Source organism: Hyphomonas sp. CACIAM 19H1, from assembly GCF_003325995.1.
Classification (GTDB): Bacteria; Pseudomonadota; Alphaproteobacteria; order Caulobacterales; family Hyphomonadaceae; genus Hyphomonas; species Hyphomonas polymorpha.
The window spans coordinates 2,790,403-2,846,793 of record NZ_CP016437.1 but is presented as its reverse complement, the minus strand read 5'-3'; the positions used below and the strand labels follow the sequence as shown (position 1 = coordinate 2,846,793).

Genomic DNA, 56,391 nt, shown 5'->3' with positions numbered 1-56,391 from the left:
CCGACGGCACGATGCCCAGGATGGACAAGCCAAGCTTGTCTGCGAGCTCTTCCGGGACGCGGATGGTGTCGTCCAAATAATTGAGCAGGAAGGCAAGGCCAGATCCAAGAAGAAGCGCAATTGTTCCCGCCAGAAGCAGGGAGCGATACAGGCGCGGTTCGTAGGGGTTGCCCGGAGGTGTCGCGCGATCGACGATCGAGATCTGGCTGGCGCCAATCCCTTCTGCGGCCGTCAATTCCTTGAGGCGTGTCAGCAAAGCTTCGTACTGAGAGCGGTTGGTGTCGACCTGACGCTGAAGAATATCATACTGAACATTCCGGCCCCGCAGATCAATGAGCTGAGCCTTGAGTTCATCGATCCTTTGGCTAAGCGAGGCTTCCTTCTCGCGCGCGGCCAGGTAGTTGGATTCGAGCCCGGAGATAATTCGGTCGCGCTCGGCAAGGATCTCGGCATCCACCAGTTCAATCTGCTGACGGAGCTTCACTACATCTGGATACTCCGGACGGTATATCAGCAGCTTGTTTTCATATTCTGTCTGCAAGTTGAACCGATTTTCCCGGAGCCTCCTCAATTCCTGGCTGCTTTCGATTTCGATGCTGCTGGGATTGGCGCTCGCCTGAGCGAACTTTTCGTAAGCGGCAATCCGCTGGCCCTGGGCATCGGCAAGTTGCTGATTGAGGCTGATGACGGTTGATCCGTCCAGAGCATAAATGGAAGTGTCGTTTCCAAGCTCGATGAAGCCTTCGCGCGCGGCATATTCGGTGAGGCTGGATTCAGCCTCTTCCAGTGCCTTCCGTGCGGCGATCAAGCGGTCTTCAACGAAATGGCGGGCATAGGCGGTGGTATTGTAGCGTCGCTCAAGGCTGGATTCTATGAAGTTTTCCACCAAAGCATTGGCGACACGGGCAGCATCGAGCGGGTCGGTGGAAATGTATTCGATCCGCAGTATCCGCGATCTGCCTTCGGGTACGATCCTGAGCCGGGAGAGGATCCTGTTGGTAGCGGCCTCCAGGCGGTGAGCGTCAGGCAGGGAGGCATCCGCATATTCAGGGCGGTCAGTAAGGCTCAAGCTTTCGGCAGTCCTTGCGGCCAGCTCCCGGCTCCTGAGCAATGTCGATTGAGTTGCCATGAACTCGGCATCGGCAATGACCTGCGGCTCCGCCATGCCCTGATCGAGAATGCGCGCAGCTTCCTTGGCGATTTCGATGGTGGCATTTGCCCGGTAAAGCGGCTGGGTTCTCAGCGTGTTGATGTACCCGATCGCCAGGCCCAGAAAGACGATGCCAAGGATCATCCATTTGCGCTTGAAGATCGTGTTGAACAGCTGCCTGATATTGACATCACTCTCGTCCTGCCAATCGGCTTCTCGCGCGAGGGTATCGAGCGAGATATCCACAGGCCGGTTTCCGGCAAGGTTGGCGCTTCCCGGTGGGCGTGCCGGGAGTTCGGGATGGGGTGTGCCAGGGGCCATGACTCTACTTGATTTAAGCTAGAAGAGGGGACGGAAGACCGCGATAATGGGACTGGTCCGCACGATATCGAGGAACACGCTTCGGACACGTGACCCATCGACGATGATGAGATCATTACCATAGATCAGCGGGTCGGCGGCTGAACCTTCCCGGATGGCGATGAGGTCGAATGCGGCCATCTGTCTCTGGCCATCAATTGTGCGTACAATGATGGCTCGTCTCTGATTTGCGGTCTCGGACGCGCCGCCGCTCAGGGCAATTGTTTCCAGCAGGGTCAGGCCGGGCTTGGCGTCATATGTGCCTGGCTTCCTGATGGCGCCTTCTACCGTGACCTGTTCGATAAAGGCAGGTTTAAGGGAGACAACAACGTCCGGAGACTGCAAGTAGGTGGCAGACAGCCTTTCCTCGATCAGTGTTGCGATTTCAAAAGATGTCTTCCCGGCAAAGTCCATATCGCCCAGCATGGGCAGCTTGGTGCGTCCGTCCAGATTGAGATAGTAGGTACCGTTCAGGTCGCTCATGTCTCTGACACGAATCTGGACTTCATCGAACGGTCCTGCCCGGAACTCGGCCGTCCTTGCGGTATAGGTTGTGTCTGGAGGCGGGAGGTTTGTCTGCGTTGCATTCAGACCATTGCTTGAAGAGCAGGCTGTGATGGCAAGCAGGAACAGAATGGAAATCCAGAACACTCTGGCCATAATATCATCTCGCATTGAAAACTGCCGTCAACGTCCCCCAGGACCCTGCGATAGACAAATGGATGCCCCTCTCAACAATGGCAGTTGCTGAGCTTCGGAGCATTCCCCATTTGGGTAGTCTGAGAGGGGATCTAGCGGTCGAGGAAGCCTTTTTCGCTCAGCCAGTCGAGTATCTGGCCGGCTGCCGCGTCAATGTCCGTCCGGGTGGTATCAATTCTAATTTCCGGGAATGCAGGGGGCTCGTAGGGGCTGTTGATCCCGGTAAAGTTCAAGATCTCGCCGGCGCGGGCCTTTCTGTACAGTCCTTTCACATCGCGGCCTTCCGCAACCGCGAGGGGGGTATCGATGAATATCTCGACAAATTCACCAGCCTGCATGAGCCGGCGCGCCATCTGCCGTTCGGCTTCGAAGGGAGAGATGAAGGAGACAATCGTGATCAGGCCGGCATCGCTCATGAGCTTCGCGACTTCCGACACACGGCGGATGTTTTCAACCCGGTCTGCATCGGTGAAGCCGAGATCGCGATTGAGCCCGTGGCGGACATTGTCCCCATCCATCAGGAAGGTGTGTTTCCCCACCGAATGCAGGCGGCGTTGAAGGGCATTGGCGATGGTGGATTTGCCGGAGCCGGAGATGCCGGTGAACCAGAGCACAGCCGGACGCTGGGATTTCAGATCAGCCAGGTCGTCGCGGCTGATATCCAGCGTCTGCCAGTGAATATTGTCCGCCCGCCTCAGGCCGAAATCGATCAGGCCCATGCCGATGGTGTCGTTTGTGTTGCGGTCAAGAAGGATGAAGCTCCCCGTTTTCCGGGCAGCCGTAAACGGATCATAGGCGATAGGTTGTTCCAGCGACAGGGTGCAGACGCCGATATCGTTCAGGCCGAGCGTTCTGGCCGGGCGGTGCTGCATGTCGTTGACGTCGATGCGGTATTTGGGGGCGTTTATGGTTGCCGTTACCGTCTGGGTGCCGATCCGCATCAGATAACGCCGGCCGGGCAGCATGTCGGCCTCGCTCATCCAGAGAATATGGGCCTGGAACTGATCCGACACTTCAGGCGACGCCGTGGCGCAGGCAAGGATGTCGCCGCGTGAGGTATCAATTTCATCCGCGAGCGTCAGCGTGACGGCCTGTCCCGCGGAGGCTTCCGGGAGGTCGCCGTCATAGGTGACAATCCGTGTCACTTCGCTTTCGCGCGCGGAGGGCATTGACCGGATACGGTCCCCGACCTTCACGGCCCCGGACGTGATGGTGCCGGAAAAACCCCGGAACTCGGAATCGGGCCGGTTGACCCATTGCACCGGCAACCGGAAAGGTTCGGTACGATGCTTTGGGTCAAGGCTGACGCTCTCAAGATGCTGAAGGAGTGTCGGACCATTATACCATTTCATCTGCTCGGAGGGGAGCAGCATATTGTCCCCGTTCAGGGCAGAGAGTGGGATAGCCTGGATTTCAAGATCCCCCGCCAGCTGGTGCGAGAAATTGTAGAACTCCGCATCGATGGCATCGAAGACTTCCGGATCCCAGTCCACAAGATCCATCTTGTTGACCGCCAGAACCAGTTTCCTGATGCCGAGCAGGGTGACGATGAAGGCATGCCGGCGGGTCTGGGTGATAATCCCCTTACGGGCATCAACGAGAAGGATGGCCAGGTCTGCTGTGGACGCGCCCGTTGCCATATTGCGCGTATACTGTTCATGTCCGGGCGTGTCGGCGACGATGAATTTCCGCTTATCGGTGCTGAAGAAGCGATAGGCGACATCAATCGTGATACCCTGCTCACGCTCAGCCGCAAGACCATCGACGAGCAGGGCAAAGTCGATGTTCTCGCCTTGCGTCCCCATCTTGCGGGAATCGGCCTCAAGGGCCGCAAGCTGATCCTCGAAGATCATCTTGGAGTCGTAGAGCAGCCGGCCAATCAGCGTGGATTTTCCATCGTCAACCGAGCCGCAGGTAATGAAACGCAGCAAGGACTTTTCTTCCTGCCGGGTGAGGTAGGCGGCGATGTCTGTCGTAATCAGTTCGTCTGTCAGGCGCATCAGAAGTAACCTTCCTGCTTTTTCTTTTCCATGGATGCCGACTGGTCGGTGTCGATCACGCGGCCTTGGCGCTCGGATGATCTGGCGAGCAGCATTTCCTGTATGATGGCGTCGAGCGTGGTAGCTTCGCTTTCGACAGCGCCTGTCAGGGGATAGCAACCGAGCGTCCGGAACCGGACGGATTTCGGGGTCGCCTTGGCGAGCAGTTCGGCGGGCATGCGGTCATCATCCACCATGATCAGGGCGCCATTCCATTCGACAACAGGGCGCTCGGCAGAGAAATACAGAGGAACGATATCGATCCGTTCCCGTCTTATGTATTGCCAGATATCCAGCTCGGTCCAATTGGAGAGCGGGAAGACACGCATGCTCTCCCCCGGCCGCGTGCGGGCATTGTAGAGGTCCCATAGCTCCGGACGCTGGCGTTTGGGATCCCATCTGTGGCCGGCAGAGCGGAAGGAAAAGATCCGCTCCTTGGCTCTGGACTTTTCTTCATCCCGGCGGGCGCCGCCGAAGGCTGCATCAAACCGGTAGCGATCGAGCGCCTGACGCAGCGCCTGGGTCTTCATCACGTCCGTATGGTGGGCTGAACCATGCGTAAACGGACCAACGCCTTCGTCAATTCCTTCCTGATTGATGTGTACAATCAGGTCCATGCCTATCTCGGCGGCCTTCCGGTCCCGGAATTCGATCATCTCCCGGAACTTCCAGGTCGTATCGACATGCATCAGCGGAAAGGGCGGGCGGGAAGGATAGAAAGCCTTTGCGGCAAGGTGGAGCATCACCGCAGAATCCTTGCCGATTGAATAGAGCATTACCGGGTTTTCCGCCTGGGCAACCACTTCCCGCATGATGTGGATGCTCTCTGCTTCGAGGCGATCAAGATGGCTGAAGGGTCTGCTGGTAGGCGGAGGGTGGGCGGAGGTCATGGGGACGCCTTCTTCTGGGAGAGACAAATCGTTGGCACTGGCGGGGCCAGCTGGTTTTGGGGATGGAGTGATTTAACTACGCGTTGGCCTTGGGCTCGGCCTTAGTGTTGGTCGGGGGGAGAGGGGCGATGCCGGTCAGCGTTTCAATTGCCGCAGTGATGCTGATGTGGTGTTCGTCCGCATAGCGCTGAATTTCCATGACCTTCGCATCGACCAGCGTTCGATACCAGAATCCCTGAAGCAGATGGAAATACCATCCTGGCCGCCCATCCAGAAAGCCGAACCTGAACACATACCGCCAAACGAAGTATATTGCGGCACGCAGGCTAGGGGGAATGCGCCTGTAAAGATGATGTTTCAGGAAGCGCTTTCGGCGGGCCTGGGCACTGGCGCCTGCCCCTTGCAGCGTGCTTACCGGGAGAAAGCCATGGACTTCATTGAGCTGTTCGATGGCTTCCCGGCTGGCATAGCCGTTGTGCTTTGCGGTCCACCAGCCAAGAGAATTGAGATTTATGTCTGCAATCACGATGCCGGAGCGGTCTACCCGGCCCCGCACAAGAATATGCTCGTCCATCCATCGCTGTTCACAGCGCCCCGCATCGGCTCGCCAAAGGCGCAACTGCCAGCTTGGCTCAACGGCGCCATGACGGATGCGCTGGCCGAGAAAATGAATCCGGCGCATGACCACAAAAGCCTGCACGTCTGGCGCCGCGCGAAGAACGGCGTCTCGCAGGCTTTCACGGCTGTCCTGGGAAAGCACTTCGTCAGCATCTATACGGAACAGCCAGCCTCCGGAACCGGACACCTGATCGATGGCGAAATTCATCTGCTGGGCATGATTGATAAAGGGATTGACGATGACGCGGGCGCCGAGATTGCGGGCAATCTCGCAGGTTCGATCTGAAGATCCGCTGTCAACCACTGTTACCGACGCGCATTGATCCGACAGGCTGCGGATACACCGCTCAATGTGCATTTCCTCATTCAGCGTAAGGATTATGGCGTGGATGTCGTTCATTGCAGCAGCTCGGATTGAGCCAGAACGCGCGCCTTGATGGTGACGGCGGGATTACCGCCAACAACGGTCCAGGGGGGCACGCTTTTCATGACCACGGCGCGGGCTGCCGCAACGCTGCCATCGCCGATCTCGACGCCCGGACCGATCATCGCTTCGGCGCAGACCCAGGCATGTTGCCGAATATGGATGGGCGCGTACGTCAGAGGGCGGGCGAGCAGGCGGATGTCATGGGACGCTGAACAAAGGTATGAGCGCTGGCTAATGGTGACGTGATCATCCAGCCTGATGAGGGCGACATTGTAGCAATCGACGCCTGCTGCGAGGCAGACATAATTCCCCATCCTCAAATTCCAGGGCGCCCAAATACTGCAATCCGGAGCAATCTTGCATCCATGGCCAATGCGAGCTCCGAATAGCTTCAGGACCATAATCCGCCAGCCATTGAACCCGTAATCTGGCGTCCAGCTGAAAAGCAGGATACGGGCCAGCCCCCACAGGCGGCGCGAGACCTTGTTGCCGATCGACAACCGGTCCTTGTACAGTCTTTCGGTCGATGTAACGGTCATGATCTCCGGCCCTTTGAAAGAACATGCCGGATACGAACCGAAAGGATGCGGGGGGCTGCGGACACCAGTTCCGCAAATCTCAGCCGCTGCATCGCCCGGCGCACGGAGCCAGCATAAACTTCGAAGTTTCCGGCGCTTCGGGCCCGGACGAAGGCCTCCCGTGAGATCAGGGAGACCTCCTGGCGCAGCGTATAGATGAGGCGGCGGAGGGGGGAGGGAGGGCGGACCTTGAAGGACCGCTTGACCGGATGCCACTCGCCCCGCGCCTTTTTGCCTTCAAGGCGATAGGCGAGCCCTTCACGTCTATGCCGGAAGCCACCGGATTGAGCGTCTGCTGCCTGCCGCGCGCTCAACGGAGTGAGGCTCAGCCGGCCCGCATTGAAGGCTGCTTGAATCAGGGCCTCGAGATGGGCGCTCCGGATGACGACCATGTTCTTCCCCCGCCAGTCGAACTGGTATTCGGGGAGCCATGCATCGCCTACGGTGAGGTCGGCGGTCTCACCGACGACATCATCACAGAAGTCGCAGGCACGCAGCATCATGGCGCCGGTATTGAACCGTCCGCCTGCGATGCTGGCCGCGTCGTGGACAAGAAAATCATCCGAGCCGCGTGCTCTGACGGCGAAATGGTAGGACTTGGCGGGAATATCTTCGCCCTTTTCCCTGAAGCGGATGGCGGCGAGCTCTTCAGGTGGGATCCCCGCGCCCCAGCCCAGAGAAAGAGACCAGTTGACGCTCTTGAGGTGGCCGCAGACCAGTCCGATCGTGAAGGCGATCCGCTCGTTCAGGCGGGGGTCAAGTGTCTGCAGGCGCCGGATCGCCTTGACGAAGCAGGGGACGCCGATGAACAGGTAACGTCCGGGGGTTTCCAGGACTTCTTCCAACACCCCGGACATTTCCACCACATGATAGTGAGAGTGCGCGGCTGTGGCGACGTCGTCCACGGTCCGGCTGATGCCGTAGGTATAAAAGGGGCCGCCAGGAGGCGCAGGAGAAACCGGCCGCGCGTGAATGACGCCGTCTATCTGGCCGGTGCGAAGCAGTTCCGCAGCGAGCCATGAGACCATGCCTCCGGAGCTGCCATTGGCGCGCCATTCTGCTTCCTCAACATGCGCAGCCGAGATGGAATTGTAATATCCCAGTTCGCGGCTCGACTGCTCGCGCCCGTCTAGAAACGCCTCTGCAAGACGGTCTTCATCAAGCTCGGGGGCAAGGAAAGGGCAGGCCTTTTCAAGCTGTGAGGGGGAAACGGTGGCCGCAAGGTCGGGCTCGTACTCGCCATAGGGGGTCATGCGCATTTTCCCGCCCGGCCCACCCGGGAGGGCGCAGGCGCCGCATCCGACGCAATATCCGCCATCACGGACTTTTTTCAGATTGGTGTGGGCGTCGCTCACGATGCCGGCTCCTGTTCCGGAGGCCGGGTGCGGAGGGCGGCGGCAAGCTGCAACTGCAGGAACTGCTCGCCATCCTTCCTCTGCGCCCGGAGACGCTGATCTGTCTGCAGCCAGTTAATGGGCGTCTGGATAAGCTCGTCTATGCGGTGTTCGTCATATTCTGTAACCAGACGATCTTCCAGACCGGCAAGGATCAGGAGGTTCCGGATTCGCTCAGACAAACCTTGCTTGGCGCCAGGCAGGGACGCGGCAATGAAGGGCCGTTGCAGGATAATCGACAGGGCTATGCCGTGAAACGAATTTGAAACCACGAGCGCAGACCGGTCAATTCCCGCCAGCCAGTCTATGGGCGAGGGGTAGATGGTCTTTCCGATCTTCGGCCACCGACGGGCCGGGTTGAAGGGCGAAACGACTTCAGCTTCGAGGCGGGAGGCAGCCTGGCGGCAAATGGCGGCAACCGGCTCGCCTGCGCGCAGGGCGTAGCTGAATATGTGCCCGCTTGGGCCAGGGGCGGCATGCGCGAGCAGGCCGGAAAAGTCCCCCAGCAAAAGTGTCGGATCGGGAACACAGACGGCAATCCTGCCGGAAATGGAACCGACTATGTCGATGCCGCTCTGCTCACGGACGGATATACCGTCGAGGCTGGACAATAATTCTCCCGCTTCCGCATGAAAGGCGGGATCGAGTGTGGCCCGCCCGAAGCTGGCGGCATAGGAGAACCTGTAGCAGCGTTCCGCGCCTGGAATCTGAAGAAAATACACCGGATCCAGCCCTCTCTGGGCGGAAGGGTTCCAGATCTGATCACTTCCGCAGACCAATACATCGGGCAGGTCTCCGCCTGCCACGTCTTCCAGGGTTTCGAGGGCAGGGCCGGATACGCCGAGATGATCTTTCCGGAATTGCTCGAAGCTTTCAATATAGGGGCGATTGCCGAAGAGCCCTCTCTGCAGCGCGGTCAGGCGCATATAGAGGATCGTCGCATTCTTCTTCCATTTTCGCAGGTCCCAGGGGGCATCAAAGGGGCCGCCGCCTTCAACATAGGCCGGGTGATAGTTTACGAATTGGGCGTCATGGCCCTGGCCGCGTAGCCATGCGCGCAGCGCGTACGCCTGCATCAGCGCGCCATAGCTGTCGGCAAAATGATAAGTCAGTATACCAATCTTCATGGATCGGCTCCGGAAGTATTTGTTGAAAAGGGGCGATTGAGAGCAGGCGGGTTCAGCTTAAGTGGACATGGTCCGGCCTGATGCCGTCGCCGCTCACCCAGCGGTAAACATCGATCATCATTTCTGCGAGTTTGGGCCAGGCGAATTCATTTTCCATCCAGGCCCGGCCGCGCATCCCGAGTTGCAGCCGATCCTCGTCCGACACGCTCATGGCGGCCGAGAGCGAGTCAAAGAGCGGCCTTTCACCGATTGGATGCCACCACCCGCATCCGTGGTCGACGAGACCGCTCCACGGGGCACCTTTCGAACAGACTACGGGGGTGCCTGCCGCGAGCGCTTCAGCGACTGTCATCCCGAAGTTTTCGTCGAGTGTAGGGAGGACGAAAATGTCTGCCTCGCTGTAGCATTTCTGCTTTTCGTCGCCAAAGACCGGGCCGCTCAGACGGGCGCGGGAGAGGCCGTGGCGCGTAATGTATTCGCGGCACTGCCTGGCATAGTCTCCGTCGTCTGGGCCGGCGATCCTGAGGTGCCAGTCCGGATACAGAGGTTCAAGCATGGCCCACGCCTTGAGCAGGGTGTCGACCCCCTTCTTGGGATGAATGCGGCCGAGAAAGAGAAGGGTCCGCTCCCGCTCTGCCGGCGGCCGCTTGGTCATTGTCGGCATGTCGATACCATTGGGAATGATCGCGATTGGCTGCTTCATTCCGAAGGCGCGAATATCTTCTGCTTCCTTGACACTGGTTGCGTGCCAGCAGGTGACAGCGTCGGCCGCGGCCCTTTGCCAGAGCGACCAGAAAGCTTTCTTCTTGCGCTGAGAGAAGTTCAGAGCGGATGCGCCGAGCATTCCGCGCGGCGCCATGATCAGAGGGTTGCGGTTACGCCGGGCTGCGTCTCCGACATAGACATTCGGCATCATCCATAATCCGTGTCCGTGCAAAACCGGTCTGGGATCACTCAGAAGATAGGTCCGCATGGGTGATGATGCGCCGAGCGATTTCAGGACGGGAAGAGTGGCGTAATCTCTCCGGAACTCGCGGCAGATCACCTTTCCTTCCGGCATCCGGCGGGCACCCAGGGTAACGATATCCACTTGCCAGCCCTGCCGGGCGGTCGCGGCGGCCATGGACGGGACGGAATAGGCCAGCCCGTTGGCTTCATCCGTTATCGACGTCACCACGTGACGTACGGATCGGTACTGCGTGTCCATCCCCTTGGCGCTCGCTTGTTTTTCTGGTGTCTGAATTGGTGGCGGTTGGCGTGGGCTCAGGCCGTTTGGCTGGCAGCTTGTGCGGCAGGGTTCGTTTCTTGCGGGACGGTCCCGACCTGGCGGGCCGGACAGCCCGCCATGATGGCTGCGGGGGGCACGTCGCGGGCGACCACGGCGCCGGCAGCCACGATGGCACCATCGCCGATAACGCGGCAGGAAGGCAGGATGATCGCCCGTGTGCCGATCCAGACATCCCGGCCGATGACCTTGGGGATGGCCATCGGAACAGACCGCGGATCATATCCATGGTCATGCGTGTATACGATGGAGTCGGACGATATCAGCGTGTTGTCGCCTATGATGAGGCCGCCGGAGCTATCCAGATTGACCCGGCTGTTGACCTGCACATTGTTTCCCAGTTCACAGCGGCTATCCCGCAATTCCCCGGCGATCGTCACGCCCTTCTGGAGAAAGCAGCGCTTGCCCAGAGCGACGTTGCGCGGATCGCGAATGTAGACACCGCGCGCAATGATGCTGCCCTTCCCGCAACGCTTCAGAGCAGAGGCGTGGGTGAGGGTTGAAACCCTGTCAGCAACGCGCCGGCCGAGCGCCCTGGCGCCATAAGTGAGAAGGTAGAGGAGGGACATGGGCGTGGATCTTTCTGGCGGAATCAGGCCGTGGGACTCAGGTGTTTTGCGTGCGGGGAAGAGCGCAGGGATCGCGGGGAGGAGCGGCGTTTGGTCAGGTGCAGGACGCCCATGGAAAGCACCAGCACCGTCAGCGTGGACACCACGACGCCCCCGAAGGTGCTTTGCAGGCAGCCGGTGATGAAGGGCATGCCGATCACGGGATAGATGACGAGGCCGTAGCGCTTCAGCAGACCCTTGCCGCTCAGAAAGAACGCTTCGAACCGCCGGAAAATGATGCCGAGACCCAAACCGACGAAGATTCCGCCCCAGCCAAAGTTCAGGAAGGCTTCGCCGGGCCCGGTCGGATTGATACCGCCGATGGTTCCCGCCATTCCGAGAACCTCCTGTTTGACGAAAGGTCCAAGGGAAATTGCCGGCTTGTCTGGCCATATATCCCTGGGAACAAACCCTATGATCCAGTTCACGTAAGACTGTCCACGGAGGATCAGGTCTGTGTCAAACCTGTCGATGATGATGGCGGACATGCCGAAATCGAAGAAATAGGTGGACAGCAGAATTTGCCCCACCATCACCATGGGATCGAAGGCGGCTTCGGAGAGATCTCCCTTGGTGCTGCGAAGGACTGTCAGCAGGGCGAAAATGGCGAGGATGGCGCCGGCGCCGCAAAGCCCATAGAGGACAAATTTCCAGCGGATGCGGCCACCCAGTATGAAATAGATACTGGTCAGGCACATGGCGATGCTGAGTAGTTCGAGCCGTTTGCCCTTGACCAGGGTGCTGATCAGGACAATCGCCGCAATGATCACAAATCCATAGAGATATGTTTTCCGCTGGCGGATGAAAAGAAGAGCGAAAAATACTGCCAGCGCGACCCATGCCAGCTTCCCGAACACCTTGATGGCCGCATTGCTTGCACCATACCCTTCCACCCCTTCGATCCTCTGTATCTTCGTCTGGTTCATGGTGTGCAGGGTATCAAGGGAGAGCGTTGCTTCGGACGGGTCCTCGAACCTGCCGGTGACAAGTGTCGAGACCGTGACGAGCGCTGCGAGCCCGCCAAGCAGGAGAAGCAGTTTTGGGCGGCCAATCCGGGCCATGGACAATCGGGCAAGCGAGGGGCCATCCTGCGGAGCGCGCTCGCGGATGGCCAGCACGTATCCGAGGCAGATACAGACGGTGAACCCCAGTGTGTAGATATAGCCCAGATAGAGGGAGCTGTCTGAATAGATGAAGCGGTACATGAACGCTTCCCCAGGAAGGATCAGCATACCGATGGATTTCAGAAATGTTCCCATGAAGGCGTAGAATGCAAGAAGGTGCAGGGGCGAGAACCACTTGATCATGCCGTACCGGCTGGCCACGCGCAGCGGGATCAGCCAGATGGGCAGGGCCAATAAGATGAAGAGGATGCCGCTCATGCTGTGTGCCTCAGATCCGGTAGCCAGCGAGTTCGAGCGCCCTGCCGAACCTGCCCGCGAACTTGTCTTGCAGACCGGCAGGCATTTCTTGCTTCCAGGCGCCCGCCAGGCCCTGGCGTTTCGTGCTGGTCTCGTCGGTTTGTCCCGGCTTGCGTCCGGTCTGGACTTCAAAAGTATTTCGCCAGACGGCGAAGCGGATGACTTCGTCCGGCGCCGGGCTCCCCTTGAGCTGCGTAATGCCTGCGGCAAGGGCTGCCTCGGGTGTTGACCGTAGGTCTTCATAGCGGAACAGGGTCACGTTTGGCGGTGTATTGGTCAGCCAGGAGGTGACATGGGTCGCCCAGTTCGCCCGGGAGCCGGATGCGCGCCGGGTCCATTCTTCAAAGAAGGCATTCATCTCCGCTTCGTCCGACAGCTTTCCGTTCAGGGACGGGTGGTGCCTGAGTATGGATGCTCTTATTCCCGCATCTGCGCTGCGCGCCGCGTTCCGGTTCTTGAAATAGTGGGATATGAAACAATCCCTCCCATCGCGCAGGACGTAGATGGCCTTGTGACCCCGGATGAGGCGGTGATCGTGGCTGTGAATGATCGCGCGGAAGGTGATCGGGAACATGGAGAAACGCGGCGCCGGAACCTGGAGCGCATCCGCCACCATGTCACGCACCCAGTTCCCGCCGGAGCGGGGGTATTCTGTAAGCACGATAAAGGGGGGCTTTCCTGGCCGCCGGAGCGCCCATTCATAGTTTACCTTCGCCGACGTGGCGCGCATGGCCCACGCAATCCGCCCACGCATCGCCGGGCGGGCCGGCAGGTTCAGGTCAGGTTTGATCATGTCTGTGTCCGGTGGCTGAAGAGGGAAAAGATGGAGGTGTCAACGCCAAGCCTGCGCTGGACATCCAGCCAGATGAGGACATTCATGAGGATCGTGGATGTCGCCATGGCCACGGCTACGCCCGTGATGCCAAGGGCGGGAGAGAGGGACGCGAGAAGCGCGGATCCGGCGACCAGGGCAATCAGGCGCGCCCGGAGGGCGAGGTGTTCAAGGCGGCATTGGGCGGCAATCAGGAAGTTCGCCCCAAACCCGACATTCGCCAGACCACCCATCGTCAGAACAAGGAAGGTCATGAGAGACTGGGCATCAACGGGAATATGATACCAGGAGAACAGTGCCGGTGAGGCGAGAAGAAGGGTGACGCCAAGCGCGAAGGCCGGGACGAGCGCGATCGTCAGGCCCTCTCTCGCTGACTCTTTCAGCGCGATGCGGTCGCCCGAGGCAAACGCCCTGGACGCTTCCACAGCGATACTCCAGTTGGCAATGATTTGGGGTAAAGACAGCAGGTTCGCGGCTTTCCGCAGGATCTGGTAGCTGCCAAGATGGGCGGGCGTGAGGAAAAGACCACCGATCAAAATATCAATCTGGGCCGCAAGCATGGCTGTCAGGCCTGATCCCCAGAAAGCAAGATTGAAGGGTTGTTTGCCGTTGCCGAAATAGGCAGCGCTGCGTGCGCGCAAGGCTGCGATCAGAAGACCCGCCCCCACCACAAGGACAGCAAGCGCGCAATACCCTTCCAGTACGCGCAGCGCGCTGACGGTGGGGTATGCCGCGGCCACGGCAAAGCCGGAAGCCAGAACGATGAGATGTCCGAGCCCGTCCCGGTAGAACATGGCGGTATTGGCTGCCCCGGAGACCCGGATGGGCACGGCAATATTGGCCACAAGATTGTTCAACCAGCCGCCAAGTACGATAACGAGAGCGAAGTCCGGTGAGGCAAGCGGAAGCAGGTCGTGACTGATCAGACCCCGGATGATGAACCAAGCACCAAATGCCAGAACAGCCGGGCCGGCCGACGCGATCAGCAGAACCTGAAGCAGGGCGGGGCCATGCTCTGGCCCTGCTTGACGGGCCGACATTTCTCTCAGCAGATAGCCCGGCCCGCCCAAGGATATGAGTGCGCTGACCAGCTGGATGGAAGCCCAGCCATACGCAAAAGCTCCGAACTCGGACCGTTGCATGAGGCTGGCCAGAACCAGCAGGACAAGGAGCTGCGCCCCAATGACGCCGAACCTTATAAGGAACAGCCCTCCGCGCCGGCGGAGCGTCTGAAATATCCTGTTCAAGGCGTGCTGTCCTGTAGCACGGGAGAGGCCAGATCTGCTCCGGTCAGCGTCCGGAACCGTTCCATCGAAGGACCGAGTTCTTCGGCGAGTTCCGATATCATCTCAGAAGATAGCGCTGCGGGCGGAATATCTTTGCTCGTTGTCAGACGAAGCCGCAGGCCCGCCAGGAGTTTTCGCGGAATTAACCGTCGCAGTTGGCGGCGGTAGAAGGGGCTAGTGATAACGGATCGCACTATGGGCGAACTTGTTGCCCGGATGGCGGCTCTCGGATTGCTCGCTCCAGCCCCCACTTCCACCAGGCCGGGCTCTGCACCGATAAAGCGGACCACCCTTTCGATGACCCCGGCGCGATCGCGGGAAAGCTCATCAAGCGTCAGGACCAGAATCGCGTCGCGGCCAAAGGCGTGGATCCACGGCTCGATCTGTCTGGCATAATCACTGATCGAGATGAAGCGTTCGTGTGACCGCACGACTTTGTCGAAATCCGTGTCCGAAATCCGCCCTGCCATATAGTCATGCATCAGGTGACTGCTGATCCGGTCGATTGGATCACGGACAATATATATGAGCTTCAGGTGCGGGCCCGCCACCTCCCTGGCAAGGGTGGAGACATCGCCGAACCAGGGCGTCATTGTGTACATTGTCGACGCTTCGCCGCACAGTTGAGTGTCCGCGGCGCCGCGAAAATGGTTCTGATAAAGCGATCGCGCCCGGCTTGCGTCCCCGGCCGCATGGTGGAGGATATCCGGTTCCTTGTCGTCTGGCAGAAAGAGGCCTGGATGACGCGCAAGGTCATCGTACAGGGTCGTCGTACCGGATTTCATCGCTCCGATGATCAGGAAGTCAGGAACTCTGGTCATATGATCCCCGATCAGATGTCTGACACTGCGGGATCGGCCGGGACATCGCGTACCATCCTCGGCGGGGCGCCAAGGAAAGCGCGATATGCGTCTGCCAGGCCTTCGCGCAGGCTGATCTTCGGTTCCCAGCCGAGCAGTCGCAGGCGCGCCGGGCTCATCAGTTTTCGCGGAGTTCCATCGGGCTTGTTGGTGTCGTAACGGATGGTTCCCTCAAAGCCGACCGTCTCCATGATCAGTTTGGCGAGATCGCGAATGGATATATCGGTGCCAGATCCCACATTTATATGTTCGTCTCCGGAGTAGTTTTTGAGAAGATGCACAAGCGCATCCGCGCAGTCATCTGCGTGAAGAAATTCCCGCATAGGCATGCCGCTTCCCCAGATCGTCAAGGAATCGGCCCCCGACAGACGCGCCTCATGCGCCTTGCGGATAAGCGCCGGGATCACATGCGACGTCTCAAGGTCGTAATTGTCGCCCGGCCCGTAGAGGTTTGTCGGCATCGCGCTGATATAGTCGGCGCCGTACTGGCGCCGGTAGGCCTGGCAAAGCTTGATGCCGGCAATCTTGGCAATCGCATACCATTCATTCGTCGGCTCCAGCGGTCCGCTGAGCAGTGCGCTCTCCGGAATTGGCTGAGGGGCATATTTCGGGTAGATGCAGGAAGAGCCGAGGAACAGGAGCTTTTCCACCCCGGCCTTGAAGGACGCGCCGATCAAATTGGATTCGATCATCAGATTATCATGAAGGAATTCGGCGGGCCGCGTGTCGTTGGCGAGTATCCCGCCGACGCGGGCCGCCGCAAGGATCACCACATCGGGCCGGTTGCTGCCCATCCAGCGGTCCACGCCCTGCTGATCCCTGAGGTCAAGCACTGTACGTGCGGCGGTGAGTATCTCGCAATCTTCCCGCCGGAGCCGGCGGACAACCGCCGATCCGACCATGCCGGCATGTCCGGCCACAAACACTTTCTTACCAGCTAGCCTGAAGTTGCTCATTGTCTGGTCACGCTGACTTTGCCGGAGTACGCGCAGCAAACTGCCTGATCTTCCGGGCGGGTTTCATGAGAAGGGCGAGATCGACGGGACCGGTTCCAAGCCAGCGCCGGCGGGCGGAAAGCGATTCCAGGTTGTGATGGATATGGGCAGCGATGCTGCGCGTGCTTCGCCCACCCACGGCCATGTTGATCAGTACTGAATCGATCCGCTTCAACTTGAAATCCTGCGTTTCGATGGCCCGCAACATCCAGTCATAATCGGCCGCCGTCTGAAGGCTTGTGTCAAAGGGGCCGATGGTTTCGATCACTTTCCGCCGGACATAGAAGGTGGGATGCGCCGGCATCCAGCCTGTACGGAAACCCTTGTGGGGCCGCTCCTCCGCCCGCCATTTGCGAACCGTCCGTCCGCTATCGTCCAGAAAGTCCAGATGCCCATGTGTGAGATCTGCCTCTTCCAGGGCTTCTGCGATCTTTGAAAGCACTGCGGTGTCTGCATACGCATCATCGGAGTTCAGAACGCCGGCCGCATCGCCTGTGAACAGCCGGAATCCCTTATTGAGAGCGTCATACATGCCCGCATCGCGCTCACTGAAAAGGAATATGTTTTCCGACCTGTAGGCCCTTGCGATCTCCTGGGTTTCATCGCTTGACGCGCCATCCAGGACAAGCATCTCGCGATCAGGCCAGTCCTGCGAGCAGAAGCTATCCAGCGTTCTGCGCAACGTCCGCGCGGAATTGAAAGTTGTGGTGAGTACGGAGATCTTCATGAACGTTTTACTCTGCAGCGCTGAGCGTTCGCTCTTCATCTGGGCGGCGAAGATTGGATTCCAGGGAGACCGCGCGCAGGTCGCTTTCAACCATCTCCGCAACCAGCTCCTCAAACGGCGTGCTGGCGCTCCATCCCAGCACGCGGCGCGCTTTTGACGGATCGCCGAGCAGCAGGTCGACCTCTGTGGGGCGGAAGTATCTCGGATCGATTTCGACCAGCGGACGCCCGGTTTCTGCGTCAAACCCCACCTCATCAACGCCCTCACCTTTCCAGGCAAGGGAGATCCCTATCTGCGAAAATGCGAGCTCTACAAAGGAGCGTACGGTGCGCGTGGTTCCGGTTGCGAGGACATAATCATCGGGCGCCGGTTGCTGGAGGATCCGCCACATGCCTTCGACGAAGTCGCGAGCATGACCCCAATCTCTCTTGGCGTCCAGGTTTCCGAGGAAAAGCTTGCTCTGCAGTCCGAGATGGATGGCCGCGATAGCGCGGGTGATCTTCCGGGTGACGAAGGTTTCTCCGCGGGTGGGGCCTTCATGATTGAAGAGAATGCCGTTCGAGGCATGCATGCCATACGCTTCGCGGTAGTTCACCGTGATCCAGTAACCGTAGAGCTTCGCGGCGGCGTAGGGGCTGCGCGGATAGAAGGGGGTTGTCTCCGACTGCGGAACTTCCTGCACCTTGCCATAAAGCTCCGACGTGGAGGCTTGATAAAAACGGACTGACTTTTCGAGCCCGAGAATGCGGATTGCCTCAAGCATCCTCAGTGTTCCAAGGGCGTCGGCGTTCCCGGTGTATTCGGGCGTTTCGAAGCTGACCTGAACATGGCTCTGGGCCGCAAGGTTATAGATTTCGTCGGGCCGGGTTTCCTGGATGAGCCGGATGAGGTTGGTCGCGTCGGTCATGTCCCCATAGTGCAGTTTCAGCCGGACATGATCTTCATGCGGATCACGATAAAGATGATCAATGCGACCCGTATTGAAGGAGGAAGACCGGCGTTTGACGCCGTGAACGATATAGCCCTTGGACAGAAGAAGTTCGGCCAAGTAGGCGCCGTCCTGCCCGGTTATTCCTGTGATGAGTGCTGTCTTCTGTGCCATGATCCGTGTTTCTCCCGCGGGATGCGGGAGCTTTCGCTATCGGGTTATTGTCGCTGAGCCAGGGCTCGGGTGATCAGGTGAGTTCCATATTTCCCGGTTGCCGGGAAAATTCTTCAGGCCGTCCGATGGAGGTATAGGCGAAGCCGCGTTTGGCCATGTCTTCGGGGCTGTAGATGTTGCGCAGGTCGACGACGACATTGCCTTTCATGGCGGTCTTGATGCGGCCCATGTCGAGGGCGCGGAACTGGTCCCATTCGGTGATGATGACCATTGCGTCGGCGCCGTCGACGGCCGCATAGGCGCTGCCCGCAAACTCGATGTTCTTGAGGAGATGGGCGGCCTCCTTCATCGCTTCGGGGTCATACGCCACAACCCGCGCGCCGGCCGCCTGCAGGGCGGGCAGGATGTCGAGCGAGGGCGCGTCGCGCATATCGTCCGTGTTCTGCTTGAAGGCGAGGCCCAGCACGCCGATGGTCTTGCCGGTCACGTCCCCGCCCATCGCGGCGATCACCTTGTCGGCCATCGCCTTCTTGCGGGCGGCGTTCACATCGATCACGGTGTCGACGATGCGCACCGGGCTGCCATAATCATTCGCCGTCTTGGTGAGAGCGAGGGTGTCTTTCGGGAAGCAGGAGCCGCCATAGCCGGGCCCGGCATTCAGGAACTTCGCCCCGATCCGGCCATCCAGGCCAATCCCGCGGGAGACTTCCTGCACATTCGCGCCGACCTTCTCGCAAAGGTCTGCCATCTCGTTGATGAAGGTGATCTTCACCGCCAGGAAGGCGTTGGCCGCATATTTGATCAGCTCGGAGGTGCGCCGTGAGGTGAAGAGGATCGGCGTCTCGTTGAGGAAGAGCGGCCGGTAAAGCTCCTTCATCACCTCGCGGGCACGCGCATCCTCGGTGCCGACGACTACGCGGTCGGGGATCTTGAAGTCCTTGATGGCGGCGCCTTCGCGCAGGAATTCGGGGTTGGAGACGACGGCAAACTCCGCCTCGGGGCGCGCCTTGCGGATGATCTCCTCCACCTCGTCCCCGGTGCCCACCGGAACGGTCGACTTGGTGACGACGACGGTGAACCCGTCCATCAGCCCGGCAATCTCTTCGGCCGCGCCATAGACATAGGAGAGGTCGGCATGGCCATCGCCGCGGCGCGAGGGCGTGCCCACCGCGATGAACACCGCATCGGCGTCCTTGATCGCTTCCCTGGCATCGGTGGTGAAGAACAGGCGCTCTTCCTTGACATTGCTCGCCACCAGGGCGTCGAGGCCGGGCTCATAGATCGGCATGACGCCGTCCTTCAGCTTCTCGATCTTGACGGCATCCTTGTCCACACAGGTCACCGTATGCCCGAAATCAGCAAAACAGGCCCCAGACACAAGCCCAACATAGCCCGTACCAATAATCGCAACACGCATGGAAAACCAAAAACCTGGCCAGCGCTCGTTCGCTGTTGCTTTGCGTGTGCCGCAGGCAAATTTGAAGAAGGGCCGGTGAAAGAGAGGGGGCTCCAAAGCTACCGCACTCCCAGGTGCGCGGGGCAGTATTCCGGAGCATCGGCAGTGTTATATTCCAGATTCCAGCGGGTCAACATTTGCTGGATGAAAACTGAAAAAATCAGCCTGCTGCACAAATTTGAATCCAAAGTGCATGAAATCATGCAAGAATCTTGGCTTGCTCAGACAGTCTATTTGATGTGTATACGGATTAATTTATCGTGAATTCAGAGATGGATCGCAGTCTATTTTGCGCCGTGCCCTGTCAGGACCACGCGCACCGTCAGCACAGCAATCAGAATATCAAGCCAGAGGGACAGGTGTTTCACATAAAAGAAGTCGTATTCCAGTTTGGTTGATACATCCTCGACGCTGACCACGTGCCCTTGGCGAACCTGCGCCCAGCCGGTAATGCCGGGGCGAACCATATGCCGGTAGCGGTAATGGGGTATGTTGCGTTCGTAGTGGCGCGAAAGATTCACGGTTTCGGGTCTTGGGCCGATCCAGCTCATCTCGCCTTTCAGGATGTTGATTATCTGCGGCAGTTCATCAATCCGGACCTTCCGGATAATCCGGCCGATGGGTGTTATGCGATCATCATCTGTCTGCGTCATATCGCGTGACAGCGCGTCACCCGTTTCCCTGGCAGCTCGCATGGAGCGGAACTTGTAGACTGTAAATTCTCGCCCCCGATACCCCATCCGCTTTTGCCGGAAGATCGCAGGGCCCGGACTTTCCATCCGGATGATCACCGCAAGAAGCAGCATGACGGGGCACAGCAACACGAGGGCAAAGAGCGATGTCAAAACATCGACATAGCGCTTCGCTCTCGGGTAGATGGCGTCCTGACCGGGTGACCGGGCGATGTCCTGGGCGTATCCGCCTGATATTCTCAGACGGCCGGCGCTTGTTTCCATAAGCTGATCTGGAGTGAGGACGGTCCTGCCATTGATGGCTGCCTCACACAGGAAGCTGGGCCAGTCCGTATCCGCAGTGATTGCGCCCGTGTCCGTTACGACGGGAATGTTCCCAAATCCGGCTGCTTCGGAAACTTCCTTGACGTTGATCCAGGTGGCGTTGGGAACGGCAGCAAGCTTTCTGAGATCCGTTCCAGGCGGCACGATATAAATACCCGGCCGCCGGTAAGCCGTGGCGGCTGAAACGAACCAGAACCATACGACCGTCAGCGCCCAGCTGATGCTAAGAAAAACCGGGGAGGGCAGGAGATTGAGTAGCCACAATGCCGCTGCCACGCTTGCAAAGCTCGCGGTGAAGCTGGCGATGCTGATCAGACCGTGACATGAGGTTCCGTAGGCCGACAGCTTACGGAATATCGTGAAGCCCGCTATCAGGCTGGCAAGGGCGGCGCCGAAAGAGATCAGCACGTCAATGGCATATACGCCCTCGGGAAACAGGAGGCGAAGGATGACCGCAGGCAAAGCAATGGCGACTATCAGGCCACCTGACAACTGGGCACGCATGCGCTCCAGAACTGCAGCGGCAGTCTGGAGGAGACCGCTTCCCTGCATCTGGTCGAGGCTTCGGGTATCGGTGTGGGAAAATCCCAGGGAGTGAGGCAGGTTGGGATGGGGCTGGGTCATGCTACTCTTGAAATCTGGTGACGGAGGACGGTGACGGGAACCTTGCGGGACAAAAGCTCGAGCAGAACCACAGCGCGATCCCGATCTGGAAGCTGGCAGATTTCACCGACCCAGGTATCAAAGGCGCCGGAGTCGATCCGCACCCTTGCCCCACAGGGGATTTCATCGGCCGGGAGGGATGCGTCCGAAAATGCCAGCAGCGCATTCATGACGGCAGGCGGTACGGGGCTTGGGCGCCCATCAAAGGCGATCAGCCGAGATACACCATAAGTTCCGTTTACGGAGTGCCAATTGTCTTTTGAAGGGTCCAGATTAACGAAGACATATCCGGGAAAAAGGGGTTTCTGCCGGATGGAAGTCTTCCGGGCATGGCGAACCGTGCGTGAAATCATGGGGCAGTACGTACGGTATTTCTGGCGGTTCAGATTGGTGATCGCCACGCATTCCTGCGCCGTAAGTGTTTGAACAACATACCAATAGCCTCGGTCGACCACAGGATCGGCAAGATCCGACGACGGATTTACATGGTTCATTGTGCCCCCTTATTCCAAGCTGGCACCGCCAAGGCTCCGCTTGCGACGCAAGCGGCCCGTGACAGGGGCCGGCCCCTCATCTTGATGATGCTCAGGATCGCAGGAACTAGAGGTGGCGGACACTCCCCTGATTGGCATCTTCACGGGCCCCCCAAATGGGGAGGGTTACCCGGCGCCGATCAAAGGGCATCATGGGATAAAGGTGTGTCTGACATGCGGTGTGAGATCGGATTGGATCAGTGTCTTTGGTTCATCTTGCGGATGTGCGGAACATGATGGCTGAGAGGCTCTTCCGCCGGCTGCGCGGGGAGCGGGACCAACCTTCTGGCCCCCCGGGCAAACGGGCTTATGTCATCGGCGACGTTCACGGCTGCCTGGATCTGCTCGAGCAGCTGATTGAGCGGATTTCAGTGCACAATCATACCCAGCCCGAGAAGGAAGTGGTTCTCGTCTTTCTGGGAGACATCATCGATCGCGGCCCGGATTCCCGCGGTGTCATTGATTTTCTCAGGCATGAACTTCCCTCCTTTGCCCGGCCCTACTTCGTGATGGGAAATCATGAAGAGAGCCTTCTGAGAGGAATGCGGGAAGATGCATCGCAGCTCCGGGCCTGGCTTCTGCACGGCGGCGAAGAATGTGCCCTCAGCTATGGTGTTCGCCCGAAGGATCTCGCTGGAAAGTCTGATGCCCAGATACTTCGGATACTGCAGGAACACATCCCCTCCGAAGATCTCGGATTCCTTGCATCGTTTCATGACTATGTGGTTTTCGGAGATTACCTGTTCGTGCATGCGGGCGTCAGGCCGGGGCGATCTCTAAGTGAACAGACGCCGCGCGACCTGCGCTGGATTCGGGAGCCGTTTCTGACCAGCCCGCAGCGTTTCGGTCATGTCGTGGTGCATGGACACTCTGTATGCGCTGAGCCCGTCATCCGCAGGAACAGGATCTGCGTGGATACCGGCGCTTATCGCAGCGGGGTGTTGAGCGCATTGATGATAGACGGCACGAGCAGGGAAACCATTCAGGCAGTGGGAGTCGGGGCGGCGGGGCCCGGCCGGGATGCGGCTGCGTCTTCCGATGGCCGTTCAGGCAGGTCCAGGTTTGGTACCTGGTACAGAGGCGCTGCATGAGCAGCTCACAAGAACAGGAAAGTGAATTATGCTGAAATATCGAAACACCATGACTGCAATGCTCGCAGTTATCTTGTCAGGATCGCTTCCAGCAGTGGCCGAGCAGACGCCAGGCAGCCAGCCCGGCGCTGCCACCCGCGTGGGACAGGCATCGCTTGTGGAAGGTGAAACCGGTTCCGTGATCGTCCAGCGCGAGGGGGCGACCTACTCCCTCGGATCGGGAGACCCGGTTTTCCTGGGAGACAGGATTTCCACGACGGGGGTTGGCCGCGTTGTTCTGGATGCGACGGGCTGCCAGCGTGTTGTTGAGCCGATGAGCACGATGGTCCTGACGGCGAATTTGTGTGCTGCGCCTATCACGCAGGTCGGCTCGCCGGGGATACTCAGCGGCGGGGCGGTTTCCACGCCTGTGGCTGCTGCTGCTGGTGCGGGCGCGCTGGGGTTATATGTCGCCACACGCGACAATGATGATGGTGGCGAGGATCCGGTCAGCCGCTGACTGGCGCGCCTGACAGGACATGCATGTCATCCGGTAGCGCATCAGGCGCTGTCCGGAACATGAATATAATATATCCGTATACTGTCCATGCTGTTTGCGTGGCTGGGGCAAGAAAACAACATTCCGCAGGGGGCAGAAAATGGATCAGGCAATGAGCCGGGGGATCATCCGGCAATGGCATGGTGAAGCAAACGATGCCGAGGATGTCCTGAACACTGTTGTGCAAGTAGGCGAAGCCGGGTTGCCGCAATCGCCTGGAGCGTACGGATTGCAGAACTGGACGGTTCTTCCGGGCGCAAGCCCTGGAGAGCGGCGCCCTTACCTTCTTCTTATGGCAGATGCCGCATTGGGACATGACGCGTCCGATCAGGTGGTCGAAGCCGTGTTCAACCGCCGGCTTGAACAGGCGCTTATCTATGTAAGCCGCATAAACCCTGCGGCCGAAGGCGTGCTGATCTTTCTTGCCCGATCGCACTATTCCTGGGGCGGTGGGCATCGCGCCCCCGCGCATCTGTCCTGGTGCCGGGCATGGGCGCGTTTCCGGCGGACGGTTGCCTTCTCAAGGCCTGATCTGCATCTGCGTGTTTCCTTCCTCAACAGGGTCAGGGAGGGGCGGCGCGCCTGTCATTTCGATCACTCGGCCGCGCCCGTGGGCGGGCGGCTGCTGATGGACTGGTGGGCAGATGCCTCGCCTGAGACGCAGAGCCTTTTCCGGAACCGTATCTCGCTCATTCGCCAGATCGGCATCGACCCTGACATCGACGCGCGGTTCTATGAGCCGATGGGCAGCGACCAGCCAGATGGCTGCAATTTCACGCCAGTCATGGATTTTGGAATACTCCCTTCCGCGCGCCATCTCGACGAAGGCGGCGGGGCGCGGATGTATCTTTCGCCGGATCTGGAATTGCCGCTTGGATTCTCGTCCATACAGTTCAATCGGGAGTCCGGCATGCCGGCCATCGATGGGGCCCGGCACCCGAGGTCCGGCCAGCATTTCTGGCGGCCTCGGGATATGAGCCTCTTTGAGCGGTCCCCTGAACGCTGGCTGCGGCGGAAGCGGCCGCAGGCGCACGGTGAGCCCAGCGCGGATCAGCAAGGCATCGCCTGACAGCTGGCTCAGCTGTCGAGGTTCTGAATCAGGCCCGTCTCCAAAGCGCGCACAATCAGGTCTGTCCGGTTGCGCGCGCTCAGCTTGTCGCCAATGGATTTGACATAAATCTTCACCGTTTCAGGAGAGATGCCAATCTCCTTGGCCATTTCCTTGTTCGTCATTCCCCGGTGCAGCAGGCTGAGAACATTGTGTTCTCTCTCGGTCAGGCGCAGCTTCGTCCGGTCACTATGTTCTTTTATGCCAAAGGTTACGTCTTCAATAGACGATGACGGGCTGTTGTAGATTGCCTTGACGGTCCTGACGATTTCATGCCCGAGAACTGTCTTTGAAATGAACCCACGAGCACCGCTGGCGATGCAGGATTCGATTTCCTGGCGCGAAGCAGAGCCAGACAGGGCGATGACGCAGAGCGCCGGAAACCATTCCTTGATCCGACTAATGCCGTTGGGGATTTCCATGCCGGGCATGCGCAGATCCAGCAGGAGCAGGTCTACGTCCTCCGTAGCCGAAAGCATACGTATCGTACTGGCATAGTCAGATGACTTGTGGATGACAGAAATTTCAGGATGTGCCTCCAAAAGACACGAAAGAGCATCTGCAAACAGGTTGTGGTCGTCGGCGACAAGAATATTCATTTTTCACAGCACGTTCCTGGAACGGCCTCTCACTATGGATCCGCGAAATCTCCAACTTCTGGTGCAGATTTCGTAAATATTGCCAAGTTTTTCTGGGCGCTATTTCGCAACCCCCGCGAGTATAGGTGTAGGTTACCGGAGAAGACTAGATAGAAAGGGTGTGTTAAATCGGTAACCCAAATGGGGGAGAGCGATTATACTATCCTCCGATGTGACAATTAGTTCGAATTAGGGACGCGGTTTCGACTTTTTTGAACGACACAGACGCGTCCAGGGCGGCTTTTTCAGACGCGCGAAAATTTTCAGATGATCTGACCGCATACGGCAGATTGAAAGCCTTCTCCCGTGAATAAGGAGAAAGATCTGCATCTTCATGTTTAACTGAACAAAATGTAAGCGTAATTGCCCGGCCGGCGACCACTTCGGAGGGTGGGGGACTTGGAAGCGGTCGCCTACCACTCAAGCTGAGGCCCGAACAGTAAGAGACGAATGTGAAAGGGGCACACCGATCTCTGCAGCTATCCATAGTCAGATCGCAGGCCCACGCTCAACCCGTCCAAAAGGGTAACCCTTATGACGTGTTTATTATGGGAGGGGGAGAGGGTGGTCCGGTCACATCACAAGTAATTCTGTGAAAAATCAAACTGCTCCTTGGGCAGAACATTCTATCTCCGAAGGCAGGGCGCACTATCCATTCGGGTAAATGGACGTATCGAGCACTGCTGCTTAACGGCTTGAGGCGGTGTGCGCAAAATTGTGGTGGGGAAGAAAAATTACCAGGGCTCAGTCTACAGGGATCATTTCCTTTGCAGGCGGGCGCCGAACTCAGGAGAGAGCCATATGAAGATGCCGAAACCCCACGGCTCAGGCTCACGTTTACCAACAGATGTTGACCGCCTTGTCGGAGACAATGTCCGACGCCTGCGAACGCAGAGGGGGCAATCCCTCTCCGGGCTATCCGTTGAGCTTGGCATCAGTCATCAGCAGCTCCAGAAATACGAAACCGGCTCCAATCGCCTGAGCGCTGGCGTCATTGCGCGCTTGTCAGATATATTTGGCGTACCGGTGACGGTGCTGTTCCAGAAGCCGGAGAACAAGTTCGAGGGGCGCGCAAACCATCACCCCGGCAGGATAGATGCCTTGCGGAAAGAGGCTGCTTTTCTGATTGACCGTGCGCACACAGAGGAGTCGCTGAAGCTGATGGTGGACGTGTTGCGCGCGCTCGCCGGGAAATGCTGAGATTGAGGCGTTCTGGCGTGAAAGTGCGCTGGAAACCTGCGCAGTTTTGCCAGCGTAGACTGATCAAAGCGGTCCGCTGAGGCTGCGCTCTAGGATTTCACCGCTTCTGCCTTCACCGGGCGCATGAGAAGGGCGGTGATGGCCTCATCCACGCTGATTTCGCCTTCGATGACGGCGGCGACGGCTTCGCTGATCGGCATCTCGATGCCGCGCGCGCGGGCAAGGCGGCGCAGGACCGGGGCGGTGGCGACGCCTTCGGTGACGGCGTTGCGGGCCGCCAGGATATCCCCCAGCGCTTCGCCTTTGCCGAGCGCCAGGCCAAGCGACATGTTGCGGCTGGTTTCCGACGAGCAGGTGAGCACGAGATCGCCGAGCCCGGAGAGGCCGGTAAGAGTTTCAGCCTCTGCGCCCAGGGCGAGGGCAAGGCGTGTCATCTCCGCATAGCCGCGCGCGATGAGGGCGGCATGGGCCGAGCGCCCGAGGCCTTTGCCAAGAGCAATGCCGCAAGCGATGGCGAGGACGTTTTTCACCGCGCCGCCAATCTCCGCTCCGAGAAGATCTGTCCCCAGATAAGGCCGGAAGGTGGGTGTGGAGATGGCCTGGATCAGCTCTGTGCCCAGCGCCGCGTCTTCCATGGCAAGGGTGACAGCGGTGGGCAGGCCGCGGGCGACATCAATCGCGAAGCTGGGGCCGGACATGACGGCGGGGACGGCTTCGGGCAGTTCGTCCTTCAGCACCTGCGTCATGAATTCGCCGGTGGCGAGCTCGATACCCTTCGAGCAGAGGACGACCGGCGTGCCGGGGCGCAGGCTGGCGCGCAGGGCGCGCAGCGTGACGCGCGTATGCTGGGCCGGGGCGACGGCGAAGATCGCGTCGGCTGTGCCAAGATCTTCAAGCCGGTTGGTGGCGCGGATTTCCGGCTTCAGCGGCACGCCCTTGAGGAAGAGCGTGTTCTCGCGAGCGGTGTTGATGGCGTCCGCAACTTCAGGCTCCAGCGCCCAGAGGTGGACCGTCTGGCCCTCGCGGGCCAGCATCTGCGCAATGGCCGTGCCCCAGGCGCCCGCGCCGATAACGCCGAATATCTTGAAATGTTTCGTCATGGGCCGGTTTTGGCCGAAGCCGCGGCGGGGGGCAAGCGGGGAGGGCTGTTTGCGCGCTGCGCGCGGCCCTCACCCCCAACCCCCTCCCGCAGGCGGGAGGGGGCTTTGAGGTCAGACGAAAACGAAGGTGCCCTGTTCGCCGTCAACCGTGATGGCCACCTTACGGCCCACCGGGCTTGCATCTTCCCGCAGGACGGCCAGCGTGGCGGCGTCGGCATTGTTGGCGATGGCGCGGCGTCCGTCGGCGAGGCGGGCGAAGATGATGCCGCGTTCGGGGCCTTCCTTGCCATGGGTGACGGTGAAGGTTTCCAGCGTCGCTTCGCAGTTTTCAGTGGCGATCTCGACCTGGCCCGAAGGCTTGGCGGCTTTCTCGGCGGGCGTGAACTTGGCCGGTTTGGTGGTGGAGTAGACACCGGCGGCTTCCTTGGTCATCCAGCCGCCATTGGCGAGGACGAGGCCGGTATTGTCGGGGTTTTCACGCAGCAGGTTCACCATCTCGGCTATTCCGTGCAGGGAGTAGTTGTTTCCCGGGCCGCCGAAGAAGGGCAGGCCGCCCGTCAGCGTCAGGGGGCGCTTGTCCGTCTTCCAGTCGATCCCCAGAGCAGCGGCGCCGGAGAAGACGGCGCAGGGGAAGCAGGAATAGAGGTCGAGATGATGGACGTCCGCGGCCGTCTTTCCGGCCTGCGCGAGCGCGCGGGAGACGGCGGTGTCCATTGCCCAGGACCGGTCGAGGACCGGGCGGACGGAGATGTGGTCATCACCGGCCTCGCCGCCGCCGTGGAGGTATACGCGCTTGTTTTCCGGCACGCCGAGTTCGTCCGCCTTCGACGAGGAGACGATGATGGCGGCGGCGCCCTGGTTCACCGCGTCCTGCGCGATGAACCATTTCAGGAAAGGATCGGCATACTCATAGTTTTCGCGCGAGGGGGTGGAGAGAAACTCAACCGAATGTTCCTGCGGGAATTGCGACCAGGGGTTTTTCGCGGCGACGGCGGAGAAGGGCTGGAAGAGTTCCGCCATGGCCTTGCGCTGGCCAGAGCGGCCCCGGCCTTCGCGGGCGGCGATGGCGTTTTCGAACATGCCGTAGAAGTAAGCGGGCGTGACGAGGCCGTGCTTGATTTCGCCGCGCGAGAGCATCATCGGGCCAAGGCCCCGGTCTTCATAGTCGCGGGCGTCGCGGTCGGCCCAGTTGATCTCGACGCCATGCTTGCGGGCCCCCTTGGAGGCGCGGTTGGCCTCGGAGCCGGAGATGAGGACAGCTTCAAACTCGCCCTCATGGATGCGGCGGGCAAACTCGTTGACGAGCGCCTGCGGGCTCTGGCCGCCAACGGTTTCATAGACGAGGTAACCGGGATTGGTGCCGGTTTCGCGGGCCAGCGTGCCAGGGAGGTTTGTATTGTGGCCGTGGGGGTGGCGGTCGCCGGGGACGGAATCCTCGAAGATACGCACCACGGCGAGGGCATCAATGGCAGCGGCCATGCCGGAGACGCCGGTATCGACGATGGCAGCATTGGAGGCGTCGGCCATCAGCGAGAGTGGCGAAGGGGCGCCCTCTGCGCCCTTCTTGCCGTCCCACTGGCTCATCGACTGGCCTACGCCGATCAGGACCGGAAAATCACCTTTTGCCATAGCCCGCGCTCCTCAAATTCAAACAGGTCTGGCAGCCCGTTTAACGCGCGGTAAGCGGTCTTGGGAGCCCCGACGCAGGGGAAGGGCGAAAATGCGGTGAACCCGTCAGGGGTTGGCGCGCATGAAGGTGATGATGGCCTCGCTGAAGGCTTCGGGACGGTGTTCCTGAAGGAAATGGCCGCCGCCACTGATGGTGACGTGGCTTTGGCCCTTCGCGCCGGGAATGCGCGTCTGGAAAGCGGCCTCGCCGCCCTTGGTGACGGGGTCGTCATCAGCAAAGGCAGTCAGCACGGGTTTCTCGAACTTCTCGAGCACAGCCCAGGCGGCGTCATTCTTTGCGCGCTCCTCGGCGGCGCCGGGGAGGAGCGGCACTAATGAGGGAAAACGGCGGGCTCCGGCGATGTAAGTGTCATCCGGGAACGGAGCTTCATAGCCGTCAAGGATCTCGTCGTCGGAAATGTCCGACAGGAGGCCGAAGACATCGCGGATGGAGAAGTCGGGTGCCTCGGCGGCATATTTGACCCAGAAGAGGAAAGCGCCGGGCGCGCCGGAGCGGAAGGCGTCACCCACATCCTTTGCGCTGGGCACCGGCACCTGCGGATAGAGCATCCCCAGCATCTCGGAGAATTGCGGGGCGACCTGCTTTGAGTCCGGCATGCCCGTATTGGCGACGACAAGGCGGGCGAACCGGTCTGGGTGCATCCCGGCGAGGCGGAGGCCGAGCAGGCCGCCCCAATCCTGGCAGACGAGTGTCATGTCTTTGAGGTCCAGCGCGAGCATCCACTGCTCGAGCCAGCCGACATGGCCGGAATAGGAATAGTCTTCGATCGCGCCAGGTTTGTCGGACTTGCCAAAGCCTATCAGGTCGGGCGCCAGCACGCGGTATCCCGCAGCCGTCAGCAGGGGGATCATCTTGCGGTAGAGATAGCTCCAGGAAGGCTGGCCATGCAGGCAGAGGATGATCTCGCCCTCCCTTGGGCCTTCATCAAGGTAATGCATGCGCAGAGGTGTGCCGTCAGCGGCTTTCACCTCCAGATAATGCGGCGCGAAGGCGTAGCCGGCGAGGTTCTCAAACCGGGCATCCGGTGTGCGCAAGACTTTCATTCTGTTCCCTCCCAGGCAGCCAAGATATGTATTGGCATGACTCGTGCCATTACTTTTTACGCTTCGCAATAGCAATTCGAAAGACCCTGCGAAGATGTCTCAGCCGCAGCGAGGAATTTTCATTTGACGCTGGGCGGGCCTGTTCATAGGCCAGCCGGGCGGCCTCTGGCAGGCCCGCGCGGGGTTTGACCATGAGCGACCTTTCTGCGGACGGCGCGCTGATTGCCGCCAATATTGAAACCGTGAAGCAGCGGATGGCGGCGGCCTGCGCGCGCGTTGGCCGCGCGCCGGAGAGCGTGACGCTGCTGCCGGTAACGAAAACCGTACCGGCAGAACGGCTGCGCGCGGCCTATGCAGCGGGGGGCCTGCGCCAGTGCGGCGAGAACAAGGTGCAGGAAGCCAGGGAGAAAGCCGAGGCGCTGGCAGACCTTGACCTCAGCTGGTCTGTCATCGGCCATCTGCAAACTAACAAGGCGAAATATGTGGCGCGCTTTGCCGATGCCTTCCAGGCGCTCGACAGCCTGAAACTGGCAGAGGCGCTGGAGCGGCGGCTGGAGGTCGAGGGGCGGACGCTGGACGTGTTCATTCAAGTGAACACATCGGGCGAGGAAAGCAAATTCGGACTGGAGCCATCTGCGGCGCCAGCCTTTGCGCAGGCGCTGGCACCGTTCGAACGGCTGAAGGTCCGTGGGCTGATGACGCTGGCGATCTTCTCGGCGGAGGAGGCTGCCGTGCGCGCCTGTTTCCGGCGGCTGTGCGCAGTGCAGGCAGAGATTCGCGAGGCCACGCCGGGCGCGCAGGTGGACGAGTTGTCGATGGGCATGTCGGGCGATTTCGAATGGGCCATTGAAGAAGGCGCGACGCTGGTGCGCGTCGGCCAGGCGATCTTCGGGCCGCGCCCCTTACCGGATGAGCATTACTGGCCCGGCCTGGGCAGCAAACGTGAAAAGGAGACGCCGTGAGCGTCATTTCGATCCAGAGCCAGGTGGTGTTCGGCCATGTAGGCAACAGCGCGGCGATCCATCCGATGATGGCGAACGGCGTGGACGTCTATGCCGTGCCCACCACGCTGCTCTCCAACACGCCGCACTATCCGACGCTGCGCGGGAAGATATTGCCGCCAGACTTTGTGGCGGACCTGCTGACCGGCGTTGAGGAGCGCGGGCTGGTGGCCACGTCGCGCCTCATGGTGACGGGCTATCTCGGCTCTGTAGGCAATGGCGAGGCGGTGCGCGATTTTGTACAGCGCGCGAAAGCGGCCAATCCTCAGTTGACCTACATCTGTGACCCGGTGATCGGCGACAGTGACCTTGGCGTGTTCGTGGCTGCCGGGTTACCGGAGTTTTTCCGGGCGGAGCTCGCGCCACTGGCCGACATCCTGACGCCGAACGCCTTCGAATTTGGCCTGCTGGCCGGGCTGGCAGACCATGGCACGGAAGCGGTGGCGGCTGCGCTGAAACAGGGCCTGCCACCGGGCCTGCCGCGGCGGCTGGCCGTGACCGGGGCGATCCCGGAGGCAGCGCCCGGCTTCATCGACACGCTGATTGGTGAAGGCGGCGCCGTCTGGCGCATCCGCACACCGAAGGTGGACGTGCGCCCCAATGGCACCGGCGACCTCTTCACCGGCGCGCTGACAGCGGCGCTGGATGGGGGGATGACCTTGGTAGAGGCCGCAGAGCAGGCGGTGGGAACCGTGTTTGCGGTCCTATCGGCCATGGTCCCCGGAGCGCCGGCAGAAATGCCACTGGCGGCCGAAGTGGCGGCGCTGCGCTGGCAGGGGCGTCCCTTTAAGGCAGAGCTGCTCTGACCTGCAGCGCCTGAAGGCGGCTTCCGCTCCGCGCCGCCGGGCGCTAGGATTTCGCCATGCTTGATCAAAGTTTTGCCTCCCTGCCTCGCCTGAATGTGCCGCTGAATGCCCTCCGCGCGTTTGAGGCCGCGGCGCGGCTGTTGTCGATCAAGGACGCGGCGAGCGAGCTGAACGTGACACCGTCTGCGGTCTCCCACCAGCTCAAAGCGCTGGAAGAGGCGCTCGGCGTGGATCTGATGCGCCGGGTGGGATCGCGGCTGGAGCTGACGCCTGCCGGCGCGCGGCTCGCCCCGCCACTGACCGAAGGCTTTGCCCGGATTGGCGCGGCGGTAGCGGATGTGACCGAGGAGCGGCGCAGGGGGCCGCTGCGGCTCACCATGCTGCCGACCTTTGCCGTGCATTGGCTCTCGCCCCGGCTGGCGCAGTATCCGTTCGAGAAAGCGGGGTTTGAGCTCCTGATCTCCACCAGTCAGGAGGTGGTGGACCTGTCTGCAGGCGCCGCCGATGTGGCGGTGCGCCATGGCGCGGGCAAATGGCATGGTCTGAGGGCGGATCGTCTGTTCCCGGAAACAGTAACGCTGCTGGCCGCGCCGTCGCAGCTGCGCGGGCGAGACCCGCGCGAGGTGGTGGCGGCGTCAAACCTCTTCCTGTCACAATACCGGCCGCGCAATTGGGCAGACTGGAATGCCAGCCTGCCGGGCGGGCCTGTCTCTCCCGGCGCGGTGACGATGGTGGACTCCACCAGCCTTGCCCTGCGTGCCGCCGCCGATGGGGCGGGCCTGACGCTGGCGGGCTGGGAAATTGCCGAGGCAGATGTGAAGGCTGGGCGGCTCGCCCCGGTATTCGATCACCGGATCGAGGCGGGCGGGGCTTACTGGCTGGTCTATCCCGAAGCGCTGGCGACCGACCGGCGCGTACGCAATCTGCGCAGCTGGCTGCTGGGGCAGCTGGACGCGCCGGAGCGCTAATGCGTCAGTAGCAGCGCAGCGGCAGCGAGACAGAGGACAAGACCGGTTGCCCCTTCAATGCTGGCGCGCACGCCGGGCCGGGCCAGGAACGCGCTGGCCCGGCCGGCGGCGGTGGCGATCAGGCCAAAGAAGATCAGGCCAAAGACGCAGTGGATCAGCGCAAGGCCCGCGCCGAAAGCGATCAGCCCCGCAGGGCCGAAATGATCGCGCGGCAGGAATTGCGGCATCAGGCCGGCATAGAAGAGGCCCGCCTTGGGGTTCAGCAGATTGGTTGTCAGCCCCCTGAGAAACCAGTTGGGCTGGCGGACGGCCTCAGCGCTGACCTTTGGCGGGGCCGATTGCTGCCGCCAGATCTGCGCCGCAGACCAAAGCATCTGCCCGCCCAGCCACAGAACATAGAGCGCGCCAGCGATCCGCAGCGCCTGATAGGCCAGCGGTGAGATGGCGGCAAGCGACCCGGCGCCAGCGGCGGCGGCAATGCCCCAGATGAAGACGCCGAGCGTGATGCCTGCGCCCGCGATCATGCCCCGGCGCGGGCCTTCCACCATCGCGGTGCGCAGCACAAGCGCGGTATCAAGGCCCGGCGTCAGCGTCACCAGCAGCGCGGCGACTGAGAAGGAAAGAATAGCGGTGATCGGATCCATGCGGGGGCCCGGAGAGGATGGCTGGCTTTAGGCGGGTGCGCGCTGAATTACCAGCCGCCGCTGCGCGCCCAGTCTTCCAGCATGGGCAGTCGGTCCCATCCCCAGAAAGGCTCGCTATCGATCATGAAGAAGGGTGAGCCGAAAATGCCGCGGGCGACAGCGGCGTCTCCCAGGGCGCGGGCACGCTCCTTGATGGCTGAGGCTTCCAGGCCTGCGCGCAGGGCGGCACGGTCAAGGCCGAGGGTCGGCGCAAGGCCCGCGACGGCGTCTGGATCGCTGGTGTCGAGCGCGCCGGAATAGTAGCGGCGAAACACGTCGCGGGCGAAGGGGGCCTCGTGTCCGGGATGGTTTGCCTCGATCCAGTAGAAGGCGCGGGTGGCGGGCAATGCGATTTTCGGATGATCCGGCGGCGGAGCGAAAGGCACGCCCAGGCGGCGGGCAGCGCGGGCCCAGTCATGCCGGGCATAATCGCCTTTCACCGGCGTGGAAGAAAGCCCGCGCATACCAGTCACCTTGAAGGCCGTGCCCAGCATGTAAGGCCGCCAGAGAACGGCTCGGCCCACGCGGGCGCCGAGCGCGTCAATCTCCAGCGCGGCGAAATAGGCGTAGCCGGAAGAAAAATCGAACCAGAACTCGATGGGGACAGCAGCTTTCATGGGGGTGGTTCCTGAGGACGCGGTTTCAGAAGAATTGACTGCGGGGAAAGGGAGAAAAGCGCAATCGGGGCGTTGAATGCCCCGTGGTAAAGTTTGACAGCGTGCCGGCGCCAATGATCATTGGTGGCAAAACAGAGCAAATCCGGGGAGCGCCATGAAATACGATCTGATCATTGTGGGCGGCGGCATAGGCGGATCGGCCCTGGCGGCGGTGATGGCGAAGGCCGGGTGGAGCGTGCTGCTGCTGGAGAAACAGGCGCAGTATGAGGACCGGGTGCGCGGGGAATGGATTGCGCCCTGGGGCGTGGCCGAGACCAAGCGTGTGGGCCTCTATGATCTGCTGAAAAGCGCGGGCGGGCACCACATCACCTCGCATGTGACCTATGATGAAAGCCTGCCGCCGGAGCTGTGTGAGCAGGCGGCGATACCGCTGGGCCTGCTGCCGGATATTGCCGGGCCGCTGTGCATCGGGCACCCGCATCATTGCGAAACTTTGTTTGGCGAAGCGCAGCGCGCCGGGGCGACGGCGCTGCGGCCTGTGGTGATCGACAGCGTGACGCTGGGAGCAAGCCCAAGCGTGACCTACACGCATGACGGCGCACCCCACACGGCCACGGCGCCGCTGATCGTGGGCGCGGAGGGGCGCCAGTCGGAAGTCCGCAGCAAGGCCGGCATCACCCTGCATCAGGACAAGCCGCATCACTGGTTCGCCGGGCTGCTGGTGGATAATGTGAAGGGCATCGACGATACCCGCCAGTCCATCGGGACGGAGCGGGATTTCGGCTTCCTGGCGTTTCCGCAGGGGGGCACGAAAGTGCGCGTCTATGGCGGCTATGCGCTGGAAGACAAGGCGCGTTTCAATGGCGAGAACCGGGCCCAGCGTTTCCTGGAGGCGTTCCGGTTTGACTCCGTGCCCGCGAATGAAGCGATTGCGGCGGGCACGCCCGTGGGGCCACTGTTCGCCTATTTCAACAATGACAGCTGGACCGACGAACCTTTTGCAGAGGGCGCCGTCCTGATCGGTGACGCGGCAGGGTGGAACGATCCGATCAACGGCCTCGGCCTCTCGATCACCTACCGCGATGTGCGTATTGTGTCGGATATTCTCAAGGGCGCCGGGCCAGGCGGCAAGCCAGACTTTACGCCGTATGCAGAAGAACGAGCCGAGCGGATGCGGCGGCTGCGCTTTGCCGGGCAGTTGCAGGCCGCCCTCGACATGGAATTCGGAGAGACGGCCCGCGCGCGGCGCCACGCCTATCACATGCGCCGTCTGACCGATCCGACGATCGGGATGCACGGCGTTGCCGTGCTGGCCGGGCCGGACATGGTGCCGCCGGAGTTTTTCACAGAAGCACATCGCCAACGCGTGCTGGAAGGAGCCTGAGCCGATGAGCATTGCGGACATCGAAGCGTTCAATGCGGACTGGCTGAAAGCGTGGTCTGACAAGGACACCGAGCGGCTGGTGTCGTTTTATTCCGAAGATACGGTCTATATGGACCCGCAGACGGCCGGTGGCCTGAAGGGGCAGGACGCGCTGCGGACCTATCTGCAAGGCCTGTTCGGGGCCACGCCGGAGATGGTGTATGTGCCCGAGGCGGTGTGGGCGATTGAAGGCGGGTTTTGCGGGCGCTGGATCTGCACGGTCGGGCCGGGTGGGGCTGGCGGCAGGCTGCGCGGCTTTGATCTCGTCCTCCTGAAAGACGGCAAGATCGCCCATAACGAGGTCTACGTGCACCAGTTGCCGGGCTGAGGGTGCGCGCAGGGCCGCGGGGCATTTCCAGCCTGAGCGCGTTTCTGCATCGATCCGTCATCTGAGGACTATCCTATTCCATGCGCCAGGATGACGGGGCCGGTGGTTGCCGCGGTCCTGTCCCGCGCAATCCGCTTATATTCCGGCGAGGCTGCCCAGGCGCGGAAGCGCGCTTCATCCGGAAAGGAAAGAAGGATCACCTTGTCATAAGGCCAGTCACCTTCTTCGCGTGCGGGGGCTTCGTCAGCGGCGAGGAGGCGGCCACCATGGGCGGCCAGTACCGGCATAAACCTCTCCACATAGCGCTGATAACGGGGGCGATCCTCAATCTTCAACTGGGCGATCACATAGACGGGCATGGCGTGGCTCCTTACTCTGGCCCTACGGCATCTCTGCGCCATAAAAGGCTTCGCCGCGCACCTGTTTCCCCTCCTCAAATACCATGAGTTCAGCCGCGCGCACCTGCCGGGCGCTGGCGCGGGAGTGGTAGTGAACGAGCAGGCTTTGCGTTTCCGGATCAACCTGCAGGGACAGCGGCGTGAAGTGCAGGCCCCCGGCCCGTTTGAGCGCGCCCTGCCAATAGGCCTTCAGCGCCGCTTTGCCCTGGATGACCGGATTGCCGGTGACTGCGGCAGCGACGGGGCTGATGAACACACCATCCTCCGCCCACGGCGCAATCACGGCGTCCATATCATGCGCGTTCCAGTCCCTGATCCAGGCTTCGGCATGGGCGATGAGATCGGCGCGGGAGAGTGTCGTCATGGAAACGCATTTCCTGTCTGTTGGTGCGCAGACCTTCGCCCGCCGCCGCAGATGCTGGCGAGTGAAGAAATCTCAAGCCTTGTTGAGGGCAAGGGGCAGGAAAGCTCAGCTCACGCGCGATGCAGGATTTTTCAGTTTTCACGGGCAGGCAGCCGGGAGAGGCAGAGGCCACCCGTTTCCAGCCAGAAGGCGCAAGACCAATGACCGACGATACCCTTCCGCTTCCTGCCGCCGCCCAGCAGCGCGTGCGCGAGAGCTTTGCCCGGCAGGGGCTGATGGCGCATCTGGGCGCAGAGATGACACAGGTGTCGCGCGGGAGGGTGGTGATCGTGCTGCCCTTCCGCGAGGAGCTGACCCAGCAGCACGGCTTTTTCCATGCCGGGGGCACTTCGGCGATCGCCGATTCTGCGGGCGGCTATGCCGGCTTCACCCTCTTCCCGGAGGGCAGCTCAGTGTTGACCGTGGAGTTCAAGATCAACCTCATCGCCCCGGCGGAGGGCGACCGGCTGGAGGCGGTGGGCACCGTCATCAAATCCGGGCGGACGCTGACCGTGTGCACACTGGAAGTCTTCGCCTGCAAGGGCGCGGGCCGCACGCTGGTGGCAGTGGGCCAGCAGACCCTGATCTGCCTGGAAGGGAAACCGGACCGCTGAAGCGAGGGCTTGATCTGAAACCGGTTCCGGCTCAAATACGCCTCGCGCGCGGGTGTAGCTCAATGGTAGAGCAGCAGCTTCCCAAGCTGACGACGAGGGTTCGATTCCCTTCACCCGCTCCAGTCCCCTCCACAAATCTGGCCTTTCCCGCCTCAGAACCTCGCCCGCAGCGTGATGCCATAGGTGCGCGGGTCAGCCGGCTGGCCGACATAGAGGCCGGAATTGCCAGGCTGAGCCGCCAGCAGTTCGAAATAATCCTCGTCCAGCAGGTTGCGGCCCCAGAGATAAACATCCCAGCCATTGGCGGCGCGGAAGCCGAGACGCCCGGCGAGCGTGGTATAGCCATCGACGGTGAGATAGCGGGACTCCGTCGGGCTGGAGGAGAAGTCCGAGCGGAAGAAGGCATCGAGCGCGGCGAAGTAATTGCCCTCGCGGCCCAGCAAGGCGCTCTCCCCGGAGGTGTATTCCCCGCCGACCGAACCCGACCATTCAGAGATACCCGGCAGCCGCGTGCCTGAAATATCGACGACCTGCGGGCCGCCGGTATCCTCCAGCGCAGGAGGCGCATCTGGGAAGGCTACATATTTTCCCTCCGTCCAGGCGAGCGCGGCATAGGTAACGAAATTGTCCGCCCACTGTGCGCGGCCATCGAATTCAACGCCCCGCACCCGAACCTTTTCGGCATTGGCGAGATATCCCCGCAGAACCCCGATCTGGGCGTTGACGACGCCGACCTGATAATCCCGGATCTCGGTTTCATAGGCGGTGAGGTTTGCGGTAAAGCCATCCCGGGGTTCGGATTTCAGGCCCACTTCAATATGGCGCACATCTTCGGGTTTAACCGTCGCCAGCTCAATGGCCGGATTGCCGGCCGCATCATTGGGAATGCCGCTGAGGTTGAGGCCAACAGGTTTGAACGCAGTCGCATAGGTCGCATAAAGGTTGAGCGCCGGGCCGACTTTATATGCGGCCGTGATCTGGCCCGAGACATTGGTATCATCAGCATCCGCCGAATAGGTCAGCGGCGCCAGCACGGAGCGCTGCAGGGCAATCAGCGCCGGATTGGTCGTCTGGAGGCCACCATAGACCTGCGCGTCATAGTCGACACTCTTTTTGTCATAGTTGAGGCGAAGGCCAGGCAGCAGGCGAAGCCTGTCGGTCACCCGCCATTCTAGCTGGCCGAAGAGGGCGGCGCTGGTATTCTTAGACTGAATGTCCGATCTCTGACCATATCCGTCGAGCAGGCCGGGCGTATCCCACCCCGCTGATGATGGGTTGAGCAGCCAGCGCGCCGCCGCGCTGCCCTGCTCCTGGTTTCCTGTGGAGTCGATCTCCTGGGCAAAATAGAAAGCGCCGGCAACGAAGCCGAGACGCTCGCTGAGGTCGCCGGCATAGCGCAACTCCTGTGTCCATTGGGTTTGCTCGGAGGGATTGGCCGAAACGGTGGTGATCGGCAGGCCGAGGAAGTCCCGGTCATTCGAAGGCCCCCAGTTCCAGAGACGCCAGGCGGTGATGGAGGTGAGCGTGCCAGGGCCAATATCCCAGTTCGCGGTGAGCGATATGCCCCCGATATCCTGGTTGGACTGATGGTAGGTGTCGGCGTCCGTCAGCCGGTCAAACGCGTTGAAGCTGGGCGGGGCGTAGCCGAAATAGTCCGCCAGCGCCTGATACTGACGATTGGCCGGGCGCAGCGTCGGCGCAACGCCCACCGGAACCAGCGCATAGCCATTCGGGCGCTGGCGGGTATGGTCGCCCGCCAGGATGATTTCTAGGCTGTCGGTAACATTGAACAGCAGCTGGCCGCGCACGCCCAGATTATTCAGATCGTTGATATAGTCGTTATCGCGCACGTTATAGAGCGTGCCGTCACGCTGCGTTCCCGAGAAGGAAATCCGCCCGGCGATCTTGTCCGTGATCGGACCGGATATCGCGCCCTTGGCCTGTGTATAACCAAGATTTCCGTAAGTCAGCTCCACTTCCGTTTCCGGTGTGGAGGAGGGCTTTTTCGTGGTGATGTTGATGGCGCCGGCGGTGGTGTTCTTCCCGAAAAGGGTGCCCTGCGGGCCGCGCAACACTTCAATCTGGGACACGTCGATGAAGTCCAGCGTCGTGGAGGCGGGCCGGGCGTAGAAAACACCGTCCACATACATGCCCACACCGGCATCAAGCCCGTCATTTGTCAGGCCATAGGGCGCCCCGACGCCGCGGATATTGATCGAGGTGTTGCGCGGATTGGTCGAATAGAATTGCAGCGTCGGCACAATTTCCCGCAGGCGTCCCACATTGAATGCACCGCTCTCGGCGATGAAATCTTCCGTCAGCACCGAGACGGGGATCGGCACATCCTGAAGGTCTTCGCTGACGCGCCGGGCCGTAACGGTGATGGTTTCGCGGCGAAGTTCGGGGTCAGCCGGCCCGGCTTCGGCAGGGGCAATTTCCTGCGCGACGGCGGTGGGGGCAAGCGCTGCCACAGCAACGGCGAGGATGAGGCGGGGTTTCAGGGCCATGTTCGGTCTCCAATCGTGCGGAAAAGGGCGTTGGCGTCACCGGCCATTTGGGCGAACAATCATAACCCTATCAACCCTACCAAATTAATAGACTATACAGGTGGCCTAAACGTTGCCTCTTGTGGCCCGCGCGCCTAAAGAGGCCCGGACAGGACGGCGGATGATGATTTCTCAAAAGGCCAAATACGCGCTCCGGGCGCTGCTCGCATTGGCGGAAGCCGAAGAAGGCGCCCCGGTTTTCATCGCTGACATTGCCGAAAGCCAGGCAATTCCGCGTAAGTTCCTGGAGCAGATCCTGCTTGAATTGAAGCATAGCGGCATCGTGGTCAGCCGCCGCGGCAAGACGGGCGGCTATCTGCTGCTGCGCCGGCCCGAAGCGATCACGTTCGGCGAAGTGTTGCGCATTGTGGAAGGGCCCCTGGCGCCGTTGCCGTGTCTTTCCAAGATGGCCTACCGGCGCTGCGATGACTGTACCGATGAGAAGGCCTGCCGTATCCGGCGCGTGTTCGCGGACGTGGCCGAGGCAACCCGGAAGGTGCTCGACAGCACCACGATTGCCGACGCCATCGCTTCGGACAAGACAGGCCAGGTGCGCCAGTCCATCGCCGGGTGAGCGCTCGAGATGGTCGTATTGTACTGTTATAAAAGAAATTTTCTGTTTTCTGGGCTCTTTGCCTGGGGCTGGGGCAGGCCATGGGCATCCGCTCTGGGGTGCAGGCTGGCTTAATCTGCTGCCTCAGCGTAAAAGGCGCGCCATGAACGGATTTCTTCTTGTTGCCCTCGGCGGCGCCATCGGCGCGAGCCTGCGCCATGGCGTGGGAATGGTGGCTGTGCGCCATCTGCCGCTCGGCTGGCCGTGGGGCACGGCATTTGTGAACATCCTCGGCAGCCTGGCGATGGGCCTGCTGGCCGGATGGCTCGCCCTGAAGGCAGAAGGCATCGGGCAGGAAACCCGTCTCTTCCTCGCCACCGGCGTGCTCGGTGGCTTCACGACATTCTCCGCATTTTCACTCGAGATCGCCAACATGCTGCGCTCAGGCGATGCGCTGAAAGCCGGGCTTTACGCCATGCTTTCCGTTTTGCTCGGCGTGTCGGCCCTCTTTATCGGCCTCTGGATGGCCCGCAGGATATTCGCATGAGCGGACAGATTATTACCGAAACCGTGTCGGAAAAGGAAACCGGCGCGCGCCTCGATCGCTGGCTGAAGCGCCGCATGAACGTGACGCAGGGCCAGGTGGAGAAATTGCTCCGTACCGGGCAGATCCGCGTCAATGGCGGCCGGGCAAAGGCAAACACCCGCCTTGAGACGGCTGACGAAGTCCGCTTCCCGATCTTTGCCTCCGAAGATGCCGGCGCCCGCAAGGCGGCAACTGCGCGCAGGATTTCCGAAGAAGACCGCGAATTCCTCCGCTCCATCATCATCTATGAGGATGATGACATGCTGGCGATCAACAAGCCGGCCGGGCTTGCCGTTCAGGGTGGTTCAGGCCAGGGGCGCCATGTCGACGGCCTGCTCGCGGGCATGGAAGAAGACGGCCACCGGCCCGTGCTGGTCCACCGGCTCGACAAGGATACCTCCGGCGTCCTGCTGCTGGCCAAGCACCCCGCGGCGGCCGCCCGGCTCACCGAACTCTTCCGTGGGCGGGAGATGGACAAGGTCTATTGGGCCGTGACCGTGGGCGTGCCCAGCCCCCAGGCCGGCCAGATCCGCTGCTGGATGGTCAAAGGCGTGCCCGACATCAACGAGCCGTCAGGCTATCGCCCGGTTGACCCCTACGCCACGCGCCGCCGCGATGGTGACCGTGAACGGATGATCCGCTCCGCGCAGGGCGTTGAGGGCGCCAAGCATTCGATTACCGATTATGCTGTCGTTTCCACGGCAGGCCCCAAGGCCGCCTGGGTGGCGCTGCGCCCGGAAACAGGCCGGATGCACCAGCTGCGCTTCCATATGCTGGAAATGAACACGTCCATTCTGGGCGATCATAAATACAAGTCTCGCCGCGAAGTGCCTCACGGCCTCGCCGAAGGCCTGCACCTGCACGCCCGCGCGCTGATCATCCCGCGCGAGCATGGCAAGCCGATCAAGATCATCGCGCCGCTGCCCCCGCACATGAAAGAGACCTTCGAAACGCTCGGTTTCCTGGAACAGGAAGCCGGCAAGGATCCGCTCGCCCCCTTTATCTGATATGCTCCTGACACTGCGTTTCTGGATTAATTTGGCCATCGGCGCCGGGCTCAGCGGTTCGGTGTTCGTGATCTACATGTTCTTCTCGCGCGGCATGTGCCGGGCGGCGCTGGAGTTTGCCCCGGCCTGCACGCTGGAAAGCCGCTGGCAGGCCTTTCTGCTGAATTGGGAATCGGCGCTGTTTTTCCTTCCCATTGCGCTCTGCATCGGTGCGATCGTGGGCATGCGGGTGGCAGGGCGAAAAAGCCGGGAGAAGAAGACGTGAAGCTGACAGAACTTCGTCTTGCCATATGGGACGTGGACGGAACGCTGGTGGACAGCCGCGATGTGATCCAGGCCTGTATGGAAACCGCCTTCCGAGGCGCGGGCCTTCCGCCGCCGGACTATGACGCCACCCGCCGCATTGTCGGCCTCAGCCTTACCGAAGCCCTCTCAACGCTCGCCCCGCCCGATATCGGGTTAGACCGGCTGGCGGCGCTGGTGGAGGCTTACAAACAGTCCTTCGTCATCCATCGCACCACGCCCGGCCATCACGAGCCGCTCTATGCCGGCGCGCTGGAGCTTCTGGACCAGTTGAAATCCGAAGGCTGGCTGATGGCAGTGGCCACCGGCAAATCCCATCGCGGGGTGGAGGCGCTGTTCGAGAAACACAAGCTGCGCCATTTCTTCGATACTGTCTGGTGCGCCGATGATGGCCCCGGCAAGCCGCATCCCTTCATGGTGGAGCAGGCCATGGGCGCGCTCGGCTGCGCCCCGCAGGAAAGCCTGATGATCGGCGACGCCATCCACGACATGGCCATGGGCAAGGCGGCCGGCGTGCGTGCCCTGGGGGTCAGCTGGGGCTTCGGCAAGGCAGAGGAACTCGCCGCCGCCGGGGCCGACGAGGTCCATCATGAATTCATGACCCTGACCGAAAGCCTCAGAACCTTCGCTTTCGCCTGAGACGGCGAGAATCAGTCGAGGCTGGCGGAAGCGGCAGGGTGTGCCCCCCCCCGGTGACGCCGCTTCCAGTCCAAGCGCAGGCGGTCGCCCGCCGTGCTGCGGGAACGACAGATCCGGCCTTGGAACTCCCATTTCATCCGCGCCCGCCCGGCATGATTTTTACAGATTGTTAGGAACATTTGGCGCAATCGGCGCGTTAAGCGGGAAATGTTCTCCCAAGAGTGTGCCGTGCTGGGCCAAGCGCAATCGATAGAACCATGAAAACCCTTATGATAGAGCTGGGAATTGCCGGGGCGGCGCTGTTCGCCCTCGGCGCGTTTGTGGCAACCCGGCCCCAGACAGCCGAAGCCGTCCAGGCCTCCACGCTGACACAGTTTACCAAGTCCGATTTCGCCGCGTTCGACCGCAACTTCGAGCTGGACGGGGCCACATGCAAAGTGGGCCTGAGGCGCGACCGGCTCTGTTTCGGGCGCTCCCCGGTCGAGGATATCTTGGCGCCGGGCATGGCCCTGCCGCCGGAAGTGCCGATGGTGGGGGCTGAATTCCGCGTGATCGTGGTCACCGAGCTGAAAGCGGAAAGCCTGCGCACCATCCGCTTTGGCCGGTCGCTGGCGCTGGTCGACCCCGCCACCCGGCATGTGCAGGATGTGATGTCCCTCTCTGCGCCCACCTTCGAAAAGGCCCGCCCCGCCGCGGTCTATCCCACCGCTCCCTAGCGCCGGGCTTGGAACCGGCCGCTGATCGTCGTAAGGGCAGGGCATGACCGGCACACCTTCTTCCTCTGATCGCCCCAAACGCTTTTACAAGGACGTCACCGTCGAGCCCGCAGAGGGCGGCGGCTGGCAGATCCTGCTGGATGGCCGCAGCATCAAGACGCCCGGCCGCGCCCTGCTGCGCCTGCCCACCGAAGCGCTGGCCGAGGAACTCGCGGAGGAATGGGCCGAGCAGAAGACCTATATCGACCTCTTGCACATGCACCTCACCCGGCTGGCCAATGTCGCCATCGACCGCGTGCCGGAGCTGCGCGAGGAAATGGCCGAAGAAGTTGTACGCTATTGCGAGACCGATCTGCTTTGCCACATGGCTGAGGAGCCCTTCGAACTCGCCGCCCTGCAGGAAGCCCGCTGGTCGCCGGTGCGCGACTGGGCAGCGGAAAATCTCGGCGTCATCCTGATGACCACCGAGGGCATCATCGCCGCGCCCCAGCCCGGCGCCTCGCTGCAGGCAGCGCGGGACTATGCCCTCAGCCTCGATGATTTCCGGCTGACGGCGCTCGTCTATGGCTGCGGTCTCTATGGCTCGGCGCTGCTGGCGATGGCGCTGACAGAGGGCGCGCTGACCGCCGAGTCCGCCTTCCATCTCTCCCGCATCGATGAAGAATGGCAGATGCAGCGCTGGGGCGAGGACGAAGAAGCCCGCACCGCCGCCAATGCCAAGGAAATCGAATCCGACGCCCTCGGCCGCTGGCTGGAGAGCCTGCGGGACTGATTGTTTCGAAATGAAAACAATATTGACTTTTGCGAGAACTAGTGCGCAATCCTAAGTAGGATTGTGTGGGGGGGTCAATATGTTTCGCCTACTGACAGTTTTTGTTGTACTTTTCCTATCAGCCTGTTCGGCGGGCAATCTCACGGCAATACATAAACGAACGGAAATGGCCCCGAAGGCCGGCAAGGCGCAGGGCGTTTTCATAGATGCAGAGCAGCGGGCTGTTCTATCGGTCCAGCGCCCGGCCAGATACGAATGGCGGCTCGACCCCTCCGGCACGTATCAATGGGTCAAGGTTGAAGACCCCCGACAAATCACTTGCGCAGAGCCCTCGCCGGATGCGCTGTCCGCAATTGCCGCCCAGGCGGGTGCCAGTGTCTCCGAAGTATCCACTGCTCTTTCCGCTCAAGGCGGCATCTCGGAAACGGCGGCAAGCATCGGACTGCGTACACAGACGATACAGATTCTGCGGGATGGATATTACCGGCTTTGCGAAGCCCAGATGAATGGCCTTCCGGATGTGCAGTACGCCATGATGCTGCGTCGCTTCCAGACGCAGATGATCGCGCTCTTGGCCATTGAGCAGCTTACTGGGGCGGTTAAGGGATCAGACGCCGTTGTCTCCGCAGCGGCGGGCAGCGCTCTTAATATGAAGGAGGTCTATTCCCAGAGGGCGGCGCTGGCATCGGCCGAAGTGGGACAACTTGAATTGGACATCGCCGCGGAAGAAAAGAAAGTTCAATTGCTGAAGGAAGCCAACACCAAGTGCCAGGCTGACGCCGCCAAACAATCTGCTGGTTGCAGCGTGGCTGATGGGGTGGCGCGAGGATTGGAAATTGCGGAAATCGAAGCCACAGTAGAAAACCTCAAACGCCGTAAAGTCCATGCTCAGGCGATGAAGGAGTCCAGCACCGCCATGGCCGCCGCCGCTGTCCCGGCGTCGGATGCCAGAGGCGGTGGTTTTGTTGTCTCCCCCTTGCCGCCTGCTGCTGCTCCCCGATCGGTTGCTGACGCGGTGACCGAGATAGCACTCGCGATGATCGAGCAGGATTATGGCACACAGATGTGCCTGGAATATCTCCGGGAAGGCAACCTGTCGGGCGAGGACGTTGAAACGGCCTGCAAGGGGGTAGTGGCTGGATATGCCCAGCAGTTTACCGACCGTGCCACCAGCCGTGCCAACGCCGAAAAACGCCTCGACGAAATCTGGGCGGCAGTCCTCAAAGACGGAAAGATCGATGCCACGGAAGTCGAGATGATCAAGATGCTTTCCTCGGCGGTTTCTCCCGGCGCCACGCCAACACGCACCAATCAGGGCCCGTGGGCCGGATTGTTCGGTGGCCCGCCGCAAATTTCGACCGCGATGCGGCACGAAACTGATCGCGGGGTGCTTGCCAAGCTGCTGGAAAGCCTAAGAGGTGAGCGGGAAACACCAGAATAGAGAGCAGGGTCGTCATCGGTAGCCCTTCGCTTCCTGACAGCCAGATGAACCGGGGTGAAACCGGGAATGAACGCGCGCTTCAGGGCCGGTTTGGCGGGGGTGTGGTTTTCTGTTCCCATGATGAAGCCCATCAGAACTCTTGGAGCCGCCGTCGTTGCGCTTGCTGCGCCGGCGCTCTTCGCCCTCCCGGCAGCCGCAGACGGCCCGCGCGGGACAATTGCAAAGGTCGAGACGCCGCTGCTCGGCGCGCAGGTGACCCTCAGCGCAGGCGTTGGCCACCGCGATGATTTCCGCGGCCCGCGCTATAATGGCCGCAACGAATGGGGCCAGACGGACCGGCAGGTGGCTGACCTCCGCCGAGATGCCATTCAGGCCTGCCGCTCGGCGATCCGCACGGAAGGCCGCCGCGCCGGTTTCCGCGAGGTCGACTTCGACAAGGATCAGTGGGCCCGCCAGCTCGGCCCCCGCAATTTCTTCGTCACTTTCCAGGAGGTCGAGTTTGAAACCGGCCGGCGCGATATCGAGGCGCGGGTCGATTGTGAGGTGCGCAACGGCCGTGTGACCACGGTTTCGGGCATCCCCCACAACCGCGATTACCGCAAGGGACCGCCTCCCGGGCGCCGCTGGTAACGCAACGTAACCCTTAATCGCCGCAAAGCGCCCCAGGCCTGGAGCCCTGGGGCGCATAGCTTTGTTGACCCTGCGCGAGCTTGCCAAGCCTCACGGAGTGGCTATTCAGTCACGCGGAAGCATCAAAAATCGGACGGATTGAAGGAGCAGCGCGGCATGCAGGATCTCATCGAGGCTCTCGAGCAGAAACGGGCAGACGCCCGCATCGGCGGCGGCCAGGCCCGCATCGACAGCCAGCATGCCAAAGGCAAGCTGACCGCGCGCGAGCGCATCCATGTCCTCCTCGATGAGGGCAGCTTTGAAGAATACGACATGTTCGTTGAGCATCGCTGCGCCGATTTCGGCATGGAAGAGCAGAAGATTCCCGGCGATGGCGTCGTCACCGGCCATGGCACGATCAATGGCCGCCTCGTCTATGTCTTCTCCAAGGACTTCACCGTCTTCGGCGGCTCGCTCTCCCGCGCCCATGCCGAAAAGATCGTCAAGGTGCAGCAGATGGGCGTCAAGAATGGCGCGCCGGTGATCGGCATCTTCGATGCGGGCGGCGCGCGTATTCAGGAAGGCGTTGATTCGCTGGCCGGCTATGCCGACATCTTCATGGAGAACGTCCTCTCCTCCGGCGTCATTCCGCAGATTTCCGTCATCATGGGCCCGTGCGCCGGGGGCGACGTTTATTCGCCCGCGCTGACTGACTTCATCTTCATGGTGAAGGACACCTCCTACATGTATGTGACGGGTCCGGACGTTGTGAAGACAGTCACCAATGAGGAAGTCACCCACGAGACCCTTGGTGGCGCCTCCGTTCATGCCAAGAAATCCGGCGTGGTCGATGGCGCGTTCGAGAACGACATCGAGGCGCTGGTCCAGATCCGCCGCCTGATCGATTATCTGCCTGCCTCAAACCGCGACAAGCCGCCAGTCCGCCCGGTGCATGACAGCTTCGACCGGCAGGAAATGAGCCTCGACACGCTCGTGCCGCCCAATCCGAACACGCCCTATGACATGAAAGAGCTGATCACCAAGGTGGTCGACGAGGGCGACTTCTTCGAGATCAGCCCCCAGTTTGGCGGCAACATCATCTGCGGCTTTGGCCGCATCGAAGGCTCGACCGTCGGCGTGGTGGCCAACCAGCCGATGACGCTTGCCGGCGTTCTGGACATTGACGCTTCCCGCAAGGCCGCCCGCTTTGTGCGCTTCTGCGACTGTTTTAACATTCCGCTGGTGACGTTCGTGGACGTACCGGGCTTCATGCCGGGCACCAAGCAGGAATATGGCGGCCTCATCAAGCACGGCGCGAAGCTCTTGTTTGCCTATGCCGAAGCCACCGTGCCGAAGGTCACCGTCATTACACGGAAAGCCTATGGCGGCGCCTATGACGTGATGAGCTCCAAACACCTGCGCGGCGACGTGAACTATGCCTGGCCGACGGCCGAAATCGCCGTGATGGGCGCCAAGGGCGCCGTCGAGATCATCTTCCGCAAGGAAGCCGGCGACCCGGAAAAGCTCGCCGCCCGCACCAAGGAATACGAAACCAACTTCGCCAACCCCTATGTGGCCGCGAAGCGGGGCTATATCGACGACATCATCATGCCCCACAACACCCGCAAGCGCGTGGCCAACTCCCTCCGCACGCTGAAGAACAAGTCACTGACCAATCCGTGGAAGAAGCACGATAACATTCCGCTATAGGGCGGGAGTCTGATCGGTGTTGCGCAGGCAGCTCCTTTGTCTCGCAATAGCGGTCATGGGCTGACCTGCTGCGCGCGGACAGAAGCCGAGATTTCCCAGGAAGCTGACACGTTCAAGCCATTGATTGCTGAGGCGGTCATCCAGTTCTATGGCCCATCGTGTGGGCGAGCAGGATTGCTGCCTCTTGAAGAAGCCGCTCGGTTTTCAGAAGAAGAGGAAGCAGTTTGGTCTGGCCAAATTGCTGATTTGAATGGGGACCAAATCGCGCGTCTCGCTATCAAATGCGCTGAAGAGCATAGCGCTACAGAAGAGGGCTATAACCGCAACCTGCTATACTTGCTGGTCAAGAGTGCAGACAAGGGAAGCGCTTTGGGGCTGAACGAACTTGGAGCCGCCCAGATGTATTGTTATCAGGGCGTGAAGCGCGATATTCCGTCAGCGGCCAAATGGCTTGAGGCTGCAGTGGCCAAGCATGATACCCAAGCGATGCAATCGCTGGGATTTTTGCACGTCAACGGACTGCTCGGTGGGGAATCCTCCTTCGAGTATGGCAAATCGCTTCTGCTCAGATGCTCCATTGTCGGCAACCAGGACTGCAAGACCCAATACGAGTTCCTGGGTAATTCGCCGTAGACACTCGGTAATGGGCGGAACCCACCATCCGACGCCCGATGCGTAGGCGACGGCTTTATGGTGGGTTTCGCTTCGCTCTACCCACCTTACGGGTTGCCCACACCTTCCCACCCCCGCCCCGATATGCCACCAATGCCTCCAAACAGGCCGCGCCCGTCTGGTGCAGCGGCGGCAGAGAGGAAGTTTCAGATGATGAACCGGTTTGCGGGCACGGCGCTGGCGGCGCTGTTTGTGGTGGGCGCGTGCGCGCATGAGGCAAAGGCCCCGGCCCCGGCCATCGCAGAGGCGGCGCCCGTCCCGGTGACGGAGACCTTCTCCGTCCGCCTGTTTGGCCAGACCCTCGGCCAACTCGTCGCCATCACCGAAGGCAACACCATCAAGGTCGACTACGAATTCCGCAACAATGGCCGGGGCCCCACGCTGGCCGAGACGATCACGCTCAGCGAAGACGGCCTCCCCATCGGCTGGACCATCGACGGGGCAACCACCTTCGGCAACGAAATCCACGAAACCTTCGCGCTGACAGATGGCGTTGCCAGCTGGACCGACACGACCGGGTCTGCCACCGCCGCGCAGACAGAACCGGCCATCTACATTCCGCAGAACGCTTCGCCCTACACCCTCGCCATCTATGCCAAGGCGCTGCTGGCCGATGACGACAGGACATTGCCGGCCTGGCCGGCGGGCACCCTGTCGATGAGCCCGCAGGGCACGCTGCAGATCGAGGGCGAAGGCGGCCCGGTGCCAGCCACCGCCTATGCCCTCGTCGGCGATGATGTGGACCCCACCTATTTCCTCACGGATGAAAAGGGCGGGCTGTTCGCGCTGATCTCGCCGCGATTTGTGGTCGTGCGGCAGGGTTATGAAGAGGCTGATGATCAGCTTAAGGAGCTTGCCACGCGCCTTTCGACCCGGCGGCTGGAGACCATCCAGGCCGAAACGGCGCACAAATTCGATGCGCCGCTGGCGATTACCAATGTCCGCGTCTTTGATCCTGTGGCCAAGGCGATGTCTGCGCCGTCCACGGTATTTGTCGAAGATGGCGTCATCGCATCGGTCACAGTGGGGGCTGCTGATACGTCCGGCGCGTTTGTGGTGGATGGACAGGGCGGCTCGCTCATCCCGGGCCTCGCTGAAATGCACGGCCATATGGGCCAGGACGGCGCGCTGAAGAATATCGCCGCCGGCGTCACGCTGGTGCGCGACATGGGCAATGACAACCCGGTGCTCAGTGAGCTGATTGCCAAGATCGAGGCGGGCACGCTCGCCGGGCCGCGCGTCGTCCGCTCCGGTTTCATCGAGGGCAAGAGCCCCTTCAACTCGAACAATGGTATCCTCGTCACCAGCGAGGAAGAAGCCCTCGCCGCCGTCGACTGGTATGCCGATGCAGGCGATTTCTGGCAGATCAAGATCTACAATTCGATGAACCCTGCCTGGGTGCCCGCCGTTGTGGCGCGTGCCAAGGAACGCGGCCTGCGCGTAAGCGGCCATGTGCCCGCCTTCACCAATGCCGATGCCATGCTGGAAGCAGGCTATGACGAGATGACCCATATCAACCAGCTGATGCTGGGTTGGGTGCTCGCGCCGGAGGAAGACACCCGGACCCTGCTGCGCCTCACCGCGCTGCAGCGCCTGCCGAAGGTGGACCTCGACGGCCCGGCCGCCTCCCGCACGCTGGACCTGATGGCCGAGAACGGCGTCGCGATTGATCCGACCTATGCCATCCATGAGGCGCTGCTGCTCTCCCGCAATGGCGAGGTGCAGGCCGGCATGGCCGACTATGTGGACCATATGCCCATCGCCGTGCAGCGCGCGGCAAGGGCGGCCTGGTCCGCCATCGGCAGCCCGGAGGAAGACGCGGCCTATCGCGGCGCGTTCGACCAGATCACCGGCACCATCCAGCGGATGAAGGATCGCGGCGTATTCATCGTCTTCGGCACGGACCTCGGCGGCGCCCTGACGCTGCACCGGGAGCTGGAACTCTACCAGAATGTCGGCTTCACCCCGGCGGAAATCCTTGCCCGCGCCACGCTGGAAGCAGCTGACTATATGGGCCTCGGCGCACAGCTTGGCTCCATCGAGCCGGGCAAGCAGGCAGACTTCTTCCTCGTGCCCGGCAATCCGGTGGAAGACCTGAAGGCAATCAAGACCATCCGCCTCGTTTCGAAAGGCGACACGGTCTATTTCCCCAGCGAGATCTATCCCTATTTCGGCATCCGGCCCTTCACTGAAATTCCTGCAGTGACGGCGCCCGCATCGCGCGATTAGGCTGGCGGCAATCATGGAAAATCGCGGACCCTGAAGATGGGCCGCAAGCGGGAGGAGGCGCGGCGATGGCCGAAGATGCATGGCGGATGTATTTTGCGGAGATGGGCGGCCTGCCTGCCTCCATCGTGTTCAATGACGGCATTGCCAAACGCCTCGGCGATCTGCCGCTGACCCATGCGATGAAAATCCGCATCCCGCTGAAATCGCCGCGCGGGGACGGCATGACGACCCGCGAGGAATCCGGGCCCGTCAACCAGCTTGATGAAACCTTCGACAAGATCATCACCGAACATGGCGGGGAATATCTTGGACGGGTGACCAATAATGGCTCACGCTGGGTTCTGGCGCTGATCCCGGCAGGCCCGCGTGAGCTGGAAGCGGCGCTGAACGCGGCCGCCGCCGCGGCAGGTTACGCGCCGGAAATCCATGTCGAGGCGGACCCGGAGAAGTCCGTCTACTGGCAGGATCTTTACCCCACCGAGGATGACCGCCAGGTGATGGTGGACATGGAGGTGCAGGGCGCGCTGCAGCAGCAGGGCGATGATCCGGCCAAGCCGCGCGAAATCGGCCACTGGGTCTATTTCCAGGAAGAGACGGCCGCGCAGGGATTCGCGCAATGGGCCCGCGACACCGGTTACCGTGTTGATTCGATTGCGCCCGCGCCGGAAGCCGGCCCGCTCTGGCTCGTCCGGATGACCCATCGCGGCACTTTGCAGCTCAACGACATATCTGGTCATTCTTTGACCATCGCCCGGCGCGCGCGGGAGGGCGGCGGCCAGTATGACGGATGGGAATCTCCCGTCACTGTGTAGTAGGTACTACAGGATCGCCGATCTCCATCCATAACGGGTGCTGGTGCATGTTTGTACCCGGAATAGTGGCGCCTGATTACAAATTATGCCGGGACGGACAATTGTTCGCCAAAATATTGCGTCGAAGAGGTAACTCTAGCATTTCATCCCATACATGCTTCCGGTATGTAACCGCCGATGAATTTGGGTCGGAATCAGAAACAGCCTTCGCGGGGCAACCTCCTCGACCAGATCGGGGACAAAAAGCGCGTTCTGCGTTTCTGGCAGACGGCAACGATTGGCAATTCGGAAGATCGCCTGGAATACATGCAGTTCGGGGGCGATCATCTGCGTCCGCTGGTCTTCCTCACCTCGATCGAATACCCGACCAGCCCGCCCTGGGGCTTCTGTATTGACGCGGCCAATTCCGGGTTCGGGGTCTTCAGTATCCGCCGTCCGGGCTTCGGCGCGTCAGACCCCGTCGCCAGCATCGATCAGCAGGCGGCCATTATTGAGGCCTTCTTTGAAGAAGCCGGCCTTGAGAACATCGTTCTCGTGTCGGTCGGCTCGGCCAACCCCGTGGGCGCGCGCCTGGCACTGAAATCCCGCCGGGTAACGTTCAGCGTGTTCGCCAATTGCGTCTTCAACCGGGATGTCATGGGCGAATTCCGGCCGGCCTGGTTTGGCCGCCTCCTGTCGCAGACAACTGAAAGCCGGGCAGGCGCGCGCATCTCGTTGGGCGCCATCCGGCAGGCGGGCAAACAGTTCGGCAGCCAGTGGTTTTATCAGACCTGCTTCCAGAAAAGCCCCGGCGATGTCGCCTATGTGAAAACCTATCCGCGTGAGATGGCCGAAGCCTGGGAAATCGCCAGCGCCATCACCCCGGAAACCTGGCAACAGGAACTGCAGCCCTCCTTGAGCGGTGATCCCTTCCTGCGGGATGGCCTGTTTTCCGCCGTGCCGGCACTGGCCATCTCCGGCATGGAAACGACCGACAGCTGGAAGCGGGGCTTTGAAAGCGAGGCAGCGCGCCTCGGCGTTCCGGTCTCGTATCTGACCAGCGGAGACATCCTGGTGCCGTATCAGTCGGGCACGGAGCTTCTGACGCTTCTCAAGGCGAAGGTTGCCGCCTGAAGGCAGTTTGGCCACAAGTGTTAGCAGGATATTAGCGCCGCCCTGTGGCGCGCCGGACACAGCTGTTTGAGCTTGCGCCTCTAAGGCCTTGAGAACATGGCAAGTGAGGCCCGCAGAATTTGTCCGTTAACAAACATTACGTTTTGGCGAGGTGGGCGCAGGATTAGAACCTTGTTAAGCCTCCGGCCAGACCCTCATCGCGGGCTGAATAACTGAAACTTTCGCAGGCGAGAGGTTCGCGATGAACAGGAAAACTGTGCGCTGGGGCACGGATACGGGCTTCGAGAAAAAGGTGAAAACCTTCGAGGATCATAACGAACTTTCCGCTCACGGATTGAGAGGAAAGCGGTCGAAGGGCGATCTTGGCTTGAGCCGCGGCATCACCCGCAAGGAAGCGCGCCGTGACGCGGCCGACGCCATTCCCGTTTCCGAGGCGATCACGCAGGATCAATGGAGCGAGCGCGAGCAGCTGATTGCCGAGCGCGCCGAAGAGGTGCGCCGGGGCTTGACCACATGGATGTCCTCCACCGCCGCCAGTGTCCGCAACTATATTCAGGATCAGACGCCTTCGGACATTCATCCCGATCAGCTGCGCGAAGCAATCAAGGCTGAGGAGCATGAATTCCGCCACTATGAGGTGGACGATACGGAAGACGCAAAATCCAGCCATTCTGCCGCGATCATTGAGCTGCAAAGCTTCCGCGAGCGCCATGGAGAGCAGATCGGCCAGCGCACGCCGGATATCAAGAAGAATGTGGAACAGGCCATCGCCATCCTGATGTTCGTGATGCTGGTGGAAGGCGCGTTCAATGCGCTGCTGTTCAAGGATGCCCAGTCTTCCGGGCTTCTCGGCGGGCTGATGATCGCGTTTGGCGTATCGGCCGTGAACGTGCTTTTCGGCGTCGTGGCGGGCTTCTTCGGGCTGCGCTATCTCAATCATCCGGCCCTGCCGGCAAAGATTTCCGGGGGCACAATTGCCGGCATCTGTATCCTGATCGGCATCTTCCTCAACTTCTTTGTGGCGCATTACCGGGACGCGGTGGAGCATGCCCTGGCCGCAGCGGAGGCCGCTGGCCGGCTGGCGGAATTCTCCATGTTTGAAATCCCGCCCGGCGCCGTCATGCGGGAGATGTTCCCGAACATCTTCAGTCTCGACAGTTTCGTGGCGCTGGCGCTGCTGATCCTTGGACTGACGGTCTTCTCCATTGCCGTTTATGAGGGGTATGACCGGATCTCCGACAAATATCCCGGCTATGGCCGCGTCTGGCGCAAGGAACGCAAGGCCTATGAGCGCCGCCAGCAGCTGCGGGAGGATTTGCGAAGTGACCTTTCCGATTATTTTTCCGCCAGCCGATTGTGGTTTGAAACCCAGCTTTCCCGCCATGCCCAGGCAAAGCGCGAGATCGAGAAGGCGATGAACGTGATCGAGGCGCGGCGGGATATTGCCGTAGCCGTCGCCGCAAAGGCGGCCGATCAGGAACGCGGCCTGAAGGTTGCCTACCGGCAGGCCCACCGGCGCCAGCGCAACCAGCTGCGTGACAAGCTGGGCGAGCAGGCCGCGTGCCCGGCCTATTTCGACGAAATCCTGACGCCGCAACTGCCGCCCTTCGATTTCAGCAAGGAGCGCGCGCAGGCCAACGCCGCCATCAAGACGATCGAGCAGAACATCATGGCGCTGAACCTGACGCGCGAATGGCTGGAGACGCATATCCAGCATGTGCAGCAGGGGTTGTCTTCAGTTGAGAAGAAGGTGGTTGAGGAGATTGCCAGGGTGCGCGACGCCAAGGGCGGCGACGCCAAGAAAGCCGGCTGAGGAGAGCGCCATGCCAAGACGCAAGGAAAGAGGCCCCTGGTTCTGGCGCGGCGCGATTGCGCTGATGCTGACCTCCGTGTTCGGACTGTTCGCGGCAGCGGCGATGAACCAGCCCCCGGCGACCGACAGCGAAACCAATTGCCGGATGGACCGGCAGGACCCCTCTCACACCATCGTTCTGGTCGACCAGTCTGATCCCTTCAACGCGACCGATCTTGCCTGGGTGCGCGCCCTGCTGGAGGACGAGGCGCGGGCGCTGCCGAAATATGGCCGCCTGACGCTGAGCGTGCCCAATGCGGCCTCTCCCTATGATCCGCTCACGGTCTGGTCGGGCTGTTCGCCGGGCAGCGCGGAAGGGGCCAATCCGATTTTCCAGAACCCGCGCATGATCGAGCAGGCCTGGCAGGCGAAGTTCCACAAACCGCTGATGGGGCGCGCCGATGAGGTGCTGGTGGACACGGTTGCGCCGAGTTCGCCGCTGATGGAGGCGATGTTCACGCTGGGCGACCGTCCGGATTTCCAGGCCGGGGTTCCGGCGCGGCGGCTGATCCTGGTGTCAGACCTGATGCAGCATTCGAAAGACTTCTCGATGTACAAGACCGGTACCGAATGGGAGGCGTTTGAAGACTCGCCCCTGATGGACCTGCGGCCTGGCCTGGAGGGCGTGGCGGTGGTCGCCCGCGTGGTGCCCCGCCAGGAATACGCCCTGCCGCTGGGCGAAGTGAAAGCCTTCTGGCAACGCTGGTTCCAGGACACCGGCGCGGAATATGGCTCGGTGACGTGAACTCAGGATAAGGGCAGGGCGAACCCCGTTGGATAGGGCGTTGGCGGTGAGGGTCTTATGCTCTGGGGGAGTAGGCGTGAGCGACCTGAGACATAGGTGACAGATTGTACCGGACACATGGGTAACACTTTTCGCTTTGGCGGGAGGTTGGGATGCCATGGAAGGACGGAACAAAGATGGATGAACGCCTGCGATTTGTGGCTCGCCGCCTGGAAGGTGAGTCGATGAGCGATTTGTGCCGGGAGTTCGGGATATCCCGGAAGACGGGCCACAAGATCTTCAACCGGTACAAGGAGGAAGGGGTGATTTCGCTATGCGACCGCTCGCGCCGGCCGGTGCTGTATGCCAACCAGCTTCCGGGCCAGATCGAA

General features: G+C 61.2%; 56 protein-coding genes and 1 tRNA gene (1 of these 57 only partly in view). 28 read left to right on the top strand and 29 right to left on the bottom strand.

The window, feature by feature from the left end; genetic code table 11:
* The 20 genes from BBF93_RS13180 to BBF93_RS13085 all read right to left on the bottom strand — a co-directional run.
* Positions 1-1,471, bottom strand: the 5' portion of a protein-coding gene (locus tag BBF93_RS13180; protein ID WP_114106233.1) for a polysaccharide biosynthesis tyrosine autokinase. Its footprint begins 794 nt before the window's first position; only the first 1,471 of its 2,265 coding nucleotides appear in the window; its start codon is at positions 1,469-1,471; its stop codon lies beyond the left edge, outside the window.
* Between the two features lie 18 nt (positions 1,472-1,489).
* Positions 1,490-2,185: a polysaccharide biosynthesis/export family protein gene (locus BBF93_RS13175; RefSeq protein WP_114106232.1), complete on the bottom strand. Its 696-nt coding sequence runs from the start codon at positions 2,183-2,185 to the stop codon at positions 1,490-1,492.
* A 116-nt stretch (positions 2,186-2,301) separates the two neighbouring features.
* Entirely contained in the window at positions 2,302-4,209 is a 1,908-nt protein-coding gene (gene cysN / locus BBF93_RS13170; protein WP_114106231.1) for a sulfate adenylyltransferase subunit CysN, read from the bottom strand.
* The gene (gene cysD / locus BBF93_RS13165) at positions 4,209-5,138 is read right to left on the bottom strand and encodes a sulfate adenylyltransferase subunit CysD (protein ID WP_114106230.1); all 930 of its coding nucleotides are present in this window, start codon (positions 5,136-5,138) and stop codon (positions 4,209-4,211) included. Before cysD ends, cysN begins: the two co-directional genes overlap by 1 nt.
* A gap of 76 nt (positions 5,139-5,214) precedes the next feature.
* Positions 5,215-6,156, bottom strand: coding sequence for a glycosyltransferase family 2 protein (locus BBF93_RS13160; protein ID WP_114106229.1), 942 nt, complete (start codon positions 6,154-6,156; stop codon positions 5,215-5,217).
* A complete protein-coding gene (locus BBF93_RS19950; protein ID WP_114106228.1) occupies positions 6,153-6,722 on the bottom strand; it encodes a putative colanic acid biosynthesis acetyltransferase in 570 nt (189 codons plus the stop codon). Before BBF93_RS19950 ends, BBF93_RS13160 begins: the two co-directional genes overlap by 4 nt.
* On the bottom strand, positions 6,719-8,116 hold the full coding sequence (locus BBF93_RS13150; RefSeq protein WP_114106227.1) for a Coenzyme F420 hydrogenase/dehydrogenase, beta subunit C-terminal domain: 1,398 nt from the start codon (positions 8,114-8,116) through the stop codon (positions 6,719-6,721). The genes BBF93_RS19950 and BBF93_RS13150 overlap by 4 nt, the downstream gene beginning before the upstream one ends.
* Positions 8,113-9,282, bottom strand: coding sequence for a polysaccharide pyruvyl transferase family protein (locus BBF93_RS13145; RefSeq protein WP_114106226.1), 1,170 nt, complete (start codon positions 9,280-9,282; stop codon positions 8,113-8,115). Before BBF93_RS13145 ends, BBF93_RS13150 begins: the two co-directional genes overlap by 4 nt.
* A 52-nt stretch (positions 9,283-9,334) precedes the next feature.
* Positions 9,335-10,489 carry a glycosyltransferase gene (locus BBF93_RS13140; protein WP_114106225.1) on the bottom strand — a complete coding sequence of 385 codons (1,155 nt, stop codon included), beginning with the start codon at positions 10,487-10,489 and terminating at the stop codon, positions 9,335-9,337.
* Between the two features lie 56 nt (positions 10,490-10,545).
* A complete protein-coding gene (locus BBF93_RS19980) occupies positions 10,546-11,136 on the bottom strand; it encodes an acyltransferase (protein WP_051612834.1) in 591 nt (196 codons plus the stop codon).
* Between the two features lie 23 nt (positions 11,137-11,159).
* Positions 11,160-12,557 carry an O-antigen polymerase gene (locus BBF93_RS13130; RefSeq protein ID WP_051612835.1) on the bottom strand — a complete coding sequence of 466 codons (1,398 nt, stop codon included), beginning with the start codon at positions 12,555-12,557 and terminating at the stop codon, positions 11,160-11,162.
* 10 nt (positions 12,558-12,567) lie between these two features.
* Complete coding sequence (locus BBF93_RS13125) at positions 12,568-13,389, bottom strand: sulfotransferase domain-containing protein (RefSeq protein ID WP_114106224.1); 822 nt, start codon at positions 13,387-13,389, stop codon at positions 12,568-12,570.
* On the bottom strand, positions 13,386-14,675 hold the full coding sequence (locus BBF93_RS13120) for a lipopolysaccharide biosynthesis protein (protein WP_114106223.1): 1,290 nt from the start codon (positions 14,673-14,675) through the stop codon (positions 13,386-13,388). Before BBF93_RS13120 ends, BBF93_RS13125 begins: the two co-directional genes overlap by 4 nt.
* The gene (locus BBF93_RS13115; protein ID WP_114106222.1) at positions 14,672-15,535 is read right to left on the bottom strand and encodes a sulfotransferase domain-containing protein; all 864 of its coding nucleotides are present in this window, start codon (positions 15,533-15,535) and stop codon (positions 14,672-14,674) included. Before BBF93_RS13115 ends, BBF93_RS13120 begins: the two co-directional genes overlap by 4 nt.
* An 11-nt stretch (positions 15,536-15,546) precedes the next feature.
* The gene (locus BBF93_RS13110) at positions 15,547-16,530 is read right to left on the bottom strand and encodes a GDP-L-fucose synthase (RefSeq protein WP_114106221.1); all 984 of its coding nucleotides are present in this window, start codon (positions 16,528-16,530) and stop codon (positions 15,547-15,549) included.
* Positions 16,531-16,537: 7 nt separating this feature from the next.
* A complete protein-coding gene (locus BBF93_RS13105) occupies positions 16,538-17,296 on the bottom strand; it encodes a glycosyltransferase family 2 protein (protein ID WP_162786563.1) in 759 nt (252 codons plus the stop codon).
* Positions 17,297-17,303: 7 nt separating this feature from the next.
* Positions 17,304-18,398, bottom strand: a complete 1,095-nt coding sequence (gene gmd, locus BBF93_RS13100; protein WP_114106219.1) for a GDP-mannose 4,6-dehydratase — start codon at positions 18,396-18,398, stop codon at positions 17,304-17,306.
* A 73-nt stretch (positions 18,399-18,471) separates the two neighbouring features.
* Positions 18,472-19,815 carry a UDP-glucose/GDP-mannose dehydrogenase family protein gene (locus tag BBF93_RS13095; protein ID WP_114107085.1) on the bottom strand — a complete coding sequence of 448 codons (1,344 nt, stop codon included), beginning with the start codon at positions 19,813-19,815 and terminating at the stop codon, positions 18,472-18,474.
* 323 nt (positions 19,816-20,138) lie between these two features.
* Complete coding sequence (locus tag BBF93_RS13090) at positions 20,139-21,494, bottom strand: sugar transferase (RefSeq protein ID WP_114106218.1); 1,356 nt, start codon at positions 21,492-21,494, stop codon at positions 20,139-20,141.
* Positions 21,491-22,027 carry a transcription termination/antitermination protein NusG gene (locus BBF93_RS13085; RefSeq protein WP_114106217.1) on the bottom strand — a complete coding sequence of 179 codons (537 nt, stop codon included), beginning with the start codon at positions 22,025-22,027 and terminating at the stop codon, positions 21,491-21,493. The genes BBF93_RS13090 and BBF93_RS13085 overlap by 4 nt, the downstream gene beginning before the upstream one ends.
* 245 nt (positions 22,028-22,272) lie before the next feature.
* Between BBF93_RS13085 and BBF93_RS13080 the strand changes: the two genes are divergently transcribed.
* The 3 genes from BBF93_RS13080 to BBF93_RS13070 all read left to right on the top strand — a co-directional run bounded on the left by BBF93_RS13080 (position 22,273) and on the right by BBF93_RS13070 (position 24,764).
* Entirely contained in the window at positions 22,273-23,157 is an 885-nt protein-coding gene (locus BBF93_RS13080) for a metallophosphoesterase family protein (protein WP_233349125.1), read from the top strand.
* A gap of 28 nt (positions 23,158-23,185) precedes the next feature.
* Complete coding sequence (locus tag BBF93_RS13075; RefSeq protein WP_114106216.1) at positions 23,186-23,656, top strand: hypothetical protein; 471 nt, start codon at positions 23,186-23,188, stop codon at positions 23,654-23,656.
* Between the two features lie 139 nt (positions 23,657-23,795).
* Positions 23,796-24,764 carry a hypothetical protein gene (locus tag BBF93_RS13070; protein ID WP_114106215.1) on the top strand — a complete coding sequence of 323 codons (969 nt, stop codon included), beginning with the start codon at positions 23,796-23,798 and terminating at the stop codon, positions 24,762-24,764.
* An 8-nt stretch (positions 24,765-24,772) separates the two neighbouring features.
* Here BBF93_RS13070 and BBF93_RS13065 read toward each other — a convergent pair whose 3' ends face one another.
* A complete protein-coding gene (locus BBF93_RS13065) occupies positions 24,773-25,402 on the bottom strand; it encodes a response regulator (RefSeq protein ID WP_114106214.1) in 630 nt (209 codons plus the stop codon).
* An 840-nt stretch (positions 25,403-26,242) separates the two neighbouring features.
* On the opposite strand from BBF93_RS13065, the gene BBF93_RS13060 reads away from it, so the two are divergent.
* The gene (locus BBF93_RS13060; protein WP_051612804.1) at positions 26,243-26,641 is read left to right on the top strand and encodes a helix-turn-helix domain-containing protein; all 399 of its coding nucleotides are present in this window, start codon (positions 26,243-26,245) and stop codon (positions 26,639-26,641) included.
* An 89-nt stretch (positions 26,642-26,730) separates the two neighbouring features.
* Here the strand turns inward: BBF93_RS13060 and BBF93_RS13055 are convergent, their stop codons facing one another.
* The 3 genes from BBF93_RS13055 to BBF93_RS13045 all read right to left on the bottom strand — a co-directional run bounded on the left by BBF93_RS13055 (position 26,731) and on the right by BBF93_RS13045 (position 30,474).
* Positions 26,731-27,741 carry an NAD(P)H-dependent glycerol-3-phosphate dehydrogenase gene (locus BBF93_RS13055; RefSeq protein WP_114106213.1) on the bottom strand — a complete coding sequence of 337 codons (1,011 nt, stop codon included), beginning with the start codon at positions 27,739-27,741 and terminating at the stop codon, positions 26,731-26,733.
* Between the two features lie 111 nt (positions 27,742-27,852).
* Complete coding sequence (locus tag BBF93_RS13050; protein WP_114106212.1) at positions 27,853-29,370, bottom strand: acetyl-CoA acetyltransferase; 1,518 nt, start codon at positions 29,368-29,370, stop codon at positions 27,853-27,855.
* A 105-nt stretch (positions 29,371-29,475) separates the two neighbouring features.
* Positions 29,476-30,474, bottom strand: coding sequence for a haloalkane dehalogenase (locus tag BBF93_RS13045; protein WP_035602160.1), 999 nt, complete (start codon positions 30,472-30,474; stop codon positions 29,476-29,478).
* A gap of 191 nt (positions 30,475-30,665) precedes the next feature.
* Between BBF93_RS13045 and BBF93_RS13040 the strand changes: the two genes are divergently transcribed.
* The 3 genes from BBF93_RS13040 to BBF93_RS13030 are packed head-to-tail and all read left to right on the top strand — an operon-like array spanning position 30,666 to position 33,249.
* Positions 30,666-31,436 carry a YggS family pyridoxal phosphate-dependent enzyme gene (locus BBF93_RS13040; RefSeq protein ID WP_114106211.1) on the top strand — a complete coding sequence of 257 codons (771 nt, stop codon included), beginning with the start codon at positions 30,666-30,668 and terminating at the stop codon, positions 31,434-31,436.
* Complete coding sequence (gene pdxY, locus BBF93_RS13035) at positions 31,433-32,281, top strand: pyridoxal kinase (RefSeq protein WP_114106210.1); 849 nt, start codon at positions 31,433-31,435, stop codon at positions 32,279-32,281. Before BBF93_RS13040 ends, pdxY begins: the two co-directional genes overlap by 4 nt.
* Before the next feature lie 56 nt (positions 32,282-32,337).
* Positions 32,338-33,249: a LysR substrate-binding domain-containing protein gene (locus tag BBF93_RS13030; protein WP_114106209.1), complete on the top strand. Its 912-nt coding sequence runs from the start codon at positions 32,338-32,340 to the stop codon at positions 33,247-33,249.
* Here BBF93_RS13030 and BBF93_RS13025 read toward each other — a convergent pair.
* Both BBF93_RS13025 and BBF93_RS13020 read right to left on the bottom strand, forming a co-directional pair.
* Positions 33,246-33,893, bottom strand: a complete 648-nt coding sequence (locus BBF93_RS13025; RefSeq protein WP_114106208.1) for a LysE family translocator — start codon at positions 33,891-33,893, stop codon at positions 33,246-33,248. The genes BBF93_RS13030 and BBF93_RS13025 overlap by 4 nt on opposite strands.
* A 47-nt stretch (positions 33,894-33,940) precedes the next feature.
* A complete protein-coding gene (locus BBF93_RS13020) occupies positions 33,941-34,549 on the bottom strand; it encodes a 2-hydroxychromene-2-carboxylate isomerase (RefSeq protein WP_114106207.1) in 609 nt (202 codons plus the stop codon).
* Between the two features lie 154 nt (positions 34,550-34,703).
* Between BBF93_RS13020 and BBF93_RS13015 the strand changes: the two genes are divergently transcribed.
* The gene (locus BBF93_RS13015) at positions 34,704-35,933 is read left to right on the top strand and encodes an NAD(P)/FAD-dependent oxidoreductase (protein WP_035602149.1); all 1,230 of its coding nucleotides are present in this window, start codon (positions 34,704-34,706) and stop codon (positions 35,931-35,933) included.
* A 4-nt stretch (positions 35,934-35,937) separates the two neighbouring features.
* Positions 35,938-36,300 carry a nuclear transport factor 2 family protein gene (locus BBF93_RS13010; protein WP_114106206.1) on the top strand — a complete coding sequence of 121 codons (363 nt, stop codon included), beginning with the start codon at positions 35,938-35,940 and terminating at the stop codon, positions 36,298-36,300.
* A gap of 68 nt (positions 36,301-36,368) precedes the next feature.
* Here the strand turns inward: BBF93_RS13010 and BBF93_RS13005 are convergent, their stop codons facing one another.
* The gene (locus BBF93_RS13005) at positions 36,369-36,659 is read right to left on the bottom strand and encodes a DUF1330 domain-containing protein (protein WP_035602143.1); all 291 of its coding nucleotides are present in this window, start codon (positions 36,657-36,659) and stop codon (positions 36,369-36,371) included.
* A gap of 22 nt (positions 36,660-36,681) precedes the next feature.
* Positions 36,682-37,062 (bottom strand): nuclear transport factor 2 family protein, encoded by a 381-nt coding sequence (locus tag BBF93_RS13000; protein ID WP_114106205.1) that lies wholly within the window; start codon positions 37,060-37,062, stop codon positions 36,682-36,684.
* 200 nt (positions 37,063-37,262) lie between these two features.
* Here BBF93_RS13000 and BBF93_RS12995 point away from each other — a divergent pair, with 200 nt between their 5' ends.
* The gene (locus BBF93_RS12995; RefSeq protein WP_035602186.1) at positions 37,263-37,715 is read left to right on the top strand and encodes a PaaI family thioesterase; all 453 of its coding nucleotides are present in this window, start codon (positions 37,263-37,265) and stop codon (positions 37,713-37,715) included.
* Positions 37,716-37,763: 48 nt separating this feature from the next.
* A tRNA-Gly gene (locus tag BBF93_RS12990) sits at positions 37,764-37,837 on the top strand.
* Between the two features lie 30 nt (positions 37,838-37,867).
* On the opposite strand, the gene BBF93_RS12985 is transcribed toward BBF93_RS12990, so the two are convergent.
* Positions 37,868-40,222, bottom strand: a complete 2,355-nt coding sequence (locus BBF93_RS12985; RefSeq protein ID WP_114106204.1) for a TonB-dependent receptor — start codon at positions 40,220-40,222, stop codon at positions 37,868-37,870.
* Between the two features lie 163 nt (positions 40,223-40,385).
* Here BBF93_RS12985 and BBF93_RS12980 point away from each other — a divergent pair, with 163 nt between their 5' ends.
* The 17 genes from BBF93_RS12980 to BBF93_RS12900 form a co-directional block, all read left to right on the top strand.
* Positions 40,386-40,835 (top strand): Rrf2 family transcriptional regulator, encoded by a 450-nt coding sequence (locus BBF93_RS12980; protein WP_035602183.1) that lies wholly within the window; start codon positions 40,386-40,388, stop codon positions 40,833-40,835.
* 142 nt (positions 40,836-40,977) lie between these two features.
* Positions 40,978-41,361, top strand: a complete 384-nt coding sequence (gene crcB, locus BBF93_RS12975) for a fluoride efflux transporter CrcB (protein WP_035602137.1) — start codon at positions 40,978-40,980, stop codon at positions 41,359-41,361.
* Positions 41,358-42,407 carry an RluA family pseudouridine synthase gene (locus tag BBF93_RS12970; protein WP_035602135.1) on the top strand — a complete coding sequence of 350 codons (1,050 nt, stop codon included), beginning with the start codon at positions 41,358-41,360 and terminating at the stop codon, positions 42,405-42,407. Before crcB ends, BBF93_RS12970 begins: the two co-directional genes overlap by 4 nt.
* 31 nt (positions 42,408-42,438) lie before the next feature.
* A complete protein-coding gene (locus BBF93_RS12965; RefSeq protein WP_162786562.1) occupies positions 42,439-42,672 on the top strand; it encodes a hypothetical protein in 234 nt (77 codons plus the stop codon).
* The gene (locus BBF93_RS12960) at positions 42,669-43,349 is read left to right on the top strand and encodes an HAD-IA family hydrolase (protein ID WP_233349124.1); all 681 of its coding nucleotides are present in this window, start codon (positions 42,669-42,671) and stop codon (positions 43,347-43,349) included. Before BBF93_RS12965 ends, BBF93_RS12960 begins: the two co-directional genes overlap by 4 nt.
* Positions 43,350-43,606: 257 nt before the next feature.
* The gene (locus BBF93_RS12955; protein WP_162786561.1) at positions 43,607-44,065 is read left to right on the top strand and encodes a hypothetical protein; all 459 of its coding nucleotides are present in this window, start codon (positions 43,607-43,609) and stop codon (positions 44,063-44,065) included.
* A gap of 43 nt (positions 44,066-44,108) precedes the next feature.
* Positions 44,109-44,837 (top strand): ATP12 family chaperone protein, encoded by a 729-nt coding sequence (locus BBF93_RS12950; RefSeq protein WP_114106201.1) that lies wholly within the window; start codon positions 44,109-44,111, stop codon positions 44,835-44,837.
* A 79-nt stretch (positions 44,838-44,916) separates the two neighbouring features.
* Positions 44,917-46,278: a hypothetical protein gene (locus BBF93_RS12945; RefSeq protein WP_162786560.1), complete on the top strand. Its 1,362-nt coding sequence runs from the start codon at positions 44,917-44,919 to the stop codon at positions 46,276-46,278.
* A 117-nt stretch (positions 46,279-46,395) separates the two neighbouring features.
* Positions 46,396-46,908 carry a hypothetical protein gene (locus BBF93_RS12940; RefSeq protein WP_114106200.1) on the top strand — a complete coding sequence of 171 codons (513 nt, stop codon included), beginning with the start codon at positions 46,396-46,398 and terminating at the stop codon, positions 46,906-46,908.
* Between the two features lie 156 nt (positions 46,909-47,064).
* Positions 47,065-48,597 carry an acyl-CoA carboxylase subunit beta gene (locus BBF93_RS12935; protein ID WP_035602176.1) on the top strand — a complete coding sequence of 511 codons (1,533 nt, stop codon included), beginning with the start codon at positions 47,065-47,067 and terminating at the stop codon, positions 48,595-48,597.
* A gap of 36 nt (positions 48,598-48,633) precedes the next feature.
* On the top strand, positions 48,634-49,230 hold the full coding sequence (locus tag BBF93_RS19560) for a hypothetical protein (protein ID WP_162786559.1): 597 nt from the start codon (positions 48,634-48,636) through the stop codon (positions 49,228-49,230).
* 189 nt (positions 49,231-49,419) lie between these two features.
* Positions 49,420-51,498 carry an amidohydrolase family protein gene (locus BBF93_RS12925; protein ID WP_114106198.1) on the top strand — a complete coding sequence of 693 codons (2,079 nt, stop codon included), beginning with the start codon at positions 49,420-49,422 and terminating at the stop codon, positions 51,496-51,498.
* 65 nt (positions 51,499-51,563) lie between these two features.
* Positions 51,564-52,310, top strand: a complete 747-nt coding sequence (locus tag BBF93_RS12920; protein ID WP_114106197.1) for a DUF695 domain-containing protein — start codon at positions 51,564-51,566, stop codon at positions 52,308-52,310.
* 177 nt (positions 52,311-52,487) lie between these two features.
* Entirely contained in the window at positions 52,488-53,423 is a 936-nt protein-coding gene (locus BBF93_RS12915) for an alpha/beta hydrolase (protein ID WP_114106196.1), read from the top strand.
* Positions 53,424-53,664: 241 nt separating this feature from the next.
* Positions 53,665-55,236 carry a hypothetical protein gene (locus BBF93_RS12910; RefSeq protein ID WP_114106195.1) on the top strand — a complete coding sequence of 524 codons (1,572 nt, stop codon included), beginning with the start codon at positions 53,665-53,667 and terminating at the stop codon, positions 55,234-55,236.
* A 10-nt stretch (positions 55,237-55,246) separates the two neighbouring features.
* Positions 55,247-56,020 carry a hypothetical protein gene (locus BBF93_RS12905; protein ID WP_114106194.1) on the top strand — a complete coding sequence of 258 codons (774 nt, stop codon included), beginning with the start codon at positions 55,247-55,249 and terminating at the stop codon, positions 56,018-56,020.
* A 152-nt stretch (positions 56,021-56,172) separates the two neighbouring features.
* Positions 56,173-56,391, top strand: a 219-nt coding sequence (locus BBF93_RS12900) for a helix-turn-helix domain-containing protein (protein WP_162786558.1), incomplete at its 3' end; no start/stop codon positions are given.

Bases quoted from the DNA above. Each gene is read 5' to 3' on its own strand.
- BBF93_RS13175 (WP_114106232.1), bottom strand. From the start codon at position 2,185: ATGCGAGATGATATTATGGCCAGAGTGTTCTGGATTTCCATTCTGTTC.
- cysN (WP_114106231.1), bottom strand. From the start codon at position 4,209: ATGCGCCTGACAGACGAACTGATTACGACAGACATCGCCGCCTACCTC.
- cysD (WP_114106230.1), bottom strand. From the start codon at position 5,138: ATGACCTCCGCCCACCCTCCGCCTACCAGCAGACCCTTCAGCCATCTT.
- BBF93_RS13160 (WP_114106229.1), bottom strand. From the start codon at position 6,156: ATGAACGACATCCACGCCATAATCCTTACGCTGAATGAGGAAATGCAC.
- BBF93_RS19950 (WP_114106228.1), bottom strand. From the start codon at position 6,722: ATGACCGTTACATCGACCGAAAGACTGTACAAGGACCGGTTGTCGATC.
- BBF93_RS13145 (WP_114106226.1), bottom strand. From the start codon at position 9,282: ATGAAGATTGGTATACTGACTTATCATTTTGCCGACAGCTATGGCGCG.
- BBF93_RS13140 (WP_114106225.1), bottom strand. From the start codon at position 10,489: ATGGACACGCAGTACCGATCCGTACGTCACGTGGTGACGTCGATAACG.
- BBF93_RS19980 (WP_051612834.1), bottom strand. From the start codon at position 11,136: ATGTCCCTCCTCTACCTTCTCACTTATGGCGCCAGGGCGCTCGGCCGG.
- BBF93_RS13130 (WP_051612835.1), bottom strand. From the start codon at position 12,557: ATGAGCGGCATCCTCTTCATCTTATTGGCCCTGCCCATCTGGCTGATC.
- BBF93_RS13125 (WP_114106224.1), bottom strand. From the start codon at position 13,389: ATGATCAAACCTGACCTGAACCTGCCGGCCCGCCCGGCGATGCGTGGG.
- BBF93_RS13115 (WP_114106222.1), bottom strand. From the start codon at position 15,535: ATGACCAGAGTTCCTGACTTCCTGATCATCGGAGCGATGAAATCCGGT.
- BBF93_RS13110 (WP_114106221.1), bottom strand. From the start codon at position 16,530: ATGAGCAACTTCAGGCTAGCTGGTAAGAAAGTGTTTGTGGCCGGACAT.
- BBF93_RS13105 (WP_162786563.1), bottom strand. From the start codon at position 17,296: ATGAAGATCTCCGTACTCACCACAACTTTCAATTCCGCGCGGACGTTG.
- gmd (WP_114106219.1), bottom strand. From the start codon at position 18,398: ATGGCACAGAAGACAGCACTCATCACAGGAATAACCGGGCAGGACGGC.
- BBF93_RS13095 (WP_114107085.1), bottom strand. From the start codon at position 19,815: ATGCGTGTTGCGATTATTGGTACGGGCTATGTTGGGCTTGTGTCTGGG.
- BBF93_RS13090 (WP_114106218.1), bottom strand. From the start codon at position 21,494: ATGACCCAGCCCCATCCCAACCTGCCTCACTCCCTGGGATTTTCCCAC.
- BBF93_RS13085 (WP_114106217.1), bottom strand. From the start codon at position 22,027: ATGAACCATGTAAATCCGTCGTCGGATCTTGCCGATCCTGTGGTCGAC.
- BBF93_RS13075 (WP_114106216.1), top strand. From the start codon at position 23,186: ATGCTGAAATATCGAAACACCATGACTGCAATGCTCGCAGTTATCTTG.
- BBF93_RS13070 (WP_114106215.1), top strand. From the start codon at position 23,796: ATGGATCAGGCAATGAGCCGGGGGATCATCCGGCAATGGCATGGTGAA.
- BBF93_RS13065 (WP_114106214.1), bottom strand. From the start codon at position 25,402: ATGAATATTCTTGTCGCCGACGACCACAACCTGTTTGCAGATGCTCTT.
- BBF93_RS13060 (WP_051612804.1), top strand. From the start codon at position 26,243: ATGAAGATGCCGAAACCCCACGGCTCAGGCTCACGTTTACCAACAGAT.
- BBF93_RS13055 (WP_114106213.1), bottom strand. From the start codon at position 27,741: ATGACGAAACATTTCAAGATATTCGGCGTTATCGGCGCGGGCGCCTGG.
- BBF93_RS13050 (WP_114106212.1), bottom strand. From the start codon at position 29,370: ATGGCAAAAGGTGATTTTCCGGTCCTGATCGGCGTAGGCCAGTCGATG.
- BBF93_RS13045 (WP_035602160.1), bottom strand. From the start codon at position 30,474: ATGAAAGTCTTGCGCACACCGGATGCCCGGTTTGAGAACCTCGCCGGC.
- BBF93_RS13040 (WP_114106211.1), top strand. From the start codon at position 30,666: ATGAGCGACCTTTCTGCGGACGGCGCGCTGATTGCCGCCAATATTGAA.
- BBF93_RS13030 (WP_114106209.1), top strand. From the start codon at position 32,338: ATGCTTGATCAAAGTTTTGCCTCCCTGCCTCGCCTGAATGTGCCGCTG.
- BBF93_RS13025 (WP_114106208.1), bottom strand. From the start codon at position 33,893: ATGGATCCGATCACCGCTATTCTTTCCTTCTCAGTCGCCGCGCTGCTG.
- BBF93_RS13020 (WP_114106207.1), bottom strand. From the start codon at position 34,549: ATGAAAGCTGCTGTCCCCATCGAGTTCTGGTTCGATTTTTCTTCCGGC.
- BBF93_RS13015 (WP_035602149.1), top strand. From the start codon at position 34,704: ATGAAATACGATCTGATCATTGTGGGCGGCGGCATAGGCGGATCGGCC.
- BBF93_RS13010 (WP_114106206.1), top strand. From the start codon at position 35,938: ATGAGCATTGCGGACATCGAAGCGTTCAATGCGGACTGGCTGAAAGCG.
- BBF93_RS13005 (WP_035602143.1), bottom strand. From the start codon at position 36,659: ATGCCCGTCTATGTGATCGCCCAGTTGAAGATTGAGGATCGCCCCCGT.
- BBF93_RS13000 (WP_114106205.1), bottom strand. From the start codon at position 37,062: ATGACGACACTCTCCCGCGCCGATCTCATCGCCCATGCCGAAGCCTGG.
- BBF93_RS12995 (WP_035602186.1), top strand. From the start codon at position 37,263: ATGACCGACGATACCCTTCCGCTTCCTGCCGCCGCCCAGCAGCGCGTG.
- BBF93_RS12985 (WP_114106204.1), bottom strand. From the start codon at position 40,222: ATGGCCCTGAAACCCCGCCTCATCCTCGCCGTTGCTGTGGCAGCGCTT.
- BBF93_RS12980 (WP_035602183.1), top strand. From the start codon at position 40,386: ATGATTTCTCAAAAGGCCAAATACGCGCTCCGGGCGCTGCTCGCATTG.
- crcB (WP_035602137.1), top strand. From the start codon at position 40,978: ATGAACGGATTTCTTCTTGTTGCCCTCGGCGGCGCCATCGGCGCGAGC.
- BBF93_RS12970 (WP_035602135.1), top strand. From the start codon at position 41,358: ATGAGCGGACAGATTATTACCGAAACCGTGTCGGAAAAGGAAACCGGC.
- BBF93_RS12955 (WP_162786561.1), top strand. From the start codon at position 43,607: ATGAAAACCCTTATGATAGAGCTGGGAATTGCCGGGGCGGCGCTGTTC.
- BBF93_RS12950 (WP_114106201.1), top strand. From the start codon at position 44,109: ATGACCGGCACACCTTCTTCCTCTGATCGCCCCAAACGCTTTTACAAG.
- BBF93_RS12945 (WP_162786560.1), top strand. From the start codon at position 44,917: ATGTTTCGCCTACTGACAGTTTTTGTTGTACTTTTCCTATCAGCCTGT.
- BBF93_RS12940 (WP_114106200.1), top strand. From the start codon at position 46,396: ATGATGAAGCCCATCAGAACTCTTGGAGCCGCCGTCGTTGCGCTTGCT.
- BBF93_RS12935 (WP_035602176.1), top strand. From the start codon at position 47,065: ATGCAGGATCTCATCGAGGCTCTCGAGCAGAAACGGGCAGACGCCCGC.
- BBF93_RS12925 (WP_114106198.1), top strand. From the start codon at position 49,420: ATGATGAACCGGTTTGCGGGCACGGCGCTGGCGGCGCTGTTTGTGGTG.
- BBF93_RS12920 (WP_114106197.1), top strand. From the start codon at position 51,564: ATGGCCGAAGATGCATGGCGGATGTATTTTGCGGAGATGGGCGGCCTG.
- BBF93_RS12915 (WP_114106196.1), top strand. From the start codon at position 52,488: ATGAATTTGGGTCGGAATCAGAAACAGCCTTCGCGGGGCAACCTCCTC.
- BBF93_RS12910 (WP_114106195.1), top strand. From the start codon at position 53,665: ATGAACAGGAAAACTGTGCGCTGGGGCACGGATACGGGCTTCGAGAAA.
- BBF93_RS12905 (WP_114106194.1), top strand. From the start codon at position 55,247: ATGCCAAGACGCAAGGAAAGAGGCCCCTGGTTCTGGCGCGGCGCGATT.